This is a genomic window from Dickeya oryzae (assembly GCF_020406815.2).
In the GTDB taxonomy this organism is placed as follows: Bacteria; Pseudomonadota; Gammaproteobacteria; order Enterobacterales; family Enterobacteriaceae; genus Dickeya; species Dickeya oryzae.
The window spans coordinates 2,710,558-2,768,228 of the sequence record NZ_CP162670.1; the positions used below are offsets into that span (position 1 = coordinate 2,710,558).

The 57,671-nt window shown below is 54.7% G+C and carries 47 protein-coding genes (2 of these 47 only partly in view); 26 read left to right on the forward strand and 21 right to left on the reverse strand.

What is annotated here, in order from left to right; all coding sequences use genetic code 11:
- The 6 genes from asr to LF929_RS12005 form a co-directional block, all read left to right on the forward strand.
- Positions 1-364, forward strand: partial view of an acid resistance repetitive basic protein Asr gene (gene asr / locus LF929_RS11980; protein ID WP_368678943.1) — the 3' portion only. 170 nt of this gene lie to the left of the window's left edge; only the last 364 of its 534 coding nucleotides appear in the window; its start codon lies beyond the left edge, outside the window; its stop codon occupies positions 362-364.
- A 350-nt stretch (positions 365-714) separates the two neighbouring features.
- Positions 715-1,533: a serine protease gene (locus LF929_RS11985; protein ID WP_038904083.1), complete on the forward strand. Its 819-nt coding sequence runs from the start codon at positions 715-717 to the stop codon at positions 1,531-1,533.
- Between the two features lie 285 nt (positions 1,534-1,818).
- Entirely contained in the window at positions 1,819-3,369 is a 1,551-nt protein-coding gene (locus LF929_RS11990) for an L-lactate permease (RefSeq protein ID WP_168365842.1), read from the forward strand.
- A gap of 120 nt (positions 3,370-3,489) precedes the next feature.
- Positions 3,490-4,209, forward strand: a complete 720-nt coding sequence (locus LF929_RS11995; RefSeq protein ID WP_038907719.1) for a (Fe-S)-binding protein — start codon at positions 3,490-3,492, stop codon at positions 4,207-4,209.
- Between the two features lie 11 nt (positions 4,210-4,220).
- The gene (locus tag LF929_RS12000) at positions 4,221-5,642 is read left to right on the forward strand and encodes a LutB/LldF family L-lactate oxidation iron-sulfur protein (RefSeq protein WP_016942435.1); all 1,422 of its coding nucleotides are present in this window, start codon (positions 4,221-4,223) and stop codon (positions 5,640-5,642) included.
- Positions 5,642-6,337 (forward strand): lactate utilization protein C, encoded by a 696-nt coding sequence (locus tag LF929_RS12005; protein ID WP_226093188.1) that lies wholly within the window; start codon positions 5,642-5,644, stop codon positions 6,335-6,337. The genes LF929_RS12000 and LF929_RS12005 overlap by 1 nt, the downstream gene beginning before the upstream one ends.
- Before the next feature lie 118 nt (positions 6,338-6,455).
- Here the strand turns inward: LF929_RS12005 and hrpA are convergent, their stop codons facing one another.
- Entirely contained in the window at positions 6,456-10,343 is a 3,888-nt protein-coding gene (gene hrpA / locus LF929_RS12010) for an ATP-dependent RNA helicase HrpA (RefSeq protein WP_071603268.1), read from the reverse strand.
- 420 nt (positions 10,344-10,763) lie between these two features.
- Here hrpA and LF929_RS12015 point away from each other — a divergent pair, with 420 nt between their 5' ends.
- A complete protein-coding gene (locus LF929_RS12015) occupies positions 10,764-11,369 on the forward strand; it encodes an FMN-dependent NADH-azoreductase (protein WP_038904078.1) in 606 nt (201 codons plus the stop codon).
- 373 nt (positions 11,370-11,742) lie between these two features.
- Here LF929_RS12015 and LF929_RS12020 read toward each other — a convergent pair whose 3' ends face one another.
- Positions 11,743-11,976 carry a YnbE family lipoprotein gene (locus LF929_RS12020; RefSeq protein ID WP_226093167.1) on the reverse strand — a complete coding sequence of 78 codons (234 nt, stop codon included), beginning with the start codon at positions 11,974-11,976 and terminating at the stop codon, positions 11,743-11,745.
- Positions 11,977-12,002: 26 nt separating this feature from the next.
- Entirely contained in the window at positions 12,003-14,606 is a 2,604-nt protein-coding gene (locus tag LF929_RS12025) for a YdbH family protein (RefSeq protein ID WP_226093168.1), read from the reverse strand.
- Between the two features lie 306 nt (positions 14,607-14,912).
- On the opposite strand from LF929_RS12025, the gene LF929_RS12030 reads away from it, so the two are divergent.
- Both LF929_RS12030 and LF929_RS12035 read left to right on the forward strand, forming a co-directional pair.
- Positions 14,913-16,466: a PAS domain-containing methyl-accepting chemotaxis protein gene (locus LF929_RS12030; RefSeq protein WP_210177223.1), complete on the forward strand. Its 1,554-nt coding sequence runs from the start codon at positions 14,913-14,915 to the stop codon at positions 16,464-16,466.
- Positions 16,467-16,703: 237 nt separating this feature from the next.
- A complete protein-coding gene (locus tag LF929_RS12035) occupies positions 16,704-17,696 on the forward strand; it encodes a 2-hydroxyacid dehydrogenase (protein ID WP_210177222.1) in 993 nt (330 codons plus the stop codon).
- A 78-nt stretch (positions 17,697-17,774) separates the two neighbouring features.
- On the opposite strand, the gene LF929_RS12040 is transcribed toward LF929_RS12035, so the two are convergent.
- Positions 17,775-18,065: a DUF333 domain-containing protein gene (locus LF929_RS12040; protein ID WP_038904073.1), complete on the reverse strand. Its 291-nt coding sequence runs from the start codon at positions 18,063-18,065 to the stop codon at positions 17,775-17,777.
- Between the two features lie 334 nt (positions 18,066-18,399).
- Between LF929_RS12040 and LF929_RS12045 the strand changes: the two genes are divergently transcribed.
- Positions 18,400-20,454 carry a methyl-accepting chemotaxis protein gene (locus tag LF929_RS12045; protein ID WP_226093169.1) on the forward strand — a complete coding sequence of 685 codons (2,055 nt, stop codon included), beginning with the start codon at positions 18,400-18,402 and terminating at the stop codon, positions 20,452-20,454.
- 142 nt (positions 20,455-20,596) lie between these two features.
- Here LF929_RS12045 and LF929_RS12050 read toward each other — a convergent pair whose 3' ends face one another.
- Both LF929_RS12050 and LF929_RS12055 read right to left on the reverse strand, forming a co-directional pair.
- Positions 20,597-21,094, reverse strand: coding sequence for a hypothetical protein (locus LF929_RS12050; RefSeq protein ID WP_038904070.1), 498 nt, complete (start codon positions 21,092-21,094; stop codon positions 20,597-20,599).
- A gap of 547 nt (positions 21,095-21,641) precedes the next feature.
- Positions 21,642-21,932: a hypothetical protein gene (locus LF929_RS12055; RefSeq protein WP_226093170.1), complete on the reverse strand. Its 291-nt coding sequence runs from the start codon at positions 21,930-21,932 to the stop codon at positions 21,642-21,644.
- Positions 21,933-21,984: 52 nt separating this feature from the next.
- Here LF929_RS12055 and LF929_RS12060 point away from each other — a divergent pair, with 52 nt between their 5' ends.
- On the forward strand, positions 21,985-23,553 hold the full coding sequence (locus tag LF929_RS12060) for an N-acetylglucosaminidase (protein WP_226093171.1): 1,569 nt from the start codon (positions 21,985-21,987) through the stop codon (positions 23,551-23,553).
- Between the two features lie 200 nt (positions 23,554-23,753).
- On the forward strand, positions 23,754-24,695 hold the full coding sequence (gene ttcA / locus LF929_RS12065) for a tRNA 2-thiocytidine(32) synthetase TtcA (protein WP_038907711.1): 942 nt from the start codon (positions 23,754-23,756) through the stop codon (positions 24,693-24,695).
- Positions 24,696-25,104: 409 nt separating this feature from the next.
- Here ttcA and zntB read toward each other — a convergent pair whose 3' ends face one another.
- A complete protein-coding gene (gene zntB, locus LF929_RS12070; RefSeq protein ID WP_050570730.1) occupies positions 25,105-26,082 on the reverse strand; it encodes a zinc transporter ZntB in 978 nt (325 codons plus the stop codon).
- Between the two features lie 142 nt (positions 26,083-26,224).
- Complete coding sequence (locus tag LF929_RS12075) at positions 26,225-27,856, reverse strand: ABC transporter substrate-binding protein (RefSeq protein WP_210175023.1); 1,632 nt, start codon at positions 27,854-27,856, stop codon at positions 26,225-26,227.
- Between the two features lie 251 nt (positions 27,857-28,107).
- Here LF929_RS12075 and mpaA point away from each other — a divergent pair, with 251 nt between their 5' ends.
- Together mpaA and tpx are read left to right on the forward strand one after the other, a co-directional pair.
- Positions 28,108-28,839 (forward strand): murein tripeptide amidase MpaA, encoded by a 732-nt coding sequence (gene mpaA / locus LF929_RS12080; RefSeq protein ID WP_038904063.1) that lies wholly within the window; start codon positions 28,108-28,110, stop codon positions 28,837-28,839.
- A gap of 56 nt (positions 28,840-28,895) precedes the next feature.
- A complete protein-coding gene (gene tpx / locus LF929_RS12085; protein ID WP_210177216.1) occupies positions 28,896-29,399 on the forward strand; it encodes a thiol peroxidase in 504 nt (167 codons plus the stop codon).
- Positions 29,400-29,496: 97 nt separating this feature from the next.
- On the opposite strand, the gene LF929_RS12090 is transcribed toward tpx, so the two are convergent.
- Positions 29,497-30,918 carry an MFS transporter gene (locus LF929_RS12090; protein ID WP_038904062.1) on the reverse strand — a complete coding sequence of 474 codons (1,422 nt, stop codon included), beginning with the start codon at positions 30,916-30,918 and terminating at the stop codon, positions 29,497-29,499.
- A gap of 126 nt (positions 30,919-31,044) precedes the next feature.
- Between LF929_RS12090 and LF929_RS12095 the strand changes: the two genes are divergently transcribed.
- Complete coding sequence (locus LF929_RS12095) at positions 31,045-31,953, forward strand: helix-turn-helix transcriptional regulator (RefSeq protein ID WP_038907704.1); 909 nt, start codon at positions 31,045-31,047, stop codon at positions 31,951-31,953.
- 38 nt (positions 31,954-31,991) lie between these two features.
- Here LF929_RS12095 and LF929_RS12100 read toward each other — a convergent pair whose 3' ends face one another.
- A complete protein-coding gene (locus LF929_RS12100; RefSeq protein WP_210175025.1) occupies positions 31,992-34,325 on the reverse strand; it encodes a penicillin acylase family protein in 2,334 nt (777 codons plus the stop codon).
- Between the two features lie 116 nt (positions 34,326-34,441).
- On the opposite strand from LF929_RS12100, the gene LF929_RS12105 reads away from it, so the two are divergent.
- Positions 34,442-34,990: a GNAT family N-acetyltransferase gene (locus LF929_RS12105; RefSeq protein ID WP_210175026.1), complete on the forward strand. Its 549-nt coding sequence runs from the start codon at positions 34,442-34,444 to the stop codon at positions 34,988-34,990.
- Positions 34,991-35,040: 50 nt separating this feature from the next.
- Here LF929_RS12105 and LF929_RS12110 read toward each other — a convergent pair whose 3' ends face one another.
- Positions 35,041-35,952 carry a DMT family transporter gene (locus tag LF929_RS12110; protein WP_210175054.1) on the reverse strand — a complete coding sequence of 304 codons (912 nt, stop codon included), beginning with the start codon at positions 35,950-35,952 and terminating at the stop codon, positions 35,041-35,043.
- A 66-nt stretch (positions 35,953-36,018) separates the two neighbouring features.
- Positions 36,019-37,038, reverse strand: coding sequence for an iron-containing redox enzyme family protein (locus LF929_RS12115; RefSeq protein ID WP_210175027.1), 1,020 nt, complete (start codon positions 37,036-37,038; stop codon positions 36,019-36,021).
- Between the two features lie 154 nt (positions 37,039-37,192).
- Here LF929_RS12115 and LF929_RS12120 point away from each other — a divergent pair, with 154 nt between their 5' ends.
- The 3 genes from LF929_RS12120 to LF929_RS12130 all read left to right on the forward strand — a co-directional run bounded on the left by LF929_RS12120 (position 37,193) and on the right by LF929_RS12130 (position 39,586).
- Positions 37,193-37,537 carry a GNAT family N-acetyltransferase gene (locus tag LF929_RS12120; RefSeq protein ID WP_226093172.1) on the forward strand — a complete coding sequence of 115 codons (345 nt, stop codon included), beginning with the start codon at positions 37,193-37,195 and terminating at the stop codon, positions 37,535-37,537.
- Positions 37,538-37,932: 395 nt separating this feature from the next.
- A complete protein-coding gene (locus LF929_RS12125; protein WP_210175028.1) occupies positions 37,933-38,442 on the forward strand; it encodes a hypothetical protein in 510 nt (169 codons plus the stop codon).
- A 139-nt stretch (positions 38,443-38,581) separates the two neighbouring features.
- On the forward strand, positions 38,582-39,586 hold the full coding sequence (locus LF929_RS12130; protein ID WP_210175029.1) for a phospholipase D family protein: 1,005 nt from the start codon (positions 38,582-38,584) through the stop codon (positions 39,584-39,586).
- A 43-nt stretch (positions 39,587-39,629) separates the two neighbouring features.
- Here the strand turns inward: LF929_RS12130 and tyrR are convergent, their stop codons facing one another.
- The 8 genes from tyrR to pspA form a co-directional block, all read right to left on the reverse strand.
- Positions 39,630-41,195: a transcriptional regulator TyrR gene (tyrR, locus tag LF929_RS12135; RefSeq protein ID WP_210175030.1), complete on the reverse strand. Its 1,566-nt coding sequence runs from the start codon at positions 41,193-41,195 to the stop codon at positions 39,630-39,632.
- A gap of 119 nt (positions 41,196-41,314) precedes the next feature.
- Entirely contained in the window at positions 41,315-42,877 is a 1,563-nt protein-coding gene (locus LF929_RS12140; RefSeq protein ID WP_226093173.1) for a M20/M25/M40 family metallo-hydrolase, read from the reverse strand.
- A 253-nt stretch (positions 42,878-43,130) separates the two neighbouring features.
- Positions 43,131-44,426 (reverse strand): MFS transporter, encoded by a 1,296-nt coding sequence (locus tag LF929_RS12145; protein ID WP_226093189.1) that lies wholly within the window; start codon positions 44,424-44,426, stop codon positions 43,131-43,133.
- Positions 44,427-44,803: 377 nt separating this feature from the next.
- Positions 44,804-45,859, reverse strand: a complete 1,056-nt coding sequence (locus LF929_RS12150; protein WP_226093174.1) for a TIGR01620 family protein — start codon at positions 45,857-45,859, stop codon at positions 44,804-44,806.
- Positions 45,856-47,271: a YcjX family protein gene (locus tag LF929_RS12155; RefSeq protein WP_226093175.1), complete on the reverse strand. Its 1,416-nt coding sequence runs from the start codon at positions 47,269-47,271 to the stop codon at positions 45,856-45,858. Before LF929_RS12155 ends, LF929_RS12150 begins: the two co-directional genes overlap by 4 nt.
- A gap of 203 nt (positions 47,272-47,474) precedes the next feature.
- Entirely contained in the window at positions 47,475-47,834 is a 360-nt protein-coding gene (gene pspC / locus LF929_RS12160) for an envelope stress response membrane protein PspC (RefSeq protein ID WP_012884404.1), read from the reverse strand.
- On the reverse strand, positions 47,834-48,061 hold the full coding sequence (gene pspB, locus LF929_RS12165; RefSeq protein WP_012884403.1) for an envelope stress response membrane protein PspB: 228 nt from the start codon (positions 48,059-48,061) through the stop codon (positions 47,834-47,836). Before pspB ends, pspC begins: the two co-directional genes overlap by 1 nt.
- 63 nt (positions 48,062-48,124) lie before the next feature.
- Entirely contained in the window at positions 48,125-48,790 is a 666-nt protein-coding gene (gene pspA / locus LF929_RS12170; RefSeq protein ID WP_038907692.1) for a phage shock protein PspA, read from the reverse strand.
- A gap of 219 nt (positions 48,791-49,009) precedes the next feature.
- On the opposite strand from pspA, the gene pspF reads away from it, so the two are divergent.
- The gene (gene pspF / locus LF929_RS12175) at positions 49,010-50,008 is read left to right on the forward strand and encodes a phage shock protein operon transcriptional activator (RefSeq protein WP_038907691.1); all 999 of its coding nucleotides are present in this window, start codon (positions 49,010-49,012) and stop codon (positions 50,006-50,008) included.
- A 65-nt stretch (positions 50,009-50,073) separates the two neighbouring features.
- Here the strand turns inward: pspF and zigA are convergent, their stop codons facing one another.
- Positions 50,074-51,264 carry a zinc metallochaperone GTPase ZigA gene (zigA, locus tag LF929_RS12180; RefSeq protein ID WP_210175034.1) on the reverse strand — a complete coding sequence of 397 codons (1,191 nt, stop codon included), beginning with the start codon at positions 51,262-51,264 and terminating at the stop codon, positions 50,074-50,076.
- 268 nt (positions 51,265-51,532) lie between these two features.
- On the opposite strand from zigA, the gene sapA reads away from it, so the two are divergent.
- The 6 genes from sapA to fabI form a co-directional block, all read left to right on the forward strand.
- Positions 51,533-53,242 carry an ABC transporter substrate-binding protein SapA gene (sapA, locus tag LF929_RS12185; protein ID WP_210175035.1) on the forward strand — a complete coding sequence of 570 codons (1,710 nt, stop codon included), beginning with the start codon at positions 51,533-51,535 and terminating at the stop codon, positions 53,240-53,242.
- Positions 53,239-54,204: a putrescine export ABC transporter permease SapB gene (gene sapB / locus LF929_RS12190; RefSeq protein WP_023640062.1), complete on the forward strand. Its 966-nt coding sequence runs from the start codon at positions 53,239-53,241 to the stop codon at positions 54,202-54,204. The genes sapA and sapB overlap by 4 nt, the downstream gene beginning before the upstream one ends.
- Positions 54,191-55,081: a putrescine export ABC transporter permease SapC gene (gene sapC, locus LF929_RS12195; protein ID WP_226093176.1), complete on the forward strand. Its 891-nt coding sequence runs from the start codon at positions 54,191-54,193 to the stop codon at positions 55,079-55,081. The genes sapB and sapC overlap by 14 nt, the downstream gene beginning before the upstream one ends.
- Before the next feature lie 15 nt (positions 55,082-55,096).
- Positions 55,097-56,089 (forward strand): putrescine export ABC transporter ATP-binding protein SapD, encoded by a 993-nt coding sequence (sapD, locus tag LF929_RS12200; RefSeq protein ID WP_038904040.1) that lies wholly within the window; start codon positions 55,097-55,099, stop codon positions 56,087-56,089.
- Positions 56,089-56,904 (forward strand): putrescine export ABC transporter ATP-binding protein SapF, encoded by an 816-nt coding sequence (gene sapF / locus LF929_RS12205; RefSeq protein ID WP_038907683.1) that lies wholly within the window; start codon positions 56,089-56,091, stop codon positions 56,902-56,904. The genes sapD and sapF overlap by 1 nt, the downstream gene beginning before the upstream one ends.
- 195 nt (positions 56,905-57,099) lie before the next feature.
- Positions 57,100-57,671, forward strand: the 5' portion of a protein-coding gene (gene fabI, locus LF929_RS12210) for an enoyl-ACP reductase FabI (protein WP_012884394.1). Its footprint extends 220 nt past the window's final position; the window shows 572 of its 792 coding nt (coding positions 1-572); its start codon is at positions 57,100-57,102; its stop codon lies beyond the right edge, outside the window.

A 57,671-nucleotide genomic window follows, 5' to 3' on the forward strand; every position in this document is an offset into this window, starting at 1 on the left:
CCAGAAAGCTCAGGCGGCTAAAAAGCACAAAAAAGTAGCTAAGAAAAAAGCCCCGGCTGCTCAGAAAGCCCAGGCTGCCAAAAAACACAAAAAAGTAGCTAAGAAAGCTCCGGCTGCTCAGAAAGCCCAGGCTGCCAAAAAGCACAAAAAAGTAGCTAAGAAAGCTCCGGCTGCTCAGAAAGCCCAGGCTGCCAAAAAGCACAAAAAAGTAGCTAAGAAAGCCCCGGCTGCTCAGAAAGCCCAGGCTGCCAAAAAGCACAAAAAAGTAGCTAAGAAAGCCCCGGCTGCTCAGAAAGCTCAGGCTGCTAAAAAACACAAAAAAGTGAAAAAAGCGAAGAAAGTTGCTGCTCCAACAGCTGCTTAATTCACCCAGGTAAGAAATAGTTAATGGTCATGAACACCGGTAGCGATTATCGGCATGACAGTAGTGTTATAAAACACCCGGTTCGCCGGGTGTTTGTTTCATGGGGGACCTGATAATGCTGCGGCGTTATTCATTCGAAATCATGTTGTCCTTCCTGCTTATCTGCGCGTTGGTCATTGTCGTCTTTTTCCTGTAATCCGATTTCACTCTCACCAGCGCGCCCAAATCAGGTCATTCGATTCACCTGACTACCCTATCGTTTCCTGCTTTGATGTCGGCATGCTACGTTTATAGTGGATTGATGACGGTTACTACGCTGAATTTTTTCATTTTTAAAGGCCATTCATTACATGCGCATATCAGCCTGGTTGTTATGTTCATTGAGCGTGCTCGCCCCTTACGTGTGGGCCGATGACGACACCTCGACCCTGACGGAACAACAAAAACAGATCCTGTTCTTTAATCATGATGATCGCGATAGCGTGCCGGATACCTCCCAGTGGCCATGGCAGGCGATTGGTCAATTAGAAACCGCCAGCGGCAACCTGTGCACCGCCACCTTGATTTCACCCCATCTGGCACTGACGGCAGGCCACTGTGTCGTAGCACCGCCCGGTGTACCGGACAAACCGGTCGCACTGCGTTTTCTGTCGACAGAAAATGGCTGGCGCTATGAAACCGATAAAATTGAAGCGTTAACCAATAAGAAACTGGCCAAAATGTTAAAAGCGGACGGCGATGGCTGGATTGTTCCCCCCGCTGCCGCACCGTGGGATTTCGCACTGATTCGCCTGCGGGAAACGCCGCCGGGCATCCGCCCATTACCTATCTGGCAAGGCACGCAGGAAGAACTGAAAACCGCGCTGGATGCGGCACAACAGAAGGTTACTCAGGCCGGTTACCCGGAAGACCATGAGGATACCTTGTACCGCCATCAGGATTGCCAGATTACCGGTTGGGTCCATAACGCCGTGATGGCCCACCGGTGTGACACCTTACCGGGTGATAGCGGTTCGCCGTTGATGCTGAAAACCGCCGGTAGCTGGATTCTGGTCGGTATTCAAAGCTCCGCCCCGGACGCCAGCAACCGCAAGCTTGCCGATAACCGCGCTGTTGCGGTCACCGCTATACGCCAGCAGTTGGAAGCACTGGCTAAAGAGAAACGCTGATAGCAATGACCCGCCGGTATCGTCGCTGACATGCCGGCAGTTTCCCGTTCCCTCCGTTAATACCGTCTGCACCTCCCCCTTTTTTTGCAGTAAAAGTCCACAAATTGTTAATGGTATTAACCTTCTCTTATACCTAAGGGTAACCTATTCATACCTTTTAGCGACAAGTTGAAACTTATCTTTCAATGAAGCGATCCAGCCACCTGACCCGATTTTTTTATCTCTCTATAAACGATTACTCCTAGAACGATATCAATAAGTTACATTTTTATTTTAGGGAGCATCATGTACGAATACTTACAATTCTCACTTGGCGTGTTGCCATTAGTGATAATGATCATTCTGATTTTGAAAATCAAAATGCCCATTCATCATTCCGTCCTGATCACCCTGGTGATCACGGCAATATTGAGCATGACGGTCTGGCACATGCCGTTACAAACACTCGGGTCAGCCATTGGCTATGGGGTGATAAAGGGCTTATGGCCTATCATCATTGTGATTCTGGGGGCGATTTACAGTTATAACCTGATGCAAGAAACACGCAGCATGGATGTTCTGCGTGACGTACTGGCCAGCATCAGCGACGACAAGCGTATTCAGGTGCTGTTGATTTCCTGGTGCTTCGGCGGCTTCCTTGAAGCGGCAGCGGGCTACGGTACCGCCGTGGCGATTCCTATCGGTATTCTGATTGCGCTGGGTTTTAACCCACTAAAAGCGGCCATCGCCTCATTGGTGGCAAACACCGTGCCCACCGCCTTCGGTGCCGTCGGTATTCCGGTGTCGATTTTGGCAGAGCAGGTCCACCTGCCGGTTACCGCCCTGGGTGGCACGATCATTTTGCAACTGGCGTTGTTCAACATTCTGCTGCCGTTTGTGATTATCGCCATCATCGGCGACGGTGTGAAAGCGATAAAAGGCGTGGTGGGCATCACCCTGGTATGTGGGATTACCACCCTGATCCCGCAGTATTTTGTCGCCGTTCACCTGGGTGCAGAACTGCCGGCGTTTGCAGGCAGCCTTGTCAGCCTTATCGCGGTCGCGGCCATGGGGCGTGCACGTAAGGGGCAAACCGACCCGCGCTACCTTATCCAGAATAATACCCGCTCAGGGGCGTTGCCTTCAGGCCGTGAATTGCTGAAAGCCTGTTCTATTTATATGCTTATTTTTACCTTTATCCTGCTTTGTTCGCCGTTATTCCCCGGCATTAAGCAGGTTGTCGGGCAGGTGACCTCAACGCTGTCTTTCCCGTTACCGCAAGGAAAAGCGCTATCACTGAAAATCGACTGGATAGCCACACCGGGCGTTCTGATCATTATTGCGACCCTGCTGGGTGGTTTCATTCAGGGTGCCACATTAGGCAAGATGCTGAGCGTGTTAGCTAGCACGATTAAGCAGTTGAAAAACTCGATTATTGCTATCACCACTATCGTCGCGATGGCGACCATCATGGATGTCAGTGGGCTTATCGCCACGCTGGCGCAGACCATGGTGAATCTCACGGGGGGTGCCTATGTCTTTATCGCGCCTATCATCGGTGCGCTGGGGACGTTCGTCACTGGTAGCGATACTAACTCGAACGTTCTGTTCGGCAAGTTGCAAACGGTCGCGGCAGAAAAACTCCATATTGACCCCGTCTGGCTGGCGGCTGCTAACACCTCCGGGGCAACCGGCGGGAAAATGATCTCCCCGCAGAGTATCGCCATTGCGGTGTCCGCCACCCGAATGGACGGACAAGGCAGCGCCATTATGGCCGGTACGCTGAAATACTGCACCGCCTATATCCTGATTCTCGGGCTAAAAGTCGGGCTGTTTTATTATTTATTTATGTCTTAAACCTATTTATGTCTTAAACCTGTTTATGTCCTGAACCTGTTTGTTTTTCCGAATAATCAGCGCCGGACGATAACGTCTTAATTATAAAAACAAGTCTATCTACTGTATTGGAGAGATGTCGTGAATGTTAACTTTTTTGTGACCTGTATCGGCGACGCGCTGAAATCACGGATGGCACGTGATTCGGTGCTGTTGCTGGAGCACTTAGGCTGCCAGGTTCATTTCCCTGAAAAGCAGGGATGCTGCGGTCAGCCCGCGCTTAATAGCGGCTATGTGAAAGAAGCCATCCCAGGGATGAAAAACCTGATTGCGGCGCTGGAAGAAAACGACGACCCGATTATCTCCCCAGCGGGTTCTTGCACCTACGCCATCAAGAGTTACGCCACCTGGCTTAGCGATGAACCGCAGTGGGCGAAACGCGCTGAGCAGGTCGCCGCGCGGATGTTCGACCTGACCTCGTTCATCGTCAACACGCTGGGCGTCGTCGATGTGGGCGCGCGTTTACCCGGCAAAGCGGTTTACCATCCGTCCTGTAGTCTGTTTCGCAAAATGGGGGTGAAAGAAGAACCGCTGGCGCTACTGAAACAGGTCGATGGTCTGACACTGCTGCCGTTTCAGGCACCGGAAACCTGCTGCGGTTTCGGTGGTACCTTCTCGGTAAAAATGGCGGAAATCTCCGGTGAAATGGTGAAAGAAAAAGTAGGCCATATTATGGATGCCGAGCCGGATTACCTGATCGGTGCCGATGTCAGTTGCCTGCTCAATATCGGCGGACGTCTGCAACGCGAAGGACGCCCGGTCAAGGTGATGCATATCGCCGAAGTGTTGATGAGCCGCTGAGGAGGTTACCCATGTACTTAAAAACCAGCGATGTTGCTTTCAAAGCGCGTATCAAGCAGCAGATAGACGACCCCATTATGCGTAACGCCGTTGCCAACGCGCAGGAGCGCATCGGTGCCAACCGCCAGAAAATGGTGGATGAGTTGGGGCATTGGGAAGACTGGCGCGAGCGTGCCAGCCAAATCCGTGAACACGTACTGGCTAATCTGGATGCCTACCTCTACCAGCTCTCAGAACGCGTCAGCGCTAACGGCGGTCACGTCTTTTTTGCCAAAACCAAAGAGGACGCAACGGATTACATCCTGCGTGTCGCCCAGTCGAAGCAGGCGAAAAAAGTGGTCAAGGCCAAATCGATGGTCACCGAAGAAATTGGCATGAACCACGTGCTACAGGAAGCCGGTATCCAGGTGATTGAAACCGACCTTGGCGAATACATTCTGCAGTTGGATGGCGATCCACCGTCACACATCGTGGTACCGGCGATTCATAAAGATCGTCACCAGATTCAACGTGTGCTGCGTGAAAAACTGGGCTACGACGGGCCGGAAACCCCGGAAGCCATGACACTGTTCATCCGCCAAAAGATCCGTCAGGATTTTCTGAGTGCGGAAATCGGCGTCACCGGCTGTAACTTCGCCGTGGCGGAAACCGGTTCCGTGTGTCTGGTGACCAATGAAGGCAACGCCCGCATGTGTACCACCCTGCCGAAAACGCACATCGCAGTGATGGGGATGGAGCGTATCGCACCGACGTTTGAAGAGGTGGATGTGCTCATCACTATGTTGGCGCGCAGTGCCGTCGGCGCGCGGCTGACCGGGTACAATACCTGGCTCACCGGCCCACGCGAGGCAGGCCATGTGGATGGCCCGGAAGAGTTCCATCTGGTGATTGTCGATAACGGCCGCTCCACCGTGCTGGGGTCGCAGTTCAAGGACATACTGCGTTGTATTCGCTGCGGCGCATGCATGAACACCTGCCCGGCGTACCGCCATATCGGCGGTCACGGCTACGGCTCTATTTATCCAGGCCCTATCGGCGCGGTCATTTCTCCCCTGCTGGGTGGTTACGATGATTTTAAAGATCTGCCCTACGCCTGCTCGTTGTGTACCGCCTGCGATAGCGTATGCCCGGTCCAGATTCCGTTATCGAAGCTGATTCTGAAACACCGCCGCGTCATGGCAGAAGGTGGGCTCACGCCCAAAGGCGAGCAGAGCACGATCAAGCTGTTCGCTTATGCCAACAGCCACCCGACGTTATGGAAAGTCGGCATGATAGCGGGTGCCCGTGCCGCCAGTTGGTTTATCCGGGATGGGAAGCTCCCCATTAACATCGGGGCCATCAGCGAATGGACCCAGGCGCGCGACTTGCCGCCCGCCGATGGTGAAAGTTTCCGTTCCTGGTTTAAAAAACACAAAGCGCAGGGAAATAAATGATGAATCACAGAGACGCATTTTTAGCCGACATCGCCAACGCACTGGGCCGACCGGTTCGTCATCTTCCGTCGCCGACGCCGACTCCTGCGCATGACCATGCCCAGACCCGTCTGACGGAACTTGACGCGCAGCAACGCTGTGACGCGTTCATTGAATGCGCCACCAACGTCATGCTGGCGCATTGTGAATTGACCAGCGAGGCGGATGCCGCCGAGGCCGCATGGCGTTTATGCGAACGCTATGGCCGCGAGCCCGTCATCCTCAGTGGCGATGAGCGACTGGTCGCGTTGGGGATCACCGCCCGGTTGCAGGAAGCCTGCCACGCCGAGGTGTGGGACCCTGCGCGGGGAGAAGAAAATATCCGGCTGGCTGAGCAAGCCAAAGTCGGCGTGGTCTACGCCGAATATGGGTTAACGGAATCGGGCGGCGTGGTGCTATTTTCCACCCCGGATCGCGGCCGTGCGGTCAGCTTACTGCCGGAGTCGTCAATTTTTGTGGTGCGCAAGAGCACGATTTTACCGCGTGTCGCGCAACTGGCGCGCCATCTGCATCAGTTGGCGGAGCAAGGCACCCGAATGCCTTCCTGTATCAACCTGATAGGTGGCCCCAGTTCCACCGCCGACATCGAGCTTATCAAGGTGGTCGGGGTACACGGCCCGGTTAACGCCGCGTATCTGATCATCGAAGACTGTTAATTGCCACCATTAATGGCCACTATCCCCTTGCCCGATGCTACTTGAGCACCGGGCAAGGGTTATCCCGCGTTTACTGCTAAGGTCGACTGCCACAAGGCCGGTTATCCCGCTATCCGCGTTACCCGTCTATCTGATCCATCGCCTGCATAATGCGTTTATCAGAAATGGGATACGGCGTGCCCAGCTGCTGGGCAAAATAGCTGACACGCAACTCTTCGAGCATCCAGCGGATGGCTTTCACGTCATCATCATCGCGTCGTTCCGGCGGCAGCTTATTCAGCCACTGCTGCCAGGCCTGCTGCACCTGCTCGACTTTCAGCATCTGCGCCCGATCGCGGTGAACATCCTGCGCCAGTTTATCCAGCCGACGCTCAATGGCTTGCAGATACCGCAGCACATCCGGCAACCGCTTATAGCCGTTATCGGTCACGAAACCGCGAAATACCAACCCGCTCAACTGACTTTTGATGTCGCTTAACGCCAGTGCCAGCGCCATGTCCACCCGGCCTTTCAACCGTTTATTGATGTTAAACACCGTGGTGAGGATCTGCTCCACCTGACGGGCAATATCCACCACCGTGTCGTTCAGCTCCGCCCGCACACGCTCGTGCAACTGGCGAAACGCCGCTTCCTGCCATACCGGGCCACCGGCTTGTTCCATCAATTTGTCCACACCGCAGGCGATGCAATCGTCAATCAGCTCCAGCACCTTGCCGTAAGGGTTGAAATACAACCCCAGCTTGGCCTTATTCGGCAGTTTCTCGTGCAGATACTTAATGGGTGACGGAATATTGAGCAGCAACAGACGGCGCTGACCACGCCACATCATCTGCTGTTGCTGGTGCGGCGAGTCAAACAGACGGATTGCCACGCTGTCTTTTTCATCCACCAGCGCCGGATAGGCTTTTACCGCATAACCGCCCCGTTTTTGTTCGTAGCGCTCCGGTAAATCGCCAAAACTCCAGATGTGCAAATCGCGTTGCTCGATGCCGTCATCCGCCACCGCCGACAACGTCTGTTGCACCTTCTCCTGCAACTGATCTTTCAGCGCTCGCAACTGCTTGCCTTCCCGCAGCGTCCGGTTTTTCTCATCCACCACCCGGAAGGTGATTTTCAGATGATCGGGCACCTGATCCCACTGCCAGGCTTCGCGGTCAACCGTCACACCAGTCATCAGGCGTAATTCACGCTCCATAGCCTCCAGCAACCCTTTTTCCAGTGGGGTGACCCGCGCCAGAAACGCTTGCGCGTAGTTAGGTGCCGGAACAAAGTTACGCCGTATCGGTTTTGGCAATGACTTGATCAACGCCACCACCAGATCACGCCGTAACCCAGGAATCTGCCATTCGAATCCGTCTTCTTTCACCTGATTCAACACCGGCAGCGGGATATGCACGGTCACGCCGTCCGCATCCGCGCCCGGTTCAAACTGGTAGGTAAGCCGTAACCGCAGTTCACCCTGCTGCCAATGGTTCGGGTAATCCAGCGCGCTGACACGCTCCGCGCCATCTTTGATCAGCATCGCCTTTTCGAAATTCAACAATTCCGGGTTGGCTTTGGCGGCCTGTTTCCACCAGCTGTCGAAATGACGGCTCGAGACCACATCCTGCGGCACTCGCTGGTCGTAGAACGCAAACAGTGTCTCGTCATCCACCAAAATATCGCGGCGGCGGGATTTGTTTTCCAGTTCTTCCACTTCCTGGCGTAATTGCTGGTTGGCCCGGAAAAAACCGTGGGAGGTTTGCCAGTCGCCTTCCACCAGCGCGTGGCGAATGAACAGCTCACGCGATACCACCGGGTCGATAGCGCCATAGTTCACTTTCCGGGCAGCCACCAGCGGCAAACCGTACAGCGTGACTTTCTCCTGCGCCATCACCGCGCCCTGCGCTTTTTCCCAGTGCGGATCGCTGTAACTGCGCTTGATCAGGTGCTGCGCCAGCGGCTCGACCCATTCCGGTTCGATGCGGGCAGCGATACGCCCCCACAAACGGCTGGTTTCCACCAGTTCCGCCACCATCGTCCACTTCGGCGGTTTCTTAAACAAACCGGAGCCAGGGAAAATGGCAAACCGGGTGTTCCGCGCCCCGCTGAATTCCTGCTTGTCGACGTCCTTTTGCCCGATATGGGACAACAGGCCGGTCAGCAACGCGCAATGCAGGCTGCGGTAATCCGCCGGTTCGCTATTCACCGGGAAGCCCAGCTCTTTTACTACCTGGCGCAGTTGGGTGTAGATATCCTGCCATTCCCGCACCCGCAGGTAGTTGAGGTAGTCGCTACGGCACAGCTTGCGAAACTGGCTGGATGACAAGGCTTTTTGCTGTTCCTGCAAGTAGTCCCACAGGTTGACGAATGCCAGAAAATCAGACTCTTTGTCGGCAAACCGGCGATGCTTTTCTTCCGCCGCCTGCTTTTTCTCTACCGGGCGTTCGCGTGGGTCCTGAATCGACAACGCGGCGGTAATGATCATCGCCTCACGGACACAACTGGTCTGTCGCGCTTCCAGCACCATACGCGCCAGACGCGGGTCAACCGGCAGTTGCGCCAGTTGCCGCCCCTGCGGTGTCAGGCGATAACGGCCGTCATCGCTGGTGTGAATCGCGCCCAGCTCTTCCAGTAGCCGTACCCCGTCCTGAATATTGCGTTTGTCCGGCGCTTCGACAAACGGGAAGGCCGCGATATCCCCCAGCCCCAACGCCGTCATCTGCAAAATGACCGAGGCCAGGTTGGTACGCAAAATCTCCGGGTCGGTAAACTCGGGCCGGGAGAGAAAATCCTGCTCAGAATAAAGGCGGATACAGATACCCGCCGCCACACGGCCACAGCGCCCTTTTCGCTGGTTGGCGGAAGCCTGTGACACCGGCTCAATCGGCAAGCGTTGCACCTTGGTGCGATAGCTGTAGCGGCTGATGCGCGCCGTGCCAGGGTCAATCACGTAGCGAATGCCGGGTACGGTCAGCGACGTTTCTGCCACGTTGGTCGCCAGCACGATGCGACGCCCGTGGTGAGACTGGAATACCCGGTTCTGCTCCTGACTGGAAAGACGCGCATACAGCGGCAAAATCTCGGTATGCGGCAAATCGAGCTTGCTTAACGCATCGGCCGTATCGCGGATTTCCCGCTCGCCGCTCATAAACACCAGAATATCGCCCGGCCCTTCGTGGCACAGCTCATCCACCGCATCCAGTATCGCCTGTAGCTGATCACGGTCGCTGTCTTGCGCTTCTTCCACCACCGGCCGATAACGCACGTCCACCGGGTAGGTACGTCCGGACACTTCGATGACTGGCGCATTACTGAAATGGCGCGAAAAACGCTGCGGGTCGATGGTCGCCGAGGTGATGACAACCTTAAGGTCCGGGCGTTTCGGTAACAGCTGCCTGAGGTAACCGAGAATAAAGTCGATATTGAGGCTGCGTTCGTGGGCCTCATCAATGATCAGCGTGTCGTACTGCATTAGCAGCCTGTCCTGCTGAATCTCCGCCAGCAGGATACCGTCGGTCATCAACTTGACCAGCGTGTTGTCACTCACCTGATCGTTAAACCGCACCTTGTAACCCACGGTGCTGCCCAACGGGGTTTCCAGCTCGGCGGCAATGCGGTCCGCCACGCTGCGGGCCGCCAGTCGACGCGGCTGGGTATGGCCTATCAGACCGGTCACGCCGCGCCCCAACTCCAGGCACATCTTCGGCAACTGGGTGGTTTTACCTGAACCGGTTTCCCCGGCCACAATCACCACCTGGTGATCGCGGATAGCGCTGAGGATCGCCTCACGTTTCTGGCTGACCGGCAACGCCTCTGGATAATGGATGGTTGGCAGCGACGTCCTGCGTTGTTCTACCCGCAGGCGAGCAGTATCAATCTCCTGACCAATTTCCTGCGCAATCGCCGCCTGTGCCTGTGGGTTCCCCACTTTCATCGCGCCTTGCAAACGGCGACGCAGACGTTGCCGGTCACGTAGCATTAAGGCATCAAGTTGAGGTTCTAACGCATGGAGAGGTGATGTCACGGTGCAATTCCTTACTGTCTGATTCCGGGAGTGCGTCGCCATACCGAACACCTAGGGGTGATGGCCGCTGTCCGGTGCCGCTGGTCGGCAAGCATCGTCTGATGGGTTACCAGAACGCATAGTGACCAAAAAACGGCGACCAGAAAAAATGATGACCAGCGCAACATGGCGAAAACACAAATTCGGGCGGCGGGCATGGTATCACATTGACGGCGCAGGCTATATGCCATCAAAAGGGATTCTGCCGCACTATTCTATCGCCCCTCGCTCTCGCCCCACGCTCTTGCCCCTCGCACCCTTCATTCAATAAAATCGAATAAAGATCTCGAAATATTGCGCTATCCCGTTGCCCATAACACACCTATGATGCGTTCATGCGACGACAACGTTCGTTCTGGCACACTTAACAAGGAATAGGCAATGAGCAAAGTACTCGTTCTGAAATCAAGCATTTTGGCTGACTTCTCTCAATCCAACCAGTTGGCTGACCACTTTACCGCCTCCTGGCAGGCAGCACACCCTGCTGACACCATTACCGTTCGCGACCTGGCCGCTCAGCCGGTACCGGTACTGGATGGTGAGCTGGTTGGCGCGATGCGTCCTTCCGACAAACCGCTGACCCCGCGTCAGCAGGACGCGCTGGCGCTGTCTGATGCCCTGATTGCTGAACTGCAGGCGCACGACGTTATCGTGCTGGCCGCCCCGATGTACAACTTCAACATTTCAACTCAGTTGAAGAACTATTTCGACTTCATCGCCCGTGCTGGCGTCACCTTCCGCTACACCGAGCAAGGGCCGGAAGGTCTGGTGAAAGGCAAACGCGCTGTGGTACTGACCAGCCGTGGTGGTATCCACAAAGATACCGAGAGCGATGTGGTCGCACCGTACCTGCGCCTGATGCTGGGCTTCATCGGCATCACCGATGTCGAATTTGTGTTTGCAGAAGGTATCGCTTACGGCCCGGATATGGCACAGAAAGCGGTGGCTGATGCTAAAGAACAGCTGTCCCAGTTAGCATCTGCATAATACTCCCCGTCCGTCTTCACGTTGCCGGTGCGTTGACTGGCCTGCAACGTGAATGATTTGGGGTATATAACGCGTTAATTACCCTCATACTCGCCGCCGTGTTGCCTGATTACTCCTTTTTATGGCACACGGCGTTTTTTTATGACTTGCCTATAACGACTACCCGTCTATACCCAAAATAATTCGAGTTGCAGGAAGGCGGCAAGAGAGTGAATCCCGATGAGCTTACTCAGGTAAGTGATTCGGGTGAACGACAAATCGGCATACGCCGATTTGAACGCTGCTTGCAGCGGCCCGAAGGGCGAGGCCCATTGATGGGCCGAGTAACGCAGCCAACACACCTGCAACTTGAAGTATGAAGGGTATATAACGACTACTCGTCTATAACGACGCCTTTACTACCCTGATTTCTCTTTATCTGCTCACCGGCCCGGTTACCGGCACTATCGAGCAGTTGTGCCGTTTCTTTATCCGTGTGAATACGAATATCGTGCTCAATATGCACGTTCATGTTGATGGTAATCGGCTCCTTTGGCGCCGCCACCTCAATGCGCGGGGTGCAGCCGGTTAGCAACACGGCCGTTATCGCGACACAGGCTGTTCTCATCTCGTCCTCTTACCACTCATCATCGATTACTCAGCGACCTGTTGTTCCAGTGCCGCCTTCAGATTGTCGCCAAAACGCAGGCTGCGCCATAACTGGAAGATATTTTCCTGCTGGCGATAGTTGAGCACAATGTCACGCCGTGACAGGTCATCCATCACGCTTTGTCCCGTAATGCGCGACACCAGCGACAACTCACCGTTCTGACTGATATCGACCGTCACCCAGGAGCGCCCCACTTCCAGATAGCGCAACCAGGCTACAGCCGTCGCATTGGCGACACTGTTTCGTGCCAGTTGGTCCGCCAGTTGCGAATCCAGTTCTATGGTTAAGGGCGTATCATTGGTGAATTTGCCGTCTTTGACCAGCATCGACGGGTGGCTGAAGTTCAGCGGGAGTACACCACTCACCCGGCCGGACATCGACAGCTTCTTCACCTTCAGGACACTCACCAGTTGGCCAATATCAATCCCTTGTAGTCGTAATATCGCCGAATCATGCGCAGGCAGGCGCAACGGCGATAGCGACAGGTGCCCTTCCAGCACATCCAGGTCCAGTTGCGCCAGCGTAAACGGGTGACGCTCACTGTAAGGATAATGGCCGTACAGTTGTATATCGATATTCTGCATCGGGAACAGGCTATCGAGCCGGTTAATGCGTAACGCCACCGGACGGGAAATACCCAACTGCCAGCGATGATTTTCGAAGCGATACGGCAGCACAAAGTTCACCCCGCTGACTTCGCCATCCTCCAGCCAGGCACTGGCGTTTTTCACCACCCAATGTCCCCCGGCGCGAAATCCCTGCCCACGAGCAGCGGAAAACGCCGCCTGTGCGTAAAACTGCCCGGTACGAATAGCCAGTTGCCAATGTGGCGGTAACAATGTCTGGAATACCCGCAACGGCTGCGGCGCCCACCACCCGTTACCACGCAGCCGTTGTCCATCCCAGCGACCGTTAAGTCGAATAGGACCGACCGCCTGCGCCTGCAACAGACCATTCCATTGGAAATCCTGCAAATTGCGGCCATGAATATCCAGCGCCAGCTCGGTGGCTGGCAGCGTGCCAGCTCCGTGAAAATTCACCTGCTTCGCCGCCAGTTTCAGCGCGCCGCGCAGCGTGCCCGTCGTGGGGTCGCGTCGCCAGCGCAGGGGTTCGGTCAGCGTCAACCTCGGCTGCTCTACCGTCACCACGCCGTAACGCAGTTGGGTAAGACCGCTGGACAACGACTCGACGTCAATCTCATTGTTCTGCCAGCGCCCCTGACCTGCGATATCCCATCGGCCTTGCAACGGCGGCAACTCGCCTTCTCCCCAATAGCGCCAGCGCCAGTCACCGCTGTCTGGCCAAAACTGCTGCGCCTTACCGTCAAGGTGCAAGCGAAAGCGCCCCCAGTACCGGTCACGTACGTTGACAATCGCCTGTAACCTGCCGCTCACACCCTGTCGGGTCACCTGGATTCCCGCCAGCGGCCAGCGCGCTTCCTCCAGTTCGACGTCCGGGCGCGGCGTTCCCCAGGCCCGTAACAGCGCGCCCGGTAGCAACGCCACGGTAGGATCAAGCACCGCTCCTTTCACCGTGCCCGGCAATGACGCGAAAATAGACACGTCAGGTAAATTCACTTGCCCGGTAAACTGGAAGCGCATATCGCTGTCAGCCACCCCCAGTAAACCGGGCCCCAACGACAGCACGGCGTTAGCGCGGCCATGGTGACCCTGGGTCAGGATATTGAGGCGAGCTTCCAGCCGCAGTGGGTCGCGCGGTTGCAACAGATCGTACAATGTCAGCGAAACGCCGCCGGTCAGCGGCTGACTGGCATACGGCCAACGCCAGCGCCCGTCCTGAATACGCAGGTTGCCATCACTTATCTGCCACGGCAGCGTCAGCAGCGGTTCGTCCATTGACGCCACACTGACCGTCAACTCGCCCTGATTCCCCTGCCAGCGCAACACCGCACTGGCCGGTTCCGGTAACCGTAATGGTAACCCAACGCCTTGCACCTCCCCCCGTTGCGGCAGGCGGTTAAGCGTTGGTGCCAGATGCATCGCACCGTTGATTTGTAGCGGTGTTTCTTGCGGTGCCGTGCGCATCAGGCCTTGATGTAGCGTCAGTTCAGCGCCACGCAGTTCGGCCTGCACCTGTAGCTGGTCGCTCTGGATACGGAGTTGCTGGCGCGATGCGTCGGTAGACAGTTGCAGACTGCCCGCCTCGGGCAGCCAGGGGGTAAGTGCAACGTGGTGCAAAATCAATTCGGTTTCCGGCAACCACTGTTGCCACTGCGCTAATTGAGGTGCCGTCATCGCGGAAGAGGCTGGCCATTGCCGCAAACAATCCGCATCCAGCGTCAAGGCTTGCGCCTCCAAATGCCAGCGCCCTTGCCGATAACGCACCAGCAAGCCTGACAGCGTCGCGGGCTGACACGATGCCAGACGCAGTTGTACATCGGGCAACCAGAATCCCCCCTGACGCCAGCCGGGCGTGTCATTCAACGCCACCTTCACACCGGCAGGCAAATAAGGCTGCACTACCACGGGCAACCAGCGCGGCATCGTCAGGCAGGCGATGATTCCCCCCAGCGTCAGCCCAACAACCAGCAGGGCCAGCCATCGGGTACAGCGTATAAACGTCAGCATGGATTATGTTTCAGGGTGTTCTCGCTATCATCATTTTTATCATTCAGTGCGAATTGTTACGATTAATGCGCTAAATGTCACCATTCAGTTCACATTACCCAGCAAAATCCGTACATCCCAATTACCTGATCGTGATAAAATTTTTACATAAGCGTAGTATCTGACTACAGCGCTGCCTTGATGGCAGGCACGGTGGCGACGCCCATACACCGCGCTCCTGCCCGGATTATCGATTCATTAGTATTGTTGCTTATTTAGACAATATGGACTCGCTTTACCCTTCAATATCGCAAAAAGGGATGCTTCATGCGTAAAAATTACCCGGTAAGCCAACGTCAGTATCCGCTGGATGCCAACACCAAACTGATGTCGGTTACTACCCCTGACAGCCTCATCACTTACGCCAACGCCGATTTCATCAAAGTCAGCGGCTATGAGACGGAAGAGCTGATGGAGCAACCGCATAATATTATCCGCCATCCGGATATGCCACCGTCGGCCTTCGCGGACATGTGGAATACGCTAAAAGCCGGAAAAATCTGGACGGGTGTAGTCAAAAACCGTCGCAAGAACGGAGATCACTACTGGGTTCGTTCCAGCACGACGCCGCTAAAGCGCGATGGCAAGCTGGTCGGTTATATGTCGGTACGCACCGCCGCCACCACAGACGAAATCAGCCAGGCGGAAGCACTCTATGCTCAGGTGAATCAGGGTACCCTGAAAAACCGGACTTTCCATCACGGTTTGGTGGTGTATACCGGTCCGCTGAAATGGTTGAGCATGTTCAAAACCATGCCGCTGCGCTGGCGCATTCGCAGCTATTTTGGGCTGCTGGGGCTAATGCCTCTGGCTATCGCGTTCGCACTGCTGCCAAAAACGGCGTTGGTATGGGGCGTGTTTGCCGCCTTGATCGCCTGTGCCTGCCTGTTCTGTGAGCTGCTGGTGCAACATATCGCCAAACCGACGGAACTGATCCTCGAGCAAGCGATGCGTTCTGCGTCCGGCCAGGCCAACAGCCTGACCCAGCTTAACCGTGCTGATGAAATAGGCATGTTGATGCGCGCCGTCAATCAATCCGGCATGAACTTCCGCACCTTTGTCGATGACGTCAACGTCAACCTGCATGAACTCAAAACCGCGTGTAGTGAAATCGCGCAGGGTAACCACATTCTGGCCGAGTGCTGCGAGAAAACCGAAGAGAGCCTGCAACAAACCGCCGCCTCGGTCGAACAGCTTACCGCGACCATCAAGAGCAACGCCGACGCGTCGTTACGCGCTTCGCAATATGCAGAGGATGTCAATCAGGTCGTCAATGTCGGCGAGCAAGCCGTTTCGGAGGTTGCCAGTACGATGGATGCGATCACCCGCGCCAGCGAACGCATCACCGATATCATCAGCGTGTTGGATAATCTGGCATTCCAGACCAATATTCTGGCTGTCAACGCTGCCGTAGAAGCTGCCCATGCCGGGGAGCAAGGTAAGAGTTTTGCGGTGGTCGCCAGTGAGGTCCGCTCGCTGGCGCAGCGCAGCGCCTCCTCCGCCAAGGACATCGCGGCATTGATCGACAACACGCTCTCCAGCATCCGCGCCGGCGACCAGCAAGTGGCCCACACCAACCGCTCGATGAACAACATTTTGGTCAAAGTGCAGGAAGTAACACACTTGATGAACGACATCAGCCTGGCCACCAAAGAACAGTCTCAGGGGCTGCAGCAGATCAATGACGCGGTCAACCGCATTGACGAACTGACCCATCAGAATACCGCACTGGCGAGCCAGTCTAACTCCGCCACCGGGCACCTGCAGCAGCAGATCGCCAGCATGGCGCAAGCCATCTCGGTATTCGGCGCCTCGAAGTAAGTCACACCATCTTTGTCATACTATCTTTGTCATACAAGAGGGGGGAATTCCCCCCTCTTGTCTTGTTTTTTCAACAGTACCGCCGCCCTGACGCTTTCATTGCGTTACCATGATGAAGGTAACGATTTTGTCTGTTTATGGTTTTCTGCTAGCTTATTCTGGTTGCCATCATCACGGCAGGTGATAAAACCACCTATGGCCGATGCGCAACCGACAATACCCTGTGGAGAGATAATCATGAAGCTGGCGATTTACAGCACCAAACAATATGACCGCAAATACCTGGAACAGGTAAACCAACAGTTCGGGTATGAGCTGGAGTTTTTCGATTTCATGCTGAGCCCGCGCACCGTCAAAATGGCGGCGGGCTGCGACGCGGTTTGTATCTTCGTCAACGATGAAGCCGGGCGTGAGGTGTTGACCGAGCTGGCGAATACCGGCATCAACATTCTGGCGTTACGCTGCGCCGGTTTTAACAACGTCGACTTGGAAGCGGCCCGCGAACTAGGCATTCGGGTAGTGCGTGTACCGGCCTACTCACCGGAAGCCGTCGCCGAGCATGCGGTAGGCATGATGATGAGCCTCAACCGCCGCATTCATCGCGCCTATCAGCGCACCCGCGATGCCAATTTCTCACTGGAAGGGTTAATTGGATTCAACATGTACCAGCGCACGGCGGGGATTATTGGCACCGGGAAAATCGGTATCGCCACCCTGCGTATCCTTAAAGGATTCGGCATGACGCTGCTGGCGCATGACCCTTACCCAAATCCGCTCGCACTGGAACTGGGCGCAGAGTATGTCGACCTCGATACCCTGTATGCCCGCTCAGACGTGATTTCACTGCACTGCCCGCTGACACCGGAAAACCATCACCTGCTCGACCAGAATGCGTTTGCACGCATGAAGAATGGAGTGATGATCATCAACACCAGCCGGGGCGGATTGATTGATTCTCAGGCCGCCATCGACGCGCTCAAACAGCAAAAAATCGGCTCGCTGGGCATGGATGTGTATGAAAACGAACGTGACTTGTTTTTTACCGACAAATCCAACGACGTGATTCAGGATGACGTGTTCCGTCGGCTTTCGGCCTGCCACAATGTGCTGTTCACCGGTCATCAGGCCTTTTTGACAGAAGAAGCATTGACCAGCATCGCCGACACCACCTTGCACAACATCCAACAGCTTAGCGAAGGCGTACCCTGCCCCAACCAGGTCAATCCGTGATCACACTGCCGGTGGCGTCATGCCGCCGGTTTATTTACCTGCTTACCTGCTTATTACCTGCCGAATGGCTCGCCGGGATCACCCCGCCGGGCAATGACCGTTCATCAATGAGGTTTCGTCACAGCGCTTGCCATTCGCCAACAGGCACGTACCGATGCTGGCCCCACTCAACTGGCGCGAAACGCCCATGCGCCCACCGGCCAGCGTACAGTTCACCGCGGCCGGGGTCTCCTGCCCCTGCCAGGCAGCCCGCTGCGGCGCGACCGACTCCTGCATTTGCGCCGATTCAGATTGTCCGCCACTACATCCGCTACTACAGACCACCAGCATCAGCGCCGTGCCCGCCACCAGCCATTGCGGCATCATCATATTCTTGTCGACTCCTATTTCGTGAATGTGAGAAAGATCGTGAGTGTGAGAAAGCCTGCATGTGAAAAGCAATCGGTCCATTTTATCGCTAAATATCGGAATGCGGCATAGTCCTATTTACTTCTCTTTTCGAGCGTTTCTCATGGCGTAAAAAATCACCGTTTAGCCCCCATTTCACCTCTCATGTTTTTACTCACGGTAAGTAACAAATACAATTATTGTCAGGGGGATAAATTATATGTCCTTATTTTTCAGCGACTAAAGGCAGTCATTCGTTGGTCGATTAATGGTTAGGCTGGTAATCAATCAGCCTAATTGCCAACGGGAGTAGATAATGGCACCTGTGAGAAAACGTTTTTTTGACATGCATGTCTCAACCAAGCTATATCTGGGTTTTGCCATCATTTTATTTTTAGTGGTTCTGTCCTCAGCACTGAGTATTTACCGTTTTTCAACCATCAAAGCGTACGACAGCAAAAACGACCTGATGCATACCGTCATCATGGATATTTTTCAGGTCAAAATTGCCAGAACAAAGTATTTCGCCAGCAATGACAATGAGCCTTACGACACCATGGTCAGCTATAACAATGACCTGGCTAAAAACCTTGAACAGGGTAGCCAGTTATACCGTGAAAGCGAGTTCAGGCAGCCGCTGGCCCAGATGCAGAAACACCAGATTGCCTTGCAGCAATCCATCCGTGAAATGGCGCGTGCCAAACACGCGCTTAGCGACGCCAACGCCCGGTTTAACGACATTTCGGTCGATGCCGCCCTCTCCCGCTTTCGCAGCAGTCTGACGACCATCACGTTTCCCTCCGATAACGACCGGGAAAAAGCCATGGACTTCATCCTGGCGGTCGCGTCTTACAAAGCAACGGCCGATGCGGTAGTGATTGAACATACTCCCGCGGCGCTGAATATGCTGCAAAGCCGTTTTGGCGATCTCGAAAAAAACTACCGTGACCTTGCCGCACAATTTCCCGCTGACAAGAAAGCCACGCTGGATGCGTTCTGGGGAAATGCCGTTAACCTGAAAACCGGTGCGGAAAATGACCAGGCGGCGTACCAGACGTTGTCGAACGCGGAAGCCGCAGTGAAAACCGACGGCGACAACGTCAGCAATATCGCCAAAGAGGTCATCAAGCGCCTGAATGAGATCAACACCACGCTGACCAACAACGCCATCACCGGTACGGCGGCCTTCGCCCTGTTGGCACTGGTATTCGGCGTACTGGTGTCACGCTATATCACCCGCCAGATTACCCAGCCGGTATCCCACAATCTGGTGCTGGCGGAGCGCATCGCCAGCGGCGACCTGACCGCCCGTATCGACACCACACGTCATGATGAGCTGGGCCAGTTGACCACCGCCATGGCCGGGATGACCGAACGGTTGCGCCAGATGATCGGCAACATCCGTGATAGCGTGAGCAACGTAGCAGCCTCTGCCGCGCAAATCGCCCACGGCAACCATGAACTGTCGTCCCGTACCGAGCAACAATCCGCCGCTGTCGTCCAGACCGCCGCCAGCATGGAACAGTTGACCTCAACGGTGAAAAACAACGCCGACAACGCGCGCCACGCCAGCCAGATTGCGGCAGAAGCCTCCAAAGATGCTCAAACCGGTGGTGTCGTGGTACAAAACGTGGTCAATACTATGAATGACATCGCCGTCAGCTCGAAAAAAATCGCCGATATTACCGACGTCATCAATAGCATCGCCTTCCAGACGAATATTCTGGCGCTTAACGCCGCCGTGGAAGCCGCGCGTGCCGGAGAACAGGGGAGAGGTTTCGCCGTCGTCGCAGGCGAAGTGCGCAATCTGGCACAACGCAGCGCGCAGGCCGCACGTGAAATCGCGGATCTGATCGCCGAGTCGGTTCGTCGTATCGATACCGGCTCCATGCTGGCCTCAGAAGCCGGTGACGCGATGCAGAAAATCCTGCGCTCGGTTTCTCGCGTCAACGACATTATTGGCGACATCGCCGCCGCGTCGGATGAACAGCGCCGTGGAATCGAGCAGATCGCCAGTGCCGTGAGTGAACTGGATGTCACCACCCAGCAAAACGCCTCGCTGGTTACAGCATCCGCGTCCTCCGCCAGCTCGCTAGAGGAACAATCCGTACAGTTGGAAACACTGGTAAGCCATTTCCGGCTAACGCAGGATAATCAACCGTTAGAGAATCAACGGTTATATCATCAACGAGTAGAAAATAAACAGTTAGGGAATAAACCGTTAGATAGACAGCCGTTATTGCCCCGTACCACGTTGTCTGCCAGCACCCGCAATCCGTTACCCATATCGAGTCAGGCCACATTGAGTCAGGCAACATCGTCGTTAAACCACAACCGTCGCCAGAACCAGCAGGACTGGGAAAGCTTCTGAGTCAGCCTGTTTGTCATCAGACAGCAGCACTACTCAGTGATAAAAAAACCGGCAAGGACGCCGGTTTGATCAGGAAAGCCATAATGGTAAGTCAAGCCATGATGCATCATCCCGGCATCATGCCGTTACCCTCGTTCACGGGTTAACGATCCTCAATGGAATGCATCTCGACTTTTTCTGCCAGTGACACTTCCACCTTGATGTCATCGGTCAGCGTCAGCATCGCCTTTTTGTCCATGCTCACCACGGTGCTACGCTGTGGGATGAGGAACTGTCGCACGCTCTCGCCTTCAATCATGTCTTTGCCATTCTCAACACCATGTCGGGCCGACAGCAGGTAATTCACCATCCCGTTATAGGTGATCCGATATCCACCATCAGCAGGTTCCACCCGATAGTTAAGGGTAATTTTCGGCAATGCTGCCTTATACGTACCGCGAATTTCATCCCAGCGTGCCGGGTTACCGGTCAAGTAGACAGAATCCACCCAGTTAGTCTGGCCCTTCAACACATGGCTCGTGTCATAGGTAAAGTAATACGGCGAGATAAATGTACTGTTCAGGCTCGTTGTCTTGGTACGGAATACCGAGCATCCTGACAACATCGCCGTGACCGCTACGGCCAGAAGCAGTTTCTTCATGGGTATTGTTCTCTATGGGTATTGTTCTCTTTTCGCCAACAGTTTCAGCCCGGACAAGCGCCATACCGTGTCTTGTCATGGCCTGTCGCACAACGCGTGCAGGCACCAGGTCCTGTCCACAGGATAGCAGTGTTCTCACCCATCGATGAGAGGAAAAAGAGGCAAGTCGGGGGATAATTATCCGTATCGGCAAAGGCCATCCTGTAGTCCCCACACCATGTACCTGTTTGCTGAGCCACCAGCAAACGCATCTTAATAGTGTATTCAGCCACAAACGATAATATAACGCCATCGTTCTTCTCATGACGCTGAAATATATCCACCTCAGTGAGCAATAACGCTGAAGCGGCTTCCCATTCATCCTGCTGGCGTTAATTTTTATCATTGACGTCAGCTAACACGCTTATTAAACGCCTATGAAAAAGAATAACACCACCCGGAAACAACTCTTCGTCGTGATAAAAAAAACGCGGTCATTTACGAAGAAAACGGAAATAAACTCCCAGTCACGACAAAATAACTCGGAAGCCAATAATACAGCGACGGGTTATTCTACTTTGCCAGCAACCGGGCCAGACAATATTCGATCATCCGCACCGGAATCCGCACGGCCATCATCAGCGCCAGCCGCCGCCAGCCAACCGACACCGCCTACAACGCCACCGGTGACAACGGTTCCGCCGCTGCCTAAATTTTCCCCACCGCAGACGCCCACGCCGCCTGTGGAAGCACCGACACAGCCTGCGGCAACCAATACCGCCCCACCCAGCCAGCCGACGCCTGCACCGACTGCCGCTGTGCCCACTACCGAACCGGCCGCACCGCAAGAACCGGCCACTACGCCGTTTGCACCTGATTACGCCGCTGCGGGAAGCCAGCTAAGCAAGCTGATGTCCGGCATGGCGGCACCCTTATCGCGGTTGACGAGCAGCCTGCAAGGCTTTACAAGCCAATCCTTGTTGAAGTCTGCTACGCCTAAACCAGTGGACAATACCGGAGCATCGCCCAGCCGAGTAGACTCAATATCTTTACCAACAGCACCTGCACAAAAAATCAATGTGCCAATCCCCGCGGGCAGGAGCGGTACTATTCAACGCGCACTCGCAACCGGTGCTGCATATAAACAAGGCAATATTGAAGGCCTTGATGATGCTCACACTCGCGCACTGATAGCCTCAACTGCAGCCACAGAAAGTGCGGGTGGTAAATTAGATATTCGCAACTCAGCCGGATATCTCGGCCGTTATCAGGCTGGTGCAAGCTGGTTAGCTGAAGCTGGGTTGATCGCGGGTGGTGCGAATGCCGTTATCGCCGCGATGAAAGCGGACGGATTCAAAAATGAGTATAAATGGGGAAAATCCGGTGGTATGACCCGCTTTCTGAAAAATAAAAACAACTGGAAGAATGGACTGGACTATGACAAATATTTGTCCAGTGCAGAGATACAAGACAACGCGTTTAAAACCAACTCTGATAAAGCCTATGCGTACTTAGTTAAAAAGGGCGTCATTAAGCCTGAAATGACTCAAAATGAAATTGCTGGCATTCTCAAAGCACGGCATATTGGTGGCATTGGTGGCGCAATAAAAGCAGCCAAAAATATTGAAGGGGCAAAAGATGCCAATGGTACATCTGCTCTGAAGTATAAAAACGACTTGGCTGACGGCAATGTATTTATTGAGAGTTATCAGTCAATGACATCTAGAAAAGAAGATATCACTGACACACCTTCAAATAATGCGCCTACTCCCAAAAGAGAATTTACTTATAAAAAGTACGACTATGAGCTAACCGATGCACTCAATAAACAAATGGCTTTAAATGGAAGTAGCAAAGCGACATATGGGAACTATGGTGCCGTAACTAGAAGTACTGTTAGTGGTTATATGGATCCTCAGAAAAATATGAGTGAAAATTCAATATATCAATTCTTAGATCTAACGGAATCAGCAGAGCTACCAGAAAAAACCATAAAAGAAACGCTTAAAGGAAAGGGCGTACTATCAGGAAAAGAAAAGGTGTTTATGAATGCCGCAAAAAAATATGGCATTAATGAAGCATATCTTGTAGCACATGCTTTAGTGGAGACAGGGAATGGGACTTCTCCTTTTTCGACTGGGTATCATACTAAAAATGGAAAAAAAATATATAACATGTTCGGAATTAAAGTATTTCCTAAGAATCCAGGCCCTGGAATAAATCTTGCGTACGATGAGAACTGGTTTTCTGTAGATGCTGCAATAGACGGTGGAGCAAAATGGATCTCAAGTCATTATATCAATAGAAATACAGGGCAAAACACATTATATAACATGAGATGGAATCCCAAAAAACCTGCAACTCATCAATACGCAACCGCAATAAATTGGGCAACAGACCAATCTATCAAGATGAAAAAAATGATGGATACATTTCCCAATGCAAAACTAAAATTTGAAATACCTGAATATAAAAAATGATCAAAGAGCCACTCTCCACCGTATGGAGAGTGGTACTATCGTCGGATAGAAACGCTGAACAGTGAACCCGGAATGCCATAAGTATTCTTCCTCCACCTCGTGTTTATGGTGCCACCAGACTCCCCTGGTGCGCACTTAATGGTACACTTAGCCCCCAGCAATGCTGGAGCACCGGCCCCATGAACACGAGTTACCGTTAAATGTCAGAAAATCAATCTGTTACACCCAAGCAGCAGTACAACCTCAACAAACTGCAAAAGCGTCTGCGTCGTAACGTGGGCGAGGCGATTGCCGATTTCAATATGATCGAAGAGGGCGATCGGATCATGGTCTGCCTGTCCGGTGGCAAAGACAGCTACACCATGCTGGAGATCCTGCGTAATTTGCAGCAGAGCGCACCGGTGAACTTCTCGCTGGTGGCGGTGAATCTGGACCAGAAGCAGCCGGGGTTCCCGGAGCATGTGCTGCCGCAGTATCTGGACAGTATCGGCGTTGAATATAAGATTGTGGAAGAAAACACCTACGGCATCGTGAAAGAGAAGATCCCGGAAGGGAAAACCACCTGTTCACTGTGCTCTCGCCTGCGTCGCGGCATTCTGTATCGCACCGCTACCGAACTGGGTGCCACCAAGATAGCGCTTGGTCACCACCGCGATGACATTCTGCAAACGCTGTTTCTGAACATGTTCTACGGCGGCAAACTGAAAGGCATGCCACCCAAGCTGGTAAGCGATGACGGTAAGCATGTGGTCATTCGCCCCCTGGCGTATTGCCGTGAAAAAGACATTGAGCGCTTTGCGGAGGCACGCCAGTTCCCGATCATCCCGTGTAATCTGTGCGGTTCACAACCGAACCTGCAACGTCAGGTGATCAAAGACATGCTGCGCGATTGGGATAAACGCTACCCCGGCCGTATCGAAACCATGTTCAGTGCCATGCAAAATGCAGTGCCATCGCATCTGTGCGATACCGCCTTGTTCGATTTCAAATCGATCCGTCAGGGCAGCGCTGTCGTGGATGGTGGCGATTTAGCGTTCGACCGTGAAGAGATGCCGCTACAACCCGCAGGCTGGCAGCCGGATGAGGATGACGAAGACAACACCCGGCCACTGGAACGTCTGGACGTGCTGGAGATTCGCTAGTTTTCGCGTTTACCGATTTAACAACGCAAGCGGTTGATCGGCGGTGTGATAGCCGCCGATACGCTCACTGCAAGCGTGCGTTTTATTGCCATGGCGGCTTAATCGCTGGTTCCTACGTAAACGCGACAGTCTTCAACGCCAGCCCCCAATAACAACATCGTCAAATTACAGGCAAAAAAAAGCCGACGAAACGTCGGCATGGTGTGAATTAATTGTGCTATGCAGTAATTCAAAAAAGGAAGTAAGACAATATGGAGCGCAACGCCCATCGCTTGACGTTGCATTCACCTGCGGGATGCATAGTGCCGCAGGTAGGTGCCAAAAATGTTGATATCGCTCAATATTGACAATGGTTTTTATCTCCGCCGACGGTTGTGTGATATTTCACGCAATAATGCCACCACGCCACTCACAACCATTTACTGCGTTTTAACCACCAGGCAACGCCGCCCACTAATAACACCAACATCAGGCAAAATATGCCAAAACCAATACCGCTATTCGCACCCGGAATACCGCCCAGATTGACGCCAAATAAGCCGGTCAGAAAGGTGGTGGGCAAAAACACCATCGCCAGCAACGACATGGTATACGTGCGTCGGTTCATGGCATCCGTCATCAACGAGGTAATTTCATCGGCAATAACGGTGGTTCGCGCGATACTGGCATCCAAATCCTCCAGCCCGCGGCCAAGACGCTCGGCAATTTCCTGCATGCGGCGGCGATCGTCATCCTGCATCCAGCTAAATTTTTCACCCGACAGGCGCGAGAAGATATCACGCTGCGGCGTCATATAACGGCGCAACACAATCAACTGTTTGCGGATCAACGCCAGTTCACCACGCGGTGGAATGCGTTGTTCCAGTAACGCATCTTCCAGATCGATGATTTTCTCATGCAGTTCATCAATGAATTCACTGGTGTGGTCGGTTAATGCCTCAGCGATGGACACTATCCAGTCACCGCTGTTAGCCGGCCCGTTGCCCTCTTTCAGGTCACTCATCACCTCATCAATCGCCGCGACCTTACGGCGGCGGGTGGACACAATCAGCCGTTCAGAAATAAACACCCGAATAGCGACCAGTTCGTCCGGCCGCTCATTGGGGTTGTAGTTGATGCTGCGCAGGGTTACCAGGGTGCCCTCGCCCAGCCGGACCACGCGGGGCCGGGCGCTTTCGCCCGCCAGCGCATTGCGTACGCTATCCGGTAACAGGGTGGTTTCGTGCAGCCAGCGCACGCTGGCCGGTTGTGTCGAGTCGAGGTGCAACCAGACGGGTAACCCTCCTTCCTCTCCCAGCCCACTCTCTGCCAACGGCAGAATGCCGCCCAGTCCATCCAGTTGATAGGTAAAAACCGCCCCCATATGCTGGATAGCGTTACTGTCCATCACGTCCACACATCCTCTCCTGACTTCACTCCGGCTTTGTTCACCACGCACATCTTACTGCCTGTATCCCAGGCTGCAATCGGAAAGCGGCGCACCGGCGATATCTGGATAACCCCTCGATAAAACCCGGCGGCTTCGTTTATCAGTGCTTTAGAATATACAGCGTATGACTGTAAGCCACATCCTCCGGGTTAGTGATGGGATAGCCTTTCACCCAGGGTTTGATCAGACGGCCATTGGTATACTGGTAGATAGGGGCGATCGGTGCCTGCTCCGCCAGAATCTGCTCAGCGCAGTTATAATCCTCGTTGAGGATCTTCCGGTCAGTCTGTCCGGCGGTGTCCGCCATCAGGCGGTCATAGTCGGCATTATTGAAACGGGCGATATTGCCGCTGTGGCTCGAAGTCAGCAACGACAGGAAGGTGGAAGGCTCATTGTAATCACCAATCCAGGACGCACGTATCACATCAAAATTACCGGTGTTACGGCTGTCAATGTAGGTCTTCCATTCCTGATTCACCAGTTTGACGTCCACACCGAGCTTCGTCTTCCACATTGACGCGATTGCAATGGCGATTTTCTGGTGAACTTCCTGCATGTTGTACAACAACGTCAGTTTCAACGGTCTGGACAGGCCATAACCAGCAGACGCCATCAGCGCTTTAGCCTGCATGTCCAACTCAGCCTGTGAATACTGTTGCAGTTGTCCCGGTTGCGGCGTGAAACCGGCGGTAACATCGGGCGTAAAGCGATAGGCCGGCTTTTCCCCCGTCCCTAACACTTTCTCAGCAATAATCTTGCGATCGATGGCATAAGAGAGCGCTTTACGCACCCGTACATCGTTGGTCGGCGCACGCTGGGTGTTAAACGCATAATAGTAGGTACCCAGTTGCTCTGGCGTAAACACCTGCCCCGGCAGATCTTTCAACAGTTTCTGATACTGATTTTTCGGGAAGGATTCGGTGATATCGATATCACCTGCCAGATAACGCTTGGTGGCGTTAGATTCCTGATTAATAGGCACAAACGTCACTTGCGTCAGGCGGGTATTCGCGTGATCCCAATAGTGATCGTTAGGGGTCAGCACCAGTTTTTCATTCACTACGCGCTCTTTAAGCACAAACGCGCCGTTACCCACCAGATTGCCGGGTTTAGTCCACTCGTTACCGTATTTCTCCACCGTGGCCTGATGCACCGGATAAAGGCTGAAATTGGCCATCAGGCTAATGAAATACGGCACCGGTTTGCTCAGTTGCACCTTCAGCGTGTGGTCATCAACCGCGACAGCTCCGAGTTTATCGGCAGGCAACTTACCGGCCAGAATCTCATCAGCATTGACGATGCCCGCCATTCGGGCAAACCAGCTAAACGGCGAGTTATTCTGCGGTGTGACCAGCCGCCGCCAGCTGTAAACGAAGTCTCTGGCGGTGACCGGGTCGCCATTTGACCAGCGCGCATCCGATCGCAAAGTAAAAATAAAGGTGCGGTTATCGTTAGTCTGCCAGCGCTGGGCCACGCCGGGAATCGGGTTGCCATGTGCGTCCTGATTCACCAGCCCTTCAAACAAATCGCGAATCACCTGAATTTCCGGTAGCCCCACTGCTTTAATCGGGTCCAGCGAAGCGGGTTCGTCCTTGATATGGCGCACGATCTGCTGCTGGTCCGCCAGTACTGTACCGGGGGGAACCTGTGCCGCATTCGCCGCCCCTGTCAGTGAGGTTATCAGTATGGCGCAAAGCACGCTCACGGAAACTGCAGAGTCACGAAATTGCATGTTGTGTCCTTTAACCAAAGAGCCGTGTCCTGCTACCCCGTAGCAGTGCATGGCTCGAATTATGTTGGGCATGTGCCTACTGAAAAAATCGTTATCAGGCTGGAAGTTATCATAGTCGTAAACCCGCCCTTCCAGCCAGTAGCGCGAAAGCGGTTTGCAAAGCGCCCCGCAATTCAGATTCACCGACGCGACCAGCCCGAATTTTTTGTTATTATCAGACGATACAACGCAGCAACAGTCAGGATAACACCATGACAGATATCGGGTTTGTGCCGCGCCCTCGTACCGAGCGCGGGGGATTTACCTCACCGGGTCAGGAGTACGGACGTTCCCGGCTGGGTGCGCCACTACTGTGGTTCCCGGCGGAAAACGCAGGAAAACACAGCGGATTGATCCTCGCGGGGACGCACGGTGATGAAACCGCCTCGGTAGTCGCACTTTCGTGTGCCTTGCGCACTCTGGCACCCGGCAGTCTGGCGCACCATGTGGTGCTGGCGGTCAATCCGGATGGGTGCCAGTTGGGTTTGCGCGCGAATGCCAATGGTGTTGACCTCAATCGCAATTTCCCCACCGCCAACTGGCAACCGGATGGCACCGTCTACCGCTGGAGCAGCGATACCCCGGTGCGCGATGTGCAGATATCGACCGGCAGCCACCCTGGCTCTGAGCCAGAAACACAGGCATTGTGCCGTCTCATCGAACACTTATCGCCACCGTGGGTGGTGTCGTTTCATGAACCGCTAGCCTGCATTGATGACCCCCAACACTCCGAATTGGGTGCCTGGCTGTCAGAGACCTTTTCGCTCCCGCTGGTCGACGATGTCGGGTATCCAACACCCGGCTCATTTGGCAGTTGGTGTGCTGAACGCCAGTTGCTGTGCATTACGGCAGAGTTACCGGTGATCGCCGCAGACAGTGCCACTCAGCGCTATTTGCCAGCATTGACTCAGTTACTGAGCCATAACTTTTTATACCAATGTTGATAATGTTGCCCTACACTAATCGACATGTTAATCACCTGTAATAGAAGGACGTAAGCATGTCAACAAATGTACATTTCCAGGGTAACCCGGTACCAGTAGCAGGATCTTTCCCGGCTGCGGGCAGCAAGGCACCGGCATTTTCACTGGTTGCCAAAGACCTCTCTGATGTGGCGCTGAGCCACTACGCCGGCAAGCGCAAAGTCCTGAACATTTTCCCAAGCATCGATACCGGTGTGTGCGCCGCGTCTGTGCGTAAATTCAACCAGCTGGCTTCCAGCCTGGATAATACCGTTGTCCTGTGCGTTTCTGCTGATTTGCCGTTCGCGCAGTCTCGCTTCTGCGGCGCAGAAGGCCTGAACAACGTGGTGGTTCTGTCTACACTGCGCGGTGCAGAATTCAAAGAAAACTACGGTGTGGCGATTTCCGAAGGCGCACTGAAAGGGCTGACCGCCCGTGCCGTTGTCGTGCTGGATGAAAACGACAACGTCCTGCACAGCGAGCTGGTAAACGAAATTACCAACGAGCCGGACTACGATGCCGCTATCGCCGTACTGAAATAAATCCCGGCGATAGTCCACATCACAATGCCAGTCTGTTGACTGGCATTTTTTTACTGTTTTCACCTTATCCAACAGCGCATCACCCGCCCGACAGGGCTTATTCCCCGCAGGCCACCGTCTGTGACACGGGGCGTGATGGGCGGTTACGCAGCGCGCACAACACCAACACCAGCATGACAACCCATTCCGCCATCAATGCCGCTGTCAGTGCGCTGGCAAAATACCCGCCGCTGGCGTGCAACACATGCACCAGTACGGTACCCAGCACGATAGGCCCTAGCCCCAGTGACGCCTGTTGCATGGTAGAAAGCAGCGCACTGCCCGCCCCTGCCTGCTGCGTCGGTACATCAGACATGCCAATGCGATAGAAGCTACTGACGATAAACGCCTGACCAAACCCAATCATCATGGTTGCGGGCAGTAATTGCAGCACCGATACCGGCCAGCGCCAGGCGAGCGAAGCCATCAACAATGCCAGGCCGCTCATCTGGATAGCACACCCGATCAGCAGCACATTTCTATTACCCAGACGGGTCAGCAGGCGGCCGCTAAACAGCGATGAGACAAAATAAGACAATCCCAGACCGATAAAACTGTTACCCGATTGCAACGGGGTGAAGCCCGCGCCGGATTGCAGGGTATACGCCACCGCAAACATAAACCCGCTCCAGCTGGAAAAGAACAGTAACGCCAGCAACAAGCCAAAACGGATCCCCGGTAACCGGAATAACGCCGGTGGCAGCAGCGGCGCAGGCTGGCGGTTTTCTACCCGCCATAGCCACGCAAACCACAGCAGACTGCTCAGCAATACCGCCACGCAACTCAACGGCCAGTGCCAGATTGGCCCCAATGCCAACGGAAACAGCAGGCTGGCTAACCCTAGTGATAACAGCACGGTACCAGGTAAATCCAACGCCACCGGTTTTTCACCGCGGGTATCCGGCAGGCGTGACGGTGCCACCAACAACACCAACAGGCAAACCGGCAAATTCACCAGAAACACGCTCCGCCAGCCATAACCGGCGATATCTAACTGAATTAAAAATCCGCCTAACACCTGCCCAACCACAAACGCCAGCCCGCCAATCGCGCTGTAAAGCCCCAACGCCCGGGCATGCTCGCGTCCTCGCAGGCAGACATGAATCGTCGCCAGAATCTGCGGCACCACCAGTGCCGCCCCAACACCTTGCAAGGCGCGGGCCGCCAGCAGCACCCATACCGACTGGGCGATGCCACACAACAGCGACGCAACGCCAAACACGGCTACGCCCGTCAGAAACACCCGGCGTCGGCCCAGGTTGTCCCCCAACCGCCCGCCCATCGCCAGAGAGACGGCAAACGCCACACCATAAACCGACACAACCAGTTCCAGCTCAGCCGGGCTGGCAGATAGTGAATGGGCGATCGCTTCCAGTGCGACGTTGACGATCGAAAAATCGATCATCGGCAACAGTTGGCCGGTCAGCAATACCATCAGACCGATGCCGGTAAGCCCCTGTGAAAATGAAACCTGTTTCATCGCAGTACCCGTTGTGTTAATTCTGTGAGGTAGTTAGCATTATCGATAATTTAAACGGGTACCAGTTCTTGTTTATCCTGTTATAAAAACTACCTGTCTGTCACGTTCCCCCATCTGGAGATTGCTATGGTTATGCCGACACCCGTTCCTGCTGCTGACTCCCGGGTTACGCCACTACAACCGGATAACCGTAAACGGCTAGGGGCGTTTTTACGCGCACGACGTGAAAGCCTTGACCCGCTGCGTCTGGGGCTTTCCATTCCCCGCAAGCGGCGCACGCCGGGCCTGCGCCGCGAAGATGTGGCGCTGCTGGCGGATGTGGGTATCACCTGGTACACCTGGCTGGAGCAAGGCCGGGAGATTCGCGCGTCGGCTAAAACGCTCACGGCGATAGCCAATGCCTTGCAATGCAATGAAGCCGAAACCCGACATCTGTTTATGCTGGCCGGGTTACCGTTTTCCCCCTCGGCTCAGGCCAGTTGCGAGAAGATCAGCGCCGACAGCCAACGCATTCTCGATCAACTCAGCCCGCTTCCGGCGGTGATCGTCAATGCGCGGTCCAACATTCTGGGATTTAACCGCGCCTGGAGCCAATTACTGGATATCGACCTGCATCAGTTGGCACCGGAAGATCGTAACTGCATCTGGCTGGCGCTGACGCACCCGAACTGGCGGGAGAGGATGGTCGATCAGCAGGATTTACTGCCCAATCTGGTGGCGATGTTTCGCGCCCAGATGACCGAGCATGCAGGGGAACCGCTGTGGGAAGCGCAGCTACAGCGCTATCTGAACGCTTCGGACGAGTTTCGTCAGTTGTGGTATCAGCGTTACGAGGTGCAAGGCGTGGATGACAAAATCAAACGATTTCGTCATCCCTCGTTGGGTATTTTCACCCTGCGACAAATCAACTGGTGGAGCGCTTCGCGCAGCGGTGACCGGCTACTGGTCTACATGCCTGCCAGCGAGCAGGATAGCGCACAATTGGCACAGCTGGCGCAACTGCCGCCACCTGGCGATGCACCGCATTCGTCATAAACGCTACCGGTGCCCCCGCCTAATCATTGCCAACATGATTAAAGCTGAACGCTGTCAGCCGGTTTCAGTCGCAGTTGTCGGGTGCCGGTACCCGGTAATAACGGCGTCTGCGCTTCGCTTATCCAGCGGTGATACCCATCGAGCCACCAGCGACTGAGCGGATTACCACTCTGCCCCCCCGGCAGGCTCAGCGTCGCGCCTGCGTCATCGCCCGGCGCTATCACCAGCCGCTCCGACGCGCCAAACGTCGGGCGATTGACGTGTGGCACGTTATTGTCTCCAGACAGCGGGTATACCGGCGCTTGCAGCAAACGGCCCAGCAACGGCAGTGACGACGCCAGCGGGTGAGCGATGTGGCTCTGATTCTCATCCCCCCAGCGACGGTGGCCCTCGCCGTTATCCCGCCATACCGTTTCCAGTTGCTGTAACGAAAACTGGCACCAGTTCTTCGCCGGTTTAGGTACCCACAAAATGGCCTCATCACGCATGAGCTGTTGTACCGTCATATCCCAGCGCGGGTTAGCCGCCCGGTAACTGGCCTTCGGCCACGCTTGCGACAGTTGTTGATCGAATGTGCCGAACAGTTGTTGGTAAAGCGCCTCACGCCAGCGATTCAGCAACAGGTACGCCACAGAATCGGCCGATGCCTGCCCATTCCATTGCTGTAATAACGTTTTGACCGCGGTGTAATCGGCCATCGAGTCAGGCGCAGAGGCGTTCATGCACTCCATCAACCGGTCACGCCAGCTGGCCGCCAGCAGTGCGCGGTTATCGAGTTGGATCCGGTGCATCGCGGCGATATCTGGCTGGCTGACCTCCCCCAACGCCTGATGAATCGCCGACGCGCGCACACCGGGGTCCGCCCCGCCATCCCCGAGCCGCTCCCCTTGATCATCAAACAGCATACGGTTGTTGGCAGCAACGATGACGCCTTGCGGCGGGTCGATGATTTCAGGATAGGACTCGGGGGGTAACCCTCGTTCACGCCAGCGCGCCTGCGACAAATCCACCAGAGGGAACGTGTTCTGCCTGCCGGGCATCAGTCGGTCCGGCAGTACGCCAGCCAGCGTCCAGCCAATATGGCCTCGGTTATCTGCCACCAACAGGTTTTGTGCCGGCAGACCGGCGCGCTGCCCCGCAGCCAGCGCGTCTGGCACGGAGTGTGTTTCTGCCAGCGACATCAGCGACAGATCCAGCGCCCCCGGCAACTGGAGTACCCAATGCATCGCCATGCGTCCTTGTCCGGTATCGACCACCGGCCCCCAGTCGCTGGTTTGCACGGTCATCGTCTGCGGCTCGCCATGACTGACTGTCAGCGTTTCTTGTACCGTGCGTTGATGGCCTTCCTGATGGTTTAGTTTCACCCAGTCAAAGGTATCGACATAACTGTTGGTAAAACCCCAGGCAATCACCCCATTACTGCCACTGACGATGGCAGGCGCTCCGGGCAGAGAAAATCCGGTCAGGCGCAGTGTGCCCGCCTCCGTCGGGTAAATAAGCTGTGCGCGATACCATATCGTCGGCAGGCTCAAGCCAAGATGCATGTCGTTAGCCAGTATCGCCTTCCCGGCGGTGCTCACCAGCCAGCCATTACTGCCTTTGGCTTGCTCCTGGCCGCCAACTGACGCACCAGTCTTGCCACCAGACTGCCCCCACCACGATGGCGGCGTAGCCGGTTCTTCCGAAAAAGGCGGCAACTGGCCTGCCAACGGCGCATCCCATACGCTGGCATCCGGCAACAAAAAATCAGCCTGTTCCGGCGTACTCTGGCTGGCAATCCAGCCACGGGCGTACTCCCGACCAAACTGGTTATCCTGCAAATCAAAATACATGGAGGCGATCACCAGTAAGGTGTCTTCCGGCAACCAGACTTGCGGCTTAACGCGTAGCAGCCAATATTCAAACGGACGCGTTTTCAGACTACTCAGCCCGGCATTGACGCCATCGGCATAACTGCGCAAGGTCTGCTGCTGCTCAACGGGCAATGCCTGCCAGTTTCGGGCCACTTGCTGGCGCAGCAAGAACAATCGATGCTGCCGATCCAACGGTAACGCCGCCACGCCTACCAGCGCCGCCAGTTCTCCTGCGGCATTGCGTCTTAGCAAGTCCATCTGGAAAAAGCGGTCTTGCGCATGGACAAATCCCAGCGCGAAGGCGGCTGACTGACGATCGTTAGCCCGAATGACCGGCACACCGGCATCGTCCCGGTCGATCGTCACTGCCGTGTGCAACCCAGGGACAGGTAACTCGCCGTCTATCGGGGGTAAACTCTGGCGCAGTAACCACCATACGGTGGCAGCCAGCGCTATCACCAGCACGCCCCCCAGCGACAACGCGCCAACCGTCAGCCTTCGCCAGCTTTTGATACGCACAATCTATTCTCCCGCATTATTCAGGTGAGCGTTAATGACCATAGCGTGGGGCCAAAAACTGTTGCATTATCATTTGTATCATCCTGTATCCGCCAGGCTGATTTTCTGGAGGTGATATGTTCCCACTGCTAACCGAGCGTTTGAGTCTGCGCCCGTTCATGCCTTCTGACGACATCGCACTGTTTGACGCCATCCGTGAATCGATAGAATCGGTAGGACGCTGGCTACCGTGGTGCGTGCCCGATTACGATCTGCCAATGGCACAAAGCTGGATAACCTTCTGCGAACAACTACGTCGTGAAGGCACCGCCTTTGATCTGGTGATCACCGACCGTACTACTGGCGATCTGTTGGGTTCCATCGCCATCAACAATATCAGCAAAGCCTACCGACTCGGCAATATTGGTTATTGGGTTCGCCAGTCCGCACAGGGACAAGGGGTCGTTCCTGAAGCGCTACGAGAAGTGGTGCCATTTGGTTTCGGCACGCTGGGGCTGACACGACTGGAAATCATCGCCGCCGAGGAAAATCACGCCAGCCGTCAGGTCGCGGAAAAAGTCGGCGCACATTTTGAGGGGTTGCTGCGAAACCGGATTATTATCCATGACCAGCCGGTCACTGCCGCGCTCTATTCGTTGATTCCGGGAGACACACTGCTTGAGTAGCGTTGTAACGCCGCGCCGTTGCTTATTCTGGTAGCAATGGCGCGCACGAATCAAGCAGACTGACGGTTTTCTATACGTGCATTTTTGGCAGAACAGCACACGATTCCGAAGACAATCAACACCAGCGTGATGATATGGTAAAGCCGGAGTTCATTGCCCAAAAAAACTATCCCCATGATACCACCCGACACGGGGATCAAGTGGGTGTAAATTTCACTTCGGGTCGTCCCAATCAGTGAGACGCCTTTATTCCAGAAAACATAGGACAACCATGACGGAAAGATAATGAGATAAAGAATTCCGGCTATAACAGATGGAGAAAGTGTATAAATGATGCCTCGGTAATCCTGTGCCAGCATGACATGCAATATAAATACGGGTATCAGGATAACAGTGCCGATCAGTGAACTGAATGCGACAAATGAGGTATTTTTTACCTCGGTATTTTTCAGCCGTAAAAAAGCGCAATAGAAAGCCCAACTCAGTGCGGAAAGTATTGTCAGAATATCGCCCCAGCCAAAAGTCTGAACGTGCCCCTGTTCTCCCGCACTGGAAAAAGCGAGATAGAGCACACCGACAGTACTGGCAATAACGCCGATGACATTGCGTACTGAAATGCGTTCACGGAAAATAAAGTGATTAATGAGCAGAACCAGACAGGGTGTACTGGATATGTATATGGCAGCGTTCAGGGAAGACGTATATTGTAACCCAATGTATAGGCTTAATGGGAAACTGACCTGCCCCAGAAAGGATAAAAGGGCATTAAGACCTATATTACTACGCAGAATCGCCATATCAAGGGTAAACCGTTTCCAGTATAACGACAGCATCAGTAAGGTGGTTCCCGCCCAACGGATTAGGCTCAGGCCATAGGGGTCGACGAACTGAACAAGGATATGTCCTACAACATAATTCCCACCCCAGAATATGGCTGCCAACGCCAGTAATACATATGCCACACAGCTGCCCTCATTCTTCATAAATGAACGCCCGCAGTAAGGTTATTCCTCTGCGGGCCTGTATTGTCAGATAGTATTTAACTTCTGCATTAACTGATCATAATAACGCTCAGCCGTTCGTAGTCTTAGCAAACTACCGAGATAAAATTCTTTGCGGCTTTCAGGGTACCGTTTAGCGATGACATCAATAACGTGATAAAGCCAGTCGTCACCATGTTTGATATCAATGGTGATATGCTCGGTATAGTACTTCACATCTCGCTCAATAAGACCAAGACGCAAGCAGCCATTAACCAATTTTTCATACTGAGGTGGATCAAGCACTTCTGTCATTGCCATGACACCAAGCAATTTATAATAGTGTTTGCGGTTGATAGAGCCAAGCATGAACGCATTATGTCCGGCAAGCGCTTCGGTACCATACATATCAACATAATGATTTTCTGGCAGCGAGATATCCTGTCGTGACAGCACATCTTTGTAGAGATTGACATGCGTAAAAATATTATCACCATGCCCAATCTCATCCCATAGATTTTCACTGATGGTGCCTCTGGTTTCCGGCTGAGATCCAATGAGCGTATAAGCAACCAGATCAAAGAAAATCAGATTTAAGGCGCTATCACTTTTAAAAAAATAATAAAGCTGTTGTGTAGAGGCATCCTTTTCGAGAAATTCAAAAATAGGATGGTGAGAAGCGTTATGTGCGTGCCAGACTGTTTTTAAATAATCACCATAATGCTCTGAATTATTCACCTCATCGGGGATGACCACCCCGGAAAACTCATGTTCAAGCCATGCCGTTTCAATGATATCTTTAATACTCAATAAATTGACATCATACTGTCTTGATGCGGCAGCGGATAATGGATGAGTGAGCACACTTTGATAAATAACAAATAAGGCATTATGAACTATTTTCCTATCGAGGGCTGAGTTTTGTTGATAGGCCCTTATAATAATTTCATCCAGGATTTTTTTATCAGGGGAAATATCGCTATCAGCGTTAATGTATTTCAGAAGACTTTGTGTAAAACCATAAATATCATCCGTGAACGCTGCCTCAACCCTTTGAAGACTAAACATTAGGCTCTCCTTTGCTATTAGCCTTAATCATAATATGGTTATTTATCGACCTATTTTTGTGATTCACATCACAAAAATAACCGTGATGCTTGTCAAAAAAAGCGAAATGACTCGTTGCGAACAGCTACGCCATTAAGGCACCGCCTTTGATCTGGTGATCACCGACCGTACTACTGGCGATCTGTTGGGTTCCATCGCCATCAACAATATCAGCAAAGCCTACCGACTCGGCAATATTGGTTATTGGGTTCGCCAGTCTGCACAGGGCCAAGGGGTCGTTCCTGAAGCGCTACGAGAAGTGGTGCCATTTGGTTTCGGCACGCTGGGGTTGACGCGACTGGAAATCATCGCCGCCGAGGAAAACCACGTCAGCCGTCAGGTCGCGGAAAAAGTCGGCGCTCATTTCGAAGGGTTGCTGCGAAACCGGATTATCATTCATGACCAGCCGGTCACCGCCGCGTTATATTCGCTTATTCCCGGGGATGTGCTGGCCCATTGAAAAATAAGACAGCTAATATCCGATCAAGAACCAGAAGTACCTGCGCACCGGCATCGCGCCTGTCAGTCATCATCGCCGCCGAAAACCACGTCAGCCATCAGGTCGCAAAGAAACCGCATTATCCTCCATGACCAGCCGGTAATAACAGCGTTATATTCGCCGATTCCGGGGGATAGACTTATTGACGCGTTTTTTAGCGTTACACCATCGCTTAGCGTTACAGACATCGAGTACAATCAAGTACGCAACGTCTGAAAAAATTTATTGCTGGGTGACTGAATTGGAATCACATATCTTCAACAATACCGTATAAGCGACGAATATATTTTTTAGCAGCTTTGTGGCTCGTTTTATTTTTTCCATTTCGCCAGTGTGTCAAGGCACCGATGATTACGATGAAACGCTTACCGATTAAATCACCCTATTTTCGACGCCTGATCGTAGATTGCTTGTTCCTATTTACTCTGACATTTATTGGATCGTTTTGGCCCGGTGAAATTCTGACATTTTTACTGGTGTTCGCTTTGCTAATCTGGTTTAGCGTGCGCGTCATCCAGCTATTGATTGCTGTTTTCCGATGGCAGTGGCGGAATATTGCGGCCAGGATTGGTGCATTTTTGTTATCCGCGATTGTTCTGTTGGTCTGTTTTGTTGGGCAAGAGACCATTCATGTTGCCTTGTTATACCCGATTTATCTCAAAAAAATTCACGCGGCCAGTAACTCGCAAAATGAACCGCTGATATTAGAATCTTCTGATTATGGTCTGGGTTTTCACACTTATGTGTATGACGTGAGTGGTAAGGAAGTTCCCGGCATATCTCACCTGCCTGAGTTTGAAAAAAGCGAGGTGGATACAAAACATCTTTTTGGCCCGTTTTTTGCTGAGAAAACCCTCTTTTTATAGAGTGCGTTTTTTATCAATTTATTACTGAATAAGATTAATTAAAACAAGACGTTGAAATTGATGAAAAATGCCACTATAAACAAGAAGTCATTCCACATATCGTTCATTAATTTATTTTACTGACAAGGAGATTGTCCAGGTGTTTTTATCTACACATGCGGGTACCTATACCAAACAGATCGAGACATTTTTTGAACAAGATACCCCACTAAATATTGCGGTAGCGTTTCTCGGTGGTGGCATCGAACCACTCTTTGATAGTATTAAACATCAATCAGCAGCGAGGATTATTTGTAATTTTGATTCCGGTGCAACCAATCCTTATCTGGTTGAACAGTTGAAGCGCAAGGGATTGGATATCCGAAATCAGCCACGTCTGCACGCCAAGGTTCTGCTCAGCAACAATAGCATGATCATTGGGTCTGCCAATCTTTCAGCTAACGGCTTATCTCTTGAGGGAAAAGAAGAACTCACCGGCTGGGAGGAAGCCGGTATGTTGATAGATAAACCAGAACAGATTGCTGATGCCAGTCGCTGGTTTGAGCTGCAGTGGCAGCAGGCCAAAGCGATTGACGACAGCACTATTGCGCGTCAGAAACAGGCCTGGGAGCAGCGGCGCAATCACCGCCCACTTATTACGGATACCGATACGTCCCACAGAAGTCTGCTGGAGGCAGCACGCACTCATCAGGCATCGTTTAAAGACCGGGAAATTTATCTTGCAGCCTACAGCGAAGGTGCCTCGAAAGAGGCAAAGAACGCATTCGCTGCTTTCTGTCACGCTGAACCAAACAGGTTGCCAAAGCAAACTGACTTTTACGAAGACTGGAAGGATCTGCCTCACGACGATTTTTTGATAAGCATTCGCCTAAAAAAACCAAATAGCATCAAGATTGAAGGACTGTGGAAGATGGCTGGCCTCTCACCAATTGAGTTCATCAATGCAAGTGGTGGCAAAAGCACACTTCACATTTGTGGAAAAGCTGACAACTTCTGTGATTTTAAATTAACGGACACAGACTGCCAGTTCATCAAGAAACATATCGATGCACTGTGGCCTGATAACGCCAGTTCAAAACGAAGGGATGCGGTAGTTGTACGACTGGATGAATGGCTGGCACGACTAGACTCATCAGCGCAGTAACAACCTGCTCGGGGCCTGAGTCGCCAGCCGTGCTCAGCCCCGATTACTCGTCCTCGTCCCCACTTTTGCGGCTACTCAGCCCATACTCCCGCAATTTGTTGGCGATGGCGGTGTGAGAGACGCCAAGCCGTTTGGCCAGCTTGCGGGTACTGGGGTAAGTCTGGTAAAGGCGGGTTAATACCGAGCGTTCAAAGCGTTTGCTGATATCGTCGAGCGAGCCTTCCAGTAAATCGTCATTGTGGGTAATTTCCGGCTGAAAGGCCGGTAAATCGATGTCGTGCAGGCGCAATTCGCCACCGTCCATTTGCGCCAGTGCGCGATAGATGGTGTTTTTCAACTGCCGCACGTTGCCCGGCCATCCATACTGCGGCAGCAGGTTACGCACTTCCTGAGCGATAGGTGGACGCGTCATGCCTTGCTCATCAGCAAAGCGGGCGACGAACAGCTCAACCAATGGCATGACATCCGCCGGGCACTCCCGCAGCGGCGGCAGTTGCAACGTCAGCACATTCAGGCGGTAGTAGAGGTCTTCACGGAACAGGCCACGCTGCACCAGGTCGAGCAAATTTTTCTGTGTCGCGCAGATAACCCGCACATCCACATGCACCTCATGCTCTTCCCCTACCCGGCGAAACGTCCCGTCGTTGAGGAAACGCAGCAGTTTAGTCTGCATCTGCGGTGACATTTCACCCACTTCATCCAGCAGTACCGAACCGCCGTTCGCCTGCTCAAAGAAACCTTTCTTGCCTTCCAGCGCGTTGGGGTACGCACCCGGCGCATGGCCGTAAAGCTCGCTTTCCATTACGTCGTCTGGCAAAGCGGCGCAGTTGAGCGCCAAAAACGGTTTTTTACCACGGCTACTGCGCAGATGACAGGCACGGGCCAGCATATCTTTGCCGGTGCCGGTTTCGCCTACCAGTAACAATGGCGCATCCAGCATCGCCAGCTTGCGTGCCTGTTCCACCACCTGCCGCATGCGTGGACTCACGGCCACGATATGGTCGAACTCGCGCTCGTCGTTAACGGGGGTATCCTGTAACTGGCGCCCCATGCGTGCGGCGGATTTCAGCATCACCAGTGCCCCGACGACGGTCGGTTTCCCTTTATCGTCTTCCAGGTGAACCGGGGTGACTTCCTGCAGGAAATCCTGACCGCGTAGCACCACGCGGGTGGTTTCCGGCTGGCCGCCCTGCTCTTGCCAGCGGGTGATAGGGGAATCATTGAGCAACTGGCTGATGGTCAGTGTACGGGCTTTTTCCTGCGTGAGATCAAACAGGCTAAGGGCTGCCGCGTTGATAAGCTCCACTTTTCCTTTCAGGTCACACGATAAAACTGGCTCAGGCATCGACTCCAGCAACGCATTCAGCGCCCGATGCTCCCGCTCGGATGGCATAAACGCCACGGTACGCACATCACTGACCCCCGCGATGCGGCGAATTTCCGTCATCAGTTCACGGAAAGTGTCAAAACCGAGGGTGGTGAAATTGAGGTAGATACGACCCGCAGGATCAATTTCGATACCGCGCAGGTCGATATGCCGCAATACCAGCAGATCCAGCAATTCACGAGTCAGACCAATGCGGTCTTCACAAAATACTTCCAGACGCATCAATAAAACCTTCTTCTATCAGGTGCGGCAGGGACGAGAGCTGCATCATACCCTTTCACCGCCACCGGATGAAGTGGGGTGTCAGCAAAAGTTGACACCCCGGCAAGTGAATTTCAGGTTTACTTCGCCTTTTCCTCTTCAGGAAACGGTGTTGTCAGCATGGAGACCATAATCCGGATGCCATCGATATAGTTGCCGATGCGCATATTCTCATCAGCGCCATACGAACTGTTATCCGCATTCACCAGTGAGACCACCGCAAACGCGTTTTTCAGCGCGGCCAGTGCGCCGTTAATCGGCGGCGAGACCCCCAGCATGCGGTTTTTCTCCGGTTCCCCTTTTACCGGTGCCTTCACGCCGTCTATCGCCCATTTCGCCAGTGGCGAGGCCATCTGGGTGCGCACCGCAAAGGAGCTGCCCGACGAGGTCATCATGCTCATGGAGATAAGCCGGGCATTATGATTACGTTCCTGCAACGAGGGCGAATCCGAACGAACGATGTAGAACCCTTTCGACATCACGTATTTTTTCAGCAGGTCATACAGGTAATCCGGCGATGTTTCAGGCACAGTACGGATATTGATACTGGCGGTCGCGGTTGAGGGAATGGCGTACACCGCCTTACGGCCAGTATCGCCCGCCCTGAACCCAATCACATCCAGCGATGGGTACTGCACGGCTTCCACCGGGTTGGGTGCCATTTTCTCCAGTTGAGTCACCCCATAACGGCTTTCGATAGTGCCCGGCTGCGGGGCCTGCGCAGCCAGTTGCTTATGCTCCTCGTCGGTTAATTTGACCCGGTCATAGAAACCGGGCAAGGTCACCCGTCCATCGGCGTCTTTAAGCCCGGCCAGCAATGTCGCCATCTGTTGCACCGGGTTGATAATCACATTACCGAATGCACCGCTGTGCGCTGCCGGGTCCGGGCCAAAGACCGTCATATCAACCTGTATCGACCCGCGATAGCCGAAGGTGATCACCGGTTTGTTATTGGTGTTCACCCCGCCATTGAAAATCACTACGCCGTCGTTTTTAATCCGGGCGGCATTCTGGTTGACCACCGCCGTCAGGTGCGGCGACCCGCGCTCCTCTTCAGAGTCGAGTAACACCTTGATATTGACCGTCGGCGTGATACGGGCGCTTTTAATCGCATCTACTGCTGTCAGGAACATCGAGATAACGCCTTTCCCATCCGACGCGGACCGCCCAAAGACACGCCATTCCGGATCCAATCCCGGTTGCATCAGCCGATCATTGGGCTGCGGCATCCAGATTCCACGAGCATCTTTAATTTTCAGCGTGGGTTTCCAGGGGTCCGACGTCCAGTCAGAGGCGCTGGCTGATTGGCCGTCAAAATGCATCAGAAACAGCACTGTCGGGCGATTAGGCTGGATAGGCCCCCACTCCGCATACAACATCGGGTGTGCGCCGTTAGCCAGTTGCTGGGTGGTGAATCCGCGCTTTTGAAACGCCTTATCCAGCCAATTGAGATTACGCTGAATATCAGCGGCGACATCGGTATCGTTACTGAGCGTCAGGCCCTCAAGATATTCGGGAAAGCTGGCCTTAGCGAAATTCAGGCCTTCTGTAGGCGTCATGACCCACTGTTGTGCCTGAGCAGAGCCTGCCAGCGCCAACGCGCCAAGCACGCTGAACAACAGGCGTTTTTTGCCACGAAACATTATCAGTATCCTTCCAGCCAGAGGAAAAAAAGAACATCCATCTTCTGGTTATCGGCAGCGTCGAACGTCGTGTGAGCGATTTGCCTGCCGGGTTACCCGTCACCTACCTTTAAAACCGTCAGGTTGCCGCACAATGGCAACCCGATAGATAACAAGTATAGATAAACATGCTTCGTGGCAACGCGGGTTACATCAAAACCCGGTTGTTTTTAGGCGGTATTTTTCATAACGGATGGGCAACGGCATCTCCCCCTCAGATATTTTCCAGCCGAATGCCACGGGTCCGCGGGCCAAATACCCCGACGGTGACCACCACGGTTAACATACTGATGATGATAAACGCCAGCACGCCACTGGTATCGTAGTGCTGTAAAATCAACCCGATAAGCAGACTACTGAACGCGGTAGACAGGCGGCTGAACGAGTAGCAAAAGCCCACGCCGCGAGCGCGAATCGCGGTGGGAAAGACCTCGGTCTGGTAGGCATGATAGCTGATGGTCAGCCAGGCGTTGGAGTAAGCGACCAGAAACCCGCAAACAATCAACCACAGCGGTTGGGTCTGGAAGGCAAACAGGGTACCGAACACCACGGTCATCAATGACGACAACACAATGTGCCATTTATTGTCGAGTTTCCCGATGTACCCGCAGCACAGTAGCGACCCCAGCGGATAGGCAAGCGTAATAAAAAAGGCATACAGCAGGCTGTGGGTGACGGTGGTTCCCTGCCCTGCCAGTAACGTCGGCAACCAGTTACCGAAACCGAAAAAACCGATGGCCTGAAAAATATTCATCACCATCAACATCAGGGTTCGCCGTCGGTAACGCGCCGACCAGATATCACGAAAGCGACCACGTGATGGAGGGATAATGGCCGACTGTGGCGGCGTCAGCGGTTCCCCCGGCTGCACACCGCAACGGTGTTCCATCGCCGTCATCACCTGCTCGGCTTCCCGATAACGCCCGCGTGACAGCAGCCAGCGCGCCGACTCCATCAAATTGCGCCGCAACAACCACACCACCAGCGAACATAGCGCGCCGATAATCACCACATAACGCCAGCCAGACAGCCCCCAGAACTGGTGCGGCACCAGCCACCACGACATCAGCGCCACCGCCGGCACCGAGAGAAACTGCATGAAGAATGCCAGCGCAAACGCCCGGTTGCGCAGGTAGGTCGGCATCCATTCAGACAGGTAGGTATCGATGGTCACCAGTTCCACCCCCAGCCCAATACCGACCAAAAAGCGACACAGGATCACCCCTTGCGCCTGATGCTGGAACGCCATCAGCAACGAGAACGCGCCGTACCACGCCAGCGCAAACATGAATGCGCTGCGACGCCCCAGTTTATCAGCCTGCGGAGCCAGCACACTGGCCCCGACGAATAAGCCAAGGAAGGTGACGCACGCGAAAGTCGCCTGATCCGATACCCCGAGGAGTCCCGCCTGACCAGCATGAAAGATGTTCTCGTTCATCAGACCGGTGCTGATATACGCCGTCTGAAACAGGTCGTAGAGTTCAAAGAATCCGCCCAGCGATAGCAGCATGATGAAACGCCATAACCCCCACGACGGGGGCAAGGCATCAATACGCGCCGCCAGTATATGGAACGGAAGTGGATGATTGACTGTATAAACCGTCGGCGCACTGCGTTCAGTAAAGCTGGAATCCATGGCTTGCCCCTGATTGATGATAGGTTATCGATAATCGCGTTCCGGCAAACCATAGCGGTAATAATTATCATTTATTACTGCTTATAAACGGAATTATTTTCAGAATATAACGGTATAACTGAACGGTAACAGGCGCGTCAGTTTTTTATGAAAGAAATCGATAAGTTATCGCCATTATTACCCGCAATGGCGATATATCTGGTTACATCATGCACAACCTGTGGAGGGAAGTCAGTGGGTTGTAGCAGGGGTTATTCCCCCGGTGACGACGGTGTTTTTACCCGCATCCGGCCAATCAGTTCGCGCCGGAAATCACCCAGTCGGGGTTTATCATCCAGCCACGGCAACGGGCGACATAACTCCATGGCGCGGATCCCCAGGCGTGCGGTCAGCAACCCAGCCCCCAGCCCTTGCGCGGCACGTGCCGACAGGCGAGCCGCCAGATCCTGCGACATCCAGCCCATGCCGATTTCCCGCACCAGTTCACTGGCACCGGCAAACGCCACATTGAGCAGCACCAGTCGGAACAGGCGAATACGGCTGAAATAACCCAGCTCGATGCCATACAACCGGGCGATGCGATTGACCAGCCGCAGGTTGCGCCAGGCAATGAACGCCATATCCACCAGTGCCAACGGGCTGACGGCAATCATCAGGGCGGATTCGGCGGCGGAGCGGCTAATCTCACGACGCGCCTGCGCATCCAGCACCGGTTGTACCAGACGCGCGTATAATTCCGTCACTTCGCGGTCGTTGTGGGTATCCTGCAGCGATGCCTGCCAGCGTTGCAGCGCTGGATGCCCGGCTTCAAGCCCGGCCTGGCGGGCCAGATGTTCGCAAAACGCCCGCGCTTGCCCGGTGCCGTGACTGTTAAGCAACGCCCGCGCCCGGTCTCGGGTTTCCGCCCGCTGGCGCAGCCGGTACAGCCGACGCCACTCCACCGCCAGCGACCCGACACCCGCGCCAACAATCAGAATACCGGCGGCCACAGCGCCAAGCGCAATCCAGTCCTGGCCGACCCACGCCTGATACAACGCACGTCCACCCTGCGCCAGCGCACTCAACCCGAACAACGCCACACCGGCCCCCAGCATGCGTCGCCACAGACTACGACGTGGGCGCAACGCATCACTGACCACCTGCTCCGCCCCTTCGCCGTCATCGGTCTGCGTATCGTCAACGGCGACGGTCGGCGCGAAATGGCGGGCGTCGCCGTCGTCAAATGCAACCGAGGGACGCAACGATGAGGCCGCTGGCTCAATCGGCGTATCGTCAAAGGTGATGCGAGGCTTCAGCGGTTCACTCATCGCAATTTATCTCCCAGTAAAAACTCCATCACCGTATCCATACGAATATGCGGTAGCGGCAGGTCCATCTGCATCTCTTGTGGACGGAACGGTTCGAAATGGAACCCCTGCTCGCGCCAGAAGGACGGGTCCGGTAACCGTGCCGGGACGTCACCCGGATACAGGGTGATAGGCTCACCGTCCGCCAGCCGGTTGCCGCGCAAAGCAGGCAACGATTGCCCCTGATGCGACACCACGCCGCTTTGCGTCGCCTGCACGGCCGCAATACCAGCACAGTCGATCTCGATGCCCTCGAACGCCACATTGCGCCAGGCCTCCTGCACCAGTTGCTGCAACAACGACACCAGATTGGCGTGCTGGTCGGCGGTAATATGGTCAGACTGGCTGGCGGCAAACATCAGCCGGTCGATACACGGCGAAAATACCCGGCGCAACAGCGTGCGCTTGCCGTAATGAAAACTCTGCATCAATTGGGTCAGCGCCAGTCGCATGTCGTTAAACGACTGCACGCCATGATTGAGCGATTGCAGGCAATCCACCAGTACGATTTGCCGGTCAAAGCGGACAAAGTGCTGGCGATAGAACTCACGCACCACATGCTGGCAGTAGTATTCAAAGCGGCGGCGCAACATCCCGATCACCGTGTGCTCGCCTGCCTGCGCCAGCGCAGCGTCCAGTCGCTCGTCGGGCTGGGGCCAGGGGAAGAACTGCAATACCGGCGCTCCGGCCAAATCGCCCGGTAACACAAAACGCCCCGGCTGAATGAAATGCAAGCCTTCCTGCTTACAGCGCAACAGGTAGTCGGTGTACGCCTGGGCGATCGCCGCCAGTTGGTTTTCATCGGCGGGGGCCAGTGGGTCAAGCCCTCCACACAGCGCCAGAAAGGGCTGCGCCCAGCGTAGTCTATCCCCCTGCAACAGGGTGGACATCTGCCGGGACCAGTCGGCGTAGCTTTGCTCCAGCAGCGGTAAATCCAACAGCCATTCACCGGGATAATCGACGATTTCCAGATACAGCGTGGCGGTATCACGAAAGTGACGCAACAGGCTGTCGCGGGAGCGGTAACGCAGCGCCAGCCGGATTTCACTCACCCCACGCGTCGGCGTCGGCCAGGCAGGCGGCACGCCGTATAACGATGCCATGCCTTCGTCATACGCAAACCGAGGAATAGCCAAATCCCGCTGCGGGATACGACGAGCCCCCAACAACCGGTTTTCGCGCACCACCGAAAACAGCGGCAACCGCGCACCATGCTGCGCGTTCAACAATTGATTGACCAGTGAGGTAATAAACGCCGTTTTGCCGCTGCGGCTCAGGCCAGTAACGGCCAGCCGCAGGTGACGATCGGCGCTGCGATTGACCAGCGCGCTGAACTCGTTCTGTAAGCGGCTAACATGATGGGAATAAGCCATGACACTCCTGTTGGTTGTCCTGCCATATGATTGTCCTGCCATATCCGGCCACCGCCGCGTTACCTGTCAATTACGAAAAAACCGAACAAACAGCACAAACACAAGCAATAATGCGACGGTGCGAAAAACGGCGAGCAGAATTCGATACCTGCGCCGCGAATCCTGCTCAGAAGATCAGGCCAGCCGGGTGGCTGGCAGCGCGATTACAGTTGGCGAAACTTACTGCGCACGCCGTAGGTTTCTGACGTGATATAGCGTTCGATATGGCGTAAGCGTTGTTCGCTGGCGCTCAATATCGCATCGGCTTGATCGAGCAACGTCTGCGGTGAAGCCTCATCACGTGTCGTCGTGTATGCCTCCGGCGGAGCGGGCTCCAGTACGAAACTGAGAACGATATAAGCGATGACCGTAATCAGAAACAGACCGAAAAAAATCGACAGCACGGCAATAAAACGCACCAGTTTTACCGGCACATCGAAATAGCGCGCCAGCCCGGCACACACGCCTTTAATCATGCCCTCTTCCGGCAGCAGGTAAAGTTTTCGCTCAGCACGGGTGTTCATCAGGATTGTCTCCAGTTGGGATGTTCCGCATCCAGAATCTGTTCCAGCGCCTCAATCCGTTCGCGCATGCGCTGTGCGTCTTGTGTTAACCGGGTCAGCCGCTGCATTTCAGCCTGATCCCACTGTGGCGCACGGCGGCGCTGACTGTAATGCAGCCACAACCACAGCGGTGCGACAAACAGCAGAAACACCGTCAGGGGAATCATTGTCATTACCAGAGCACCCATTTTTTCTCCTTAATTATTATGGTGATGCAGCCTGATTGCCGCCGAAACGGCAACCAGTAATCATTATTCCGCCGGTTTGACTTTCGCTTTCAGCGCAGCCAGTTGCGCATCGATCTCGTCGCTGGTTTTCAGCTCGGCAAACTGTTGATCCAACGATTTTTGTTTACCCAGCCCCACGCTTTCCGCTTCCGCCTCCAGGGTATCGATACGGCGTTCAAACTGCTCAAAACGCGCCATCGCTTCATCCAGTTTACCGCTATCCAACTGACGACGAATATCACGGGATGAACTGGCGGCCTGATGGCGTAATGTCAGCGCCTGTTGACGGGCGCGGGTTTCGGTCAGTTTATTTTCCAGCTCGCCAATTTCGCGTTTCAGGCGATCCAGCGTTTCTTCAACCGCCGCACCCTCTTGCTCCAGTACCGTTACCAGTTCCGTCAGCTTCTGCTTTTCTACCAGCGCCGCTCGCGCCAGGTCTTCACGCTCGCGCCGTAACGCCAGCTCGGCTTTTTCCTGCCATTCCTGCTGCTGGCTGCGCGCCTGTTCAATACGGCGAGCCAGTTGTTTCTTTTCCGCCAATGCCCGGGCGGAGGTGGAACGCACTTCAACCAGTGTATCTTCCATTTCCTGAATCATCAGCCGCACCAGTTTTTGCGGGTCTTCCGCCTTATCCAGCAAGGCAGTGATATTGGCGTTCACGATGTCGGCAAAACGGGAAAAAATACCCATACTCTACTCCTCAGTGATTTCCGGCGTCTGCGACGCCCGGTTCGTTATCTCCATCAGCCGTTGCCTGATGACATCCTGACATAATCAAATACTGTGCCAGCTTTTAAAATCATCGTAATTACATGATAAATAATGTGTTATTGATTTTGATATACAATAGACGCGTGCTTTGCTATGGTCAAATTGACCAACATATGGTGAAAAATACAAGGCGATATCATGACGCATGGACAGGATTCGTTACTGGGCGAGGCCAACAGTTTTCTGGAGGTGCTGGAGCAGGTGTCCCAACTGGCGCAGCTCAACAAACCGGTGCTGGTGATTGGCGAACGTGGCACCGGTAAAGAACTGATTGCCAGCCGTCTGCATTACCTTTCTCCCCGTTGGCAGGGGCCGTTTATTTCACTTAACTGCGCCGCCCTGAACGATAACCTGCTGGATTCCGAACTGTTCGGTCATGAAGCCGGGGCATTTACCGGCGCACAAAAACGTCATCTGGGCCGTTTTGAGCGTGCCGACGGCGGAACCCTGTTTCTGGATGAACTGGCGACCGCGCCGATGCTGGTGCAGGAAAAGCTGTTGCGGGTGATCGAATACGGCGTACTGGAACGTGTGGGCGGCGGGCAACCGCTACAGGTGGATGTCCGGCTAGTGTGCGCCACCAACGAAGACCTGCCAGCGCTGGCGGCACAGGGCAAGTTCCGCGCAGACCTGCTTGACAGGCTGGCGTTCGATGTAGTGCACCTGCCGCCACTGCGCCAACGCCAGCAAGACATCATGCTGCTGGCACAGCATTTCGCGGTACAGATGTGCCGGGAATTGGGCTTGCCGCTGTTTCCCGGCTTCAGCCCACAGGCGGAACGTACCCTGCTGGACTACAGCTGGCCGGGCAATATCCGCGAGCTAAAAAACGTGGTGGAACGATCGCTGTACCGCCATGGTGCCAACCCGGACACGGTGGACCGCATTATCCTTAACCCGTTTACGCCACTGGCCCCCCCCGCACTGGCGCTCGACTCGCCACACGCGGGTGCGACGGGCTTACCCACCCTGCCGTTGAATCTGCGTGACTGGCAGCACCATCAGGAGCGACAATTGGTAGAGCGGGCGCTCGTTCAGGCGCAGTTTAACCAGCGTAAAGCCGCCGGGTTGCTGGCACTCACCTATCATCAGTTTCGCGGCCTGCTGAAAAAGCACGAGATCGGTGCCAGTGACTAACTGTGGCCTGCAAAGCCCCGACGTAGCAATACTGCCCCCGGCGATAAAACCGGGGGCGGTGCGCGTTACCACTCGTCAAAAGGGTCGAGCAAATCCTGCCAGCTCTCCACGCCACCCAGCAGTTCCTCATCCGTGAGCAGGCAGGCATTCAGTTGGGCGGTAATCCACGCCTGATCCAGATGTTGGCCAATAAACACAATTTCCTGTCGCATATCGCCAAACGGCTCCTGCCATTTCTCCCGAATCGCCGCCAGGGTTTCTTCGTCCTGCGGCCAGCGCTCTGGTGCGACCGCTTTCCAGAACAGACCGGCCAGCCCGTAGCGCAAAATCCCCCCAGCCTGATGCCAGGATCCGGCCTCGAACGGACGGCTCGCCAGCCAGAAAAACCCTTTGGAGCGCAGCAGACGACCCGGCCCCCACTCCTCGCGGCTCAGAAAGTCATAGAAGCGCTGGGGGTGAAACGGCCTGCGTGCCTGATAGACAAAGTTACCGATGCCATACTCTTCGGTTTCCGGTGTATGGCTACCGCGTAGCTCCTGTAGCCAGCCCGGCGTCATGGCCGCCGTTTGCATATTAAAACGCCCGGTATTTAACACTTCGTCCATCGGCACCTGCCCGTGTGCAATCGGCAGAATACGTGCGGAAGGATTGAGCGTGTGGAGAATAGCGATCACCTCATCACGCTGGCTGTCGGCCATTTCATCGGTTTTACTGACCAGCAGCACATCGCAAAACTCAATTTGTTCAATCAGTAGATCGGTGACACTGCGAACATCGTCGTCTCCCAGGCTCTGCCCCACCGATTGCAGGCTTTCCGCCGCCTGGTACTGCGCCAGAAAGCTGGCACCATCCACCACGGTGACCATCGTATCCAGGCGGGCGAACTCAGACAGACATTGCCCTTGTTCGTCTTCAAACGTAAACGTCTCTGCCACCGGCAACGGCTCGGAAATGCCACTGGACTCGATCAACAGATAATCGTAACGCCCGGTGCGAGCCAGTTCGCGCACCGCCACCAGCAAATCTTCCCGCAGGGTGCAGCAGATACAACCGTTACTCATCGACACCAGCTTTTCCTGGCGGTGATCCAGCGTCACCTCCTGGTTAACCAAATCAGCGTCGATATTCACTTCACTCATGTCATTGACGATCACCGCGACCCGACGTCCCTGACGATTATTCAGAATATGGTTCAGCACCGTGGTTTTCCCGGCCCCCAAAAAGCCGGAGAGTACGGTAACGGGTAAAGGTTGCATGCGAGTGCTCCTGCTCAAAAATGATTGCCCGGCGACCGACTTAGCGCGAGTCACCGCCTGGCTGCGCATACTACCACAAAAAAGATATGTTATAACATAACAATTTTAAGTACCGGGTTTATGTTTTCCGTGGTGTACAAATACCTGCCAGCCGCTGCCGACAACCCCAGCAGTTTGTAGAAAAAACCGGCAGATAAGCGTAAGAAATTGGGTGGAATCACAGAGTGCGGTACACTCTCTGTATTGCCGATTGTCTGAAAAAAACCGTATGTCTGGAAAACACATTCTCATACTGGCGCTGGCCTGGCTGACACAGTCCGCTCTGGCACAGACGCCGACCGTCCCCGACGCGCCGGTGCCCCCTATCCGCCAGAGCGGTTTTGTCTATTGCGTCAACGACGTTCTCAACACCTTCAATCCCCAGATGGCGCGTAGCGGGCTGATGGTGGATACGCTGGCCGCACAACTCTATGACCGTTTGCTGGGCGTTGACCCTTATACCTATCGCTTGATGCCGGAACTGGCGCAGCACTGGGAAGTTACCGACAACGGCGCGACCTACCGTTTCACCCTGCGTCGTGATGTGCCGTTCCAGAAGACCGCCTGGTTTACCCCCAGCCGGATGATGAACGCTGACGATGTGTTGTTCAGTTTCCAGCGCATGCTGGATAAAAAGCACCCGTTCCATGATGTCAACGGCGGCGAATATCCTTACTTCGACAGTCTGCAACTGGCGGATAACATACAAAGCATCCGCAAGCTGGGCGATTACACCATCGAGTTCCGTCTGCAAAGCCCTGACGCCTCGTTCCTGTGGCACCTCGCTACCCATTATGCGCCTATCCTGTCGGCGGAATACGCCCAGCAACTGACCCGCCAGGACCGCCGGGAACTGCTTGACCGCCAACCGGTGGGGACTGGCCCTTACCGGCTGGAACAGTATCGCTACGGGCAGTACGTGCGGCTCAAACGCAACGATAATTACTGGCGCGGCGAGCCCCGTATGGAGCAGGTGGTTATCGACCTGGGTGCCGGTGGGACCGGTCGCCTGTCAAAACTGTTGACGGGCGAGTGCGACGTGCTGGCTTACCCGGCCGCCAGTCAGTTAAGCATTCTGCGTAATGACCCTCGTTTGCGGCTATCGCTGCGACCGGGGATGAACGTCGCCTATCTGGCGTTTAACGTGCGCAAACCACCGCTGGATGATGCTCGCGTGCGTCACGCCATCGCGCTGGCTATCAATAACGATCGTCTGATGCAGTCGATTTACTATGGCACCGCCGAAACCGCCGCCTCGATTCTGCCGCGCGCCTCCTGGGCTTACGACAACGAAGCGCAGATTTCCGAGTACAACCCGGATAAAGCGCGCCAGTTACTTAAAGTGCTGGGCATTCACGGCCTGCAATTGCAATTGTGGGTGCCGAGCGCGTCGCAGTCCTATAACCCCAGCCCGGTGAAAACCGCCGAACTGATTCAGGCTGACCTGGCGCAAATCGGCATTCGGGTGACCATCATGCCGGTAGAGGGCCGTTTTCAGGAAGCGCGTCTGATGGAGATGAACCACGACCTGACGCTGGCCGGTTGGGCTACCGACAGTAACGACCCAGACAGTGTGTTCCGCCCGTTATTGAGCTGTGCCGCTATCCGCTCCCAAACCAACTATGCTCACTGGTGTGATCCCGATTTCGATCAGGTCTTGCAGGATGCGCTCTCTTCCCAGCAACTCTCCCGACGTATGGAGTACTACCGGGTCGCCCATCACATTCTGACCGAGCAGTTGCCGGTGCTGCCGCTGGCCTCATCACTGCGGATGCAGGCCTATCGCTACGACATCAAAGGACTGGTGCTCAGTCCGTTTGGTAACGCCTCCTTCGCCGGTGTTTACCGTGAGGACGGCAGCGATGGTCATAAAGACAAACCGGATGAGCACGCCGTTGATCCATCTTCCAATGCGCCGATCCAGGGGGAACAGCCGTGATTATCTTTACCCTTCGTCGCTTGTTGTTGCTGCTGGTCACGCTGTTTCTGCTGTCGCTGATCGGCTTTAGTCTGCTGTATTACACCCCACACGCCCCACTGAGCGGGGCGGCGCTGTTCGACGCCTATCGCTTTTATTTCGTCAGCCTGTTGCAGGGGGATTTTGGCGTTTCCAGTATTAACGGACAGCCGATTAGCGAGCAGTTGCGCGATATTTTGCCCGCCACCGTCGAACTATGCCTGCTGGCGTTTTCGCTGTCGCTGCTGGTGGGTATCCCACTCGGTATCACCACTGGCGTGTTGCAACACAAAGCTGCCGATCGGGTGATCAGCGCGCTGGCACTGCTGGGCTTTTCCTTGCCGGTATTCTGGCTGGCGCTGTTAATGACCTTATTCTTTTCGCTGCATCTGGGCTGGTTGCCGGTTTCCGGTCGTTTTGACCTGCTTTACCCGGTGCCGCCGGTGACCGGTTTTGCGCTGATCGATGCCTGGCTTTCCCATTCCCCCTACCGGGACGAGATGATCGCCAGCGCCATACAGCACATGATTTTGCCGGTACTGGTGTTATCCGTCGGCCCGACTACCGAAGTGATTCGCCTGATGCGTATCAGCACCACCGACATCGGCACCCAGAATTACATTAAAGCGGCGATTATCCGTGGGTTACCCCGCGCGACGGTCATCCGCCGTCACCTGTTGCATAACGCCCTGCCGCCGATCATTCCGCAACTGGGGCTGCAATTCTCCACCATGCTGACACTGGAGATGATTACCGAGGTAGTGTTTAACTGGCCGGGCCTTGGCCGCTGGCTGGTCAACGCCATCCGCCAGCAGGATTTTGCGGCGATTTCCGCCGGGGTGATGGTGGTCGGCGCGCTGGTGATCACCATCAACGTACTGTCCGATATCTGGGGCGCCATGACAAACCCGCTGAAACATAAGGAATGGTATGCACTCCGATAACATCTACGGCGAAAAAGCACTCCCCAGCCGCTGGGTCGACACCTGGACAGACTTCCGGCAGGACCGGATGGCGATGGTGGGTTTTTACGGATTCCTGTTGCTGCTGGGGTTATGCCTGTTTGGCAACACACTGGCACCCTACGCGTTGGATCAACAATTTCTCGGCTACCAGTTGCTGCCGCCGTCCTGGTCACGTTATGGCGAAGTGTCGTTTTTTCTCGGCACCGATGACCTGGGCCGCGACCTGCTGAGCCGCTTGCTGAGCGGCACCGCGCCGACCTTTGGCTCGGCGCTGCTGGTTACGCTGGCCGCCACGCTGGTCGGTATTGTGCTCGGCATGCTGGCCGGGGTGACCCACGGCCTGCGTTCTGCGGTACTCAACCATATTCTCGACCCGCTGCTGTCGATTCCATCGTTGCTGCTGGCAATGGTGGTGATCGCGTTTATCGGCCCGCAACTGAGCCACGCCATGCTGGCGGTGTGGATGGCGCTGTTGCCGCGTATGGTGCGCACGATTTATTCCGCTGTGCATGACGAACTGGAAAAAGAGTACGTGACCGCTGCCCGGCTGGATGGTGCCTCCACACTCTACCTGCTCTGGTATGCCGTGGTGCCCAACATCCTGCCGATACTGGTCAGTGAAATCACCCGTGCGCTCTCCATCGCCATTCTGGATATCGCCGCACTCGGCTTTCTCAATCTCGGTGCGCAACTCCCCACCACCGAATGGGGTGTGTTGCTGGGTAATTCGCTGGAGCTGGTGTACGCCGCACCGTGGACGGTGATGCTGCCCGGAGCAGCCATTACTGTCAGCGTACTGATCGTTAATCTGTTGGGGGACGGCATTCGCCGCGCCCTGCTCGCTCAAACCGAATAGTGACGGAACTGCATCATGGCATTACTGGAAATTCGTAATCTGACCATTGAATTCCTCACCCCGGATGGCCCGGTGAAAGCGGTGGATCGCGTCAGCATCAGCCTTAACGAGGGTGAAATTCGCGGGCTGGTGGGGGAATCCGGCTCTGGCAAGAGCCTTATCGCCAAAGCCATCTGCGGCATCAACAAGGAAAACTGGCGTATTACCGCCGATCGTTTCCGTTTCGATGACGTGGATTTGCTCCAGCTCACGCCCCGTCAGCGCCGTAAACTGGTGCGGCACAACATGTCGATGATCTTTCAGGAACCACAATCCTGTCTGGATCCCTCCGCGCGTGTCGGTCGCCAGTTGATTCAATCCATTCCTGGCTGGACGTACAAAGGCCGCTGGTGGCAGCGCGTCAACTGGCGCAAACGCCGGGCCATCGAATTGCTGCACCGCGTCGGCATCAAAGACCATAAAGACATTATGCGCAGCTACCCCTATGAACTGACCGAGGGGGAGTGCCAGAAGGTGATGATCGCCATAGCACTGGCCAACCAGCCCAGATTGCTGATTGCCGATGAGCCAACCAACGCGATGGAAGCCACGACACAGGCGCAGATTTTCCGCCTGCTTTCCCGGCTTAACCAGAACAACAACACCACCATTTTGTTAATCAGTCACGATTTGCAGACCATGAGCAAATGGGCGGATCGTATCAACGTGTTGTACTGCGGCCAGACAGTGGAAAGCGCGGTCAGCGATGAATTGATCAGCGCACCGCACCACCCTTACACCCAGGCATTGATCCGCGCCATGCCGGACTTCGGCTGTTCATTGCCACACAAGAGCCGCCTGAATGCGCTGCCGGGGGCGATTCCGGCGCTGGCGCACCTGCCCGTCGGCTGTCGGCTGGGGCCGCGTTGTCCCTATTCGCAAAAACGCTGTATGACCGCACCACCGCTCGTTCCGGTGAAAACCCATTGGTACGCCTGCCACTTCCCGCTCAATATGGAGGAATCCTGATGGTGGAAACCCTGCTGGAAGCCCGTAATCTCACCAAAACCTTCCGCTACCGTACCGGCTGGTTCCGACGTCAGCACGTTGAGGCGGTGAAATCGGTGAGTTTTACGCTGCGTGAGCGGCAAACGCTGGCGATCATCGGCGAGAACGGGTCGGGCAAGTCCACGCTGGCCAAGATGCTGAGCGGCGTGATCCCACCCACCTCCGGCGAGCTGGTCATTGACGATCATCCGCTGCAGTACGGTGACTATCTCTACCGCAGCCAGCGTATTCGCATGATCTTTCAGGATTCAGCTAACTCACTCAACCCACGCCAGCGGATTGGTCAGCTACTGGAGTTGCCGCTGCGGCTCAATACCAACCTGACGCCGCAAGAGCGCGAAAAAGCCATTAATCTGGCGTTGCGTCAGGTTGGCCTGCGTGCCGACCACGCCACCTACTACCCGCACGCACTGGCACCGGGTCAGAAACAGCGTATCGGGCTGGCGCGGGCGTTGATTCTGCAACCCAAGGTGATCGTGGCCGACGAAGTGCTGGCGTCACTGGATATGTCGGTACGCTCCCAGATAATCAACCTGATGCTGGAGCTACAGGAAAAACACGGCATCTCCTATATCTACGTCACCCAGCATCTGGGCATGATGAAGCACATCAGCGACCAGATTCTGGTGATGCAGGCGGGCGAAGTGGTCGAGCGTGGCAGCACCGCCGATGTGCTGGCATCGCCGTTACACGACCTGACCAAGCGCTTGATCGCCAGTCACTTTGGTGAGGCACTGAGCGCCGACGCCTGGCGACAGGACAGTCACCGCCCGTAAAAATCTGTGCTGAAATAGACGACGTCGCCGGGTAAGCCGTATCGATGGGGTGAAAGCCTCTCCAGCCTCCAGTGGTTGGAGTACCCCTTGGGGCACCATACATGCTAGAATCGCCCAGTTTATTCACATCGATCATGGTAAATAATTATTTTTATTAACGATGATCGCAGTAACAATGATCACAAGGATACTGCCATGGGTTTTCTTAACGGTAAGCGCATTCTGGTAACGGGCGTTGCCAGCAACCGCTCCATCGCATACGGTATCGCACAGGCAATGCATCGTGAAGGTGCAGAACTGGCGTTCACCTACCAGAATGACAAGCTGAAGCCGCGTGTGGATGAGTTTGCCAAAGAGTTTGGTTCGAGCATCGTGTTACCCTGTGATGTGGCAGAAGATGCCAGCATTGAGGCACTGTTCACTGAACTGGCGAAAGTGTGGCCGAACTTTGATGGCTTCGTGCACTCCATCGCTTACGCGCCGGGCGACCAGTTGGATGGCGACTATGTCAACGCCGTTACCCGCGAAGGCTTCTCCATCGCTCACGACATCAGCGCCTACAGCTTTGTAGCAATGGCGAAAGCCTGCCGCAGCATGCTGAACCCGAACTCTGGCCTGATCACCCTGTCCTACCTGGGTGCTGAGCGCGCCATCCCGAACTATAACGTCATGGGTCTGGCTAAAGCCTCTCTGGAAGCTAACGTACGCTATATGGCTAACGCCATGGGCGCGCAAGGTGTTCGCGTCAACGCCATTTCTGCAGGCCC

Coding starts and splice junctions, on each gene's coding strand:
- pspB (WP_012884403.1), bottom strand. CDS start 48,061: ATGGGTGCTCTGGTAATGACAATGATTCCCCTGACGGTGTTTCTGCTG.
- tyrR (WP_210175030.1), bottom strand. CDS start 41,195: ATGCGTCTGGAAGTATTTTGTGAAGACCGCATTGGTCTGACTCGTGAA.
- LF929_RS12000 (WP_016942435.1), top strand. CDS start 4,221: ATGTACTTAAAAACCAGCGATGTTGCTTTCAAAGCGCGTATCAAGCAG.
- sapD (WP_038904040.1), top strand. CDS start 55,097: ATGGCATTACTGGAAATTCGTAATCTGACCATTGAATTCCTCACCCCG.
- mpaA (WP_038904063.1), top strand. CDS start 28,108: ATGACAGATATCGGGTTTGTGCCGCGCCCTCGTACCGAGCGCGGGGGA.
- sapF (WP_038907683.1), top strand. CDS start 56,089: ATGGTGGAAACCCTGCTGGAAGCCCGTAATCTCACCAAAACCTTCCGC.
- pspF (WP_038907691.1), top strand. CDS start 49,010: ATGACGCATGGACAGGATTCGTTACTGGGCGAGGCCAACAGTTTTCTG.
- LF929_RS12115 (WP_210175027.1), bottom strand. CDS start 37,038: ATGTTTAGTCTTCAAAGGGTTGAGGCAGCGTTCACGGATGATATTTAT.
- LF929_RS11990 (WP_168365842.1), top strand. CDS start 1,819: ATGTACGAATACTTACAATTCTCACTTGGCGTGTTGCCATTAGTGATA.
- LF929_RS12095 (WP_038907704.1), top strand. CDS start 31,045: ATGGTTATGCCGACACCCGTTCCTGCTGCTGACTCCCGGGTTACGCCA.
- LF929_RS12045 (WP_226093169.1), top strand. CDS start 18,400: ATGGCACCTGTGAGAAAACGTTTTTTTGACATGCATGTCTCAACCAAG.
- LF929_RS12140 (WP_226093173.1), bottom strand. CDS start 42,877: ATGTTTCGTGGCAAAAAACGCCTGTTGTTCAGCGTGCTTGGCGCGTTG.
- LF929_RS12015 (WP_038904078.1), top strand. CDS start 10,764: ATGAGCAAAGTACTCGTTCTGAAATCAAGCATTTTGGCTGACTTCTCT.
- sapC (WP_226093176.1), top strand. CDS start 54,191: ATGCACTCCGATAACATCTACGGCGAAAAAGCACTCCCCAGCCGCTGG.
- LF929_RS12030 (WP_210177223.1), top strand. CDS start 14,913: ATGCGTAAAAATTACCCGGTAAGCCAACGTCAGTATCCGCTGGATGCC.
- LF929_RS12060 (WP_226093171.1), top strand. CDS start 21,985: ATGTCCGGCATGGCGGCACCCTTATCGCGGTTGACGAGCAGCCTGCAA.
- ttcA (WP_038907711.1), top strand. CDS start 23,754: ATGTCAGAAAATCAATCTGTTACACCCAAGCAGCAGTACAACCTCAAC.
- LF929_RS12105 (WP_210175026.1), top strand. CDS start 34,442: ATGTTCCCACTGCTAACCGAGCGTTTGAGTCTGCGCCCGTTCATGCCT.
- tpx (WP_210177216.1), top strand. CDS start 28,896: ATGTCAACAAATGTACATTTCCAGGGTAACCCGGTACCAGTAGCAGGA.
- pspA (WP_038907692.1), bottom strand. CDS start 48,790: ATGGGTATTTTTTCCCGTTTTGCCGACATCGTGAACGCCAATATCACT.
- zigA (WP_210175034.1), bottom strand. CDS start 51,264: ATGCAACCTTTACCCGTTACCGTACTCTCCGGCTTTTTGGGGGCCGGG.
- LF929_RS12090 (WP_038904062.1), bottom strand. CDS start 30,918: ATGAAACAGGTTTCATTTTCACAGGGGCTTACCGGCATCGGTCTGATG.
- LF929_RS12125 (WP_210175028.1), top strand. CDS start 37,933: ATGAAACGCTTACCGATTAAATCACCCTATTTTCGACGCCTGATCGTA.
- LF929_RS12005 (WP_226093188.1), top strand. CDS start 5,642: ATGAATCACAGAGACGCATTTTTAGCCGACATCGCCAACGCACTGGGC.
- zntB (WP_050570730.1), bottom strand. CDS start 26,082: ATGGACAGTAACGCTATCCAGCATATGGGGGCGGTTTTTACCTATCAA.
- pspC (WP_012884404.1), bottom strand. CDS start 47,834: ATGAACACCCGTGCTGAGCGAAAACTTTACCTGCTGCCGGAAGAGGGC.
- LF929_RS12150 (WP_226093174.1), bottom strand. CDS start 45,859: ATGAGTGAACCGCTGAAGCCTCGCATCACCTTTGACGATACGCCGATT.
- LF929_RS12025 (WP_226093168.1), bottom strand. CDS start 14,606: ATGCTGACGTTTATACGCTGTACCCGATGGCTGGCCCTGCTGGTTGTT.
- LF929_RS11985 (WP_038904083.1), top strand. CDS start 715: ATGCGCATATCAGCCTGGTTGTTATGTTCATTGAGCGTGCTCGCCCCT.
- LF929_RS12050 (WP_038904070.1), bottom strand. CDS start 21,094: ATGAAGAAACTGCTTCTGGCCGTAGCGGTCACGGCGATGTTGTCAGGA.
- LF929_RS12155 (WP_226093175.1), bottom strand. CDS start 47,271: ATGGCTTATTCCCATCATGTTAGCCGCTTACAGAACGAGTTCAGCGCG.
- LF929_RS12020 (WP_226093167.1), bottom strand. CDS start 11,976: ATGAGAACAGCCTGTGTCGCGATAACGGCCGTGTTGCTAACCGGCTGC.
- LF929_RS12040 (WP_038904073.1), bottom strand. CDS start 18,065: ATGATGATGCCGCAATGGCTGGTGGCGGGCACGGCGCTGATGCTGGTG.
- LF929_RS12075 (WP_210175023.1), bottom strand. CDS start 27,856: ATGCAATTTCGTGACTCTGCAGTTTCCGTGAGCGTGCTTTGCGCCATA.
- LF929_RS12035 (WP_210177222.1), top strand. CDS start 16,704: ATGAAGCTGGCGATTTACAGCACCAAACAATATGACCGCAAATACCTG.
- sapA (WP_210175035.1), top strand. CDS start 51,533: ATGTCTGGAAAACACATTCTCATACTGGCGCTGGCCTGGCTGACACAG.
- LF929_RS12145 (WP_226093189.1), bottom strand. CDS start 44,426: ATGCTGCTATCGCTGGGCGGATTCTTTGAACTCTACGACCTGTTTCAG.